Here is a 57,671-nt window from a genome sequence, read left to right as displayed (position 1 = left end):
GAATGGATAAGCCTTTCTATCGCACTGACCTTTGGCTTTAGCTTTAGAATGCTCGCTATCCGCTATCATTGGTCAATGCCCAAGTTTGACTACCAATATCAGTCAGACAACATCCATTAATAACCACTAAGCTCGCAGTTTAAAATCATAAAAAAGGTCAGCAAATGCTGACCTTTTACTTATCCAATTAAGCTATTAGCTTGCTGGGGTCTCTTTCACATAGAGATCCATTTGTGGATAAGGAATTCCAATACCCGCCTCATCAAGAGCAATTTTAATCTGCTCTAAAATTTCAAAATGCGCAGGCCAGTAATCACTGCCTTTTACCCATGGACGAACCACAAGGTTAACTGAAGAATCAGCAAGTTCTGCTACCGCTACAGTGTAAGCGGGATCTTTAAGTACATACTGACTATTATCCAGTATTGAGGTTAATACCTTCTTTGTTTCAGCAAGATTTGCATCATAAGACACGCCAATGACCAAGTCTAAACGACGAGTTTCCATTGCCGAATAGTTGACAATAGTGCCATCCATCATTGCTGAGTTTGGTGCAATAATCACTTTATTATCAGGGCTAAGTAGCTTGGTTGAAAAAATCGTAATTTCACTGACCGTACCTGCAATACCTGCAGCTTCAACATAGTCACCCACACGACAAGGGCGGAATAACACCATCAATACGCCTGCGGCAAAATTGGACAGTGAACCTTGTAGCGCTAAACCAACCGCTAAGCCAGCGGCACCAATAACAGCCACCAGAGACGCAGTTTGCACACCAATCTGCCCTAATGTCGCCACTATGGTAAATACAAATACCAATGACCAAGCTATATTGCCAACAAACGAAGTGACAGTTTCATCGACTTTGCGCTTGTTAAGTAGTTTTGTCGTGAGTTTTTTGGCAACTCCAGCAAAAAACTTACCAATCACAAAAATAATGATTGCGAATAGAATTCTCAGACCATAAGTGACAATCAGTTCTGGTGCTTGATCCATCAGACCTTGCAAATTATCCATGTATATACTCCCTTAATTTTGAAATGTATTTTTAAAAAATAACGAAAAACTCAACTCTTCTATTTAACGCTCGACCACGACGACTTTGATTATCAGCAATGGGCTGCTGATCGCCGACGCCTTTTACATCAAAACGCTTGGCATTAAAATTAAACTCATCTATTAGCGCTCGTTTAACCCCGTTTGCCCGTGACAATGACAACGTCAGATTAAAACGCTCACTGCCGACAGAATCCGTATGACCAATCAGTAACAACCTAACCGGTACCTTGCTTAACCAGAGCGAAACACGTTCAAGCACTGGCCTTTGGCTGGATAATAGATCCGACTTAGCAAAGTCGAATTTAACAACATTAGATGACAACTGCGTGCAATGGGTCGGGTAAAAATCCCCCATCAATGTGTTAAGGCAAAGCTCAGTCGTTAATACCGTGCGAGCACAGCCGCTAGCATCTACCGCTTGACCGGTATTCGTTTCGACGCACGCATCTTTGCGATCAGGTACGCCATCTGCATCGCTATCTAACCAGTCTCGCCCAAAAGTCGGACGGGTAAATAACAAGCAAAACAGCAGACCGAATATCAACCATCGCATATCGTTAACCTAGAGTCGGAGCAAACCTTTCGCAAAGCCGCATGATTAGACAGGGGCTACCTGTTAACTATGTTAACGAACAAAAAGCAAAAAGGCAGTTAAATAATTAACTTAATCACTACATCATAGTCAGTTTTCGGTAATTACCCCAACATCACCCGTTTAACCACTGTATTTACAGAGGTTAACAAACGTCGCCATTCGCTATTTATAGGGCTGTATGTGAATTATTGAGCAGAGCAGGACTTGAAAGGACTCGTTACAGAGGTTTTGTGCGCCTTCAATTCAAAGCACATCGCGTAGGGAGTCATTCCCTTGAAGCCAGCGCTACAACTCATTGGCTTGGTTTTATGATTGTTTAACCGCTTTTTTGGGTGAGAAATAACAGTAAAAAATAGAAGATAAAAAGCAGTGAAAGCTAGCGAAAATAGTAAATAAAATAAGCAAACAATGGCAATACGCTGTTAGCGGCATGCCGTCGAGATAAAAGTAACACTCAAAATTTTATTAGGGCTGATCACATCATAAGATGTGCTAATAACCCGAATTACTTTTGTTGTTTAAACTTAGTAATAATACGGTCTAATTGGTTGGCAAAAGCCTGTCGCTCACTTTGTCCCATGGCTGCGGGGCCTCCGGTTTGAACCCCACTTGCCCGCATCGTATCCATAAAGTCTCGCATATTCAAAATCGATTTAATGTTTTGATCGGTATACAGCTCACCACGTGGATTCAACGCGAGTGCGCCTTTTTCAATGGCTTCAGCTGCTAGAGGAATATCGGCTGTAATGACTAAATCCCCCACTTGCAGTCGTCTAACAATTTCATCATCCGCTACATCAAAGCCAGAGGAAACAATGACCATTTTAATAAAGCGCGAAGGTGGAATTTTAACGCTATGATTCGCAATCAGTGTCGTTTCAATTTCAGCACGATCAGCAGCGCGAAAAAGCGTCTCTTTGGTGACACCTGGACAGGCGTCAGCATCAACCCAAATTTTCATAATATTCCTTCATATATCGAGCCATTATGGCGTATTAAATCGATGACTGCCGATAAGTTTCCTGCAGATAAGAACCTACAACAGTGTCTAAACATATGGCGATTATGGATTTAAATACTGTACCGTCGCAAGCTGTTAAGGTGGCTTAGCTCACGCATAATCAGCCCCGTCACCGCTGCAACTTACATCACCGATGTTTAGCGCCGCCATATAAATTTTGGCGCAGACTATAGCAGTATCTCACTTATTTAGACAGAGACCAGCCCCGCTAAAACCTCGTCCTTAATCGAGTCAGTGAGTCGATTTAACCTATAAATTACGCTGCTACTTTGTTATGTTAATCAACAATTAAGTTTCTTTGAGAGCGCAGCAATGTTTACTCATGCCAGTTTTGATTTCTTAAACGAATTATCGGTCAACAATGAGCGAGAATGGTTTAAAGCCAACCAGTCAAGATATGAAGATCAAGTGCGAACGCCCGCACTGCAGTTTATCGAATCGATGCAGCCAGCCGTCTTAGCGCTTTCACCTAGATTAACCGCGGTACCGAAAAAGGTCGGCGGCAGTATGATGCGCCCCCAGCGTGATAGCCGCTTTAGTAAGGATAAAACACCTTATAAAACCAATGTCGGCATCCAATTTCGCCACTTTCAAGGTAAAGATGTACATGCTCCAGGTCTGTACTTACATATCGCCAACGACAGTTGCTTTTTAGGGGCCGGTATTTGGCATCCTGAATCCAAAGCACTCAATGCTATCCGTAGCTGTATCGACGAAAATCCCAATGGTTATAAAAAAGCATTAACAGCGCTATCACAAAGCGGGTTTAACATGGAAGGCAGTCAGCTAATTAGGCCGCCCAGAGGGTTTGATAAAACTCACCCTATGCTAGAAGAGCTTAAACGAAAAGACTTCATCGCCATTAAACCGATAAGTATAGAGCAAGTGTGCTCAACGCAATTTGCCGACGTTTGCGCAGCAGAGTTTGAGCAATGCCAGCAACTCATGCGCTACCTGTGCTTTGCACTGGAATTGGATTACTAACTTACCCGTTTAGTAGTTAATCAACTCCTTGTTATGCAACTGCAGCCGTTTTAACCTACAGCTTGGATAAAGGCGGTGAAGCCTGTGCACTCTGTCAACCTTGGCTGAGGCGCTTAACCGCAGACTCTGCTACAATTGCGCCACTTTTTATCTGAGCCTTTCGAGGCTTCTGCGTCAGGCACATTTACATGGTCGAATCATCTACAGCAGCTAATGCATTTCAAGCTGAAACCAGCGCTCAAAAACGCGCATTTAGCTATAGCAATACCATACATCAGCTATTTAACAGCGTGTTCCAGCAAAAAATGCCCGCTGATCGTATCGTAGGCGAATACTTCAGAGCCAATAAGAAACATGGTTCTAAAGACCGCCGAGTTATTAGAGAAAGCTTATTTGCGCTGTTCCGTTGGTGGGGCTGGCTTAAAAAAGTGCATACCAGCACAGAGCTAGACGATAGTTGGTTTGCAGCACTTGCGGTCGTCGCGGAGTTAGAAGGCCACTCTTGGAGCCAATTTAGTGAAGCTTGGCAAGGCTTTGCTAATCAGTCGGGTAAATTCAATGTCAACGCTAGCCCTCAGCCTTTGCCGACAGTGTCAGATAAGTGCCAATTTGTTCAGCAATGTTTTACTGATATCGACTTTCAAGAAAAAGACTTATTACCGCAGTGGTTTTGGGACATTACCGATATAGACGCTCAGCATGAGCTTGCGCTTATCGAAGCCATGAGTTCACGTCCACCGATTTGGGGACGGGCGCAAAAGTGCTCTGCCCTGCAACTCACCACTGAACTGAAAAATGACAACATTGACGCTAGCAGCAGTGATTTTTTTAGTGATACCGTCAACCTTGGGCATAAGAGCATTAACCTTAATGCGATAAAACCTTACCTTCAGGGCCATTTAGAGATCCAAGATCTCGGCTCACAAGTGATTGGACAAATTTGTGATCCTAAAGCCGATGACCATTGGTGGGACACCTGCAGCGGCGCTGGTGGAAAATCACTGCAGATCCGCTCTTTAATGTTCAATCAAGATGAGAACGGAACGGGTTCAATCACAGCATCAGACATTCGTAAAAAACCATTAGAAGAGCTGATGAAGCGGGCAAAACGAGCCGGATTTAGTGGTATTTCTATTGCACCTTGGCAGGACGATTCTCTCCCCGTCTCCCAAGGCAGCTTTGATGGAGTACTTGTCGATGCACCTTGCAGTTGCACTGGCACTTGGCGCCGTAACCCAGATATGCGCTGGCTAGACGATGTAAGTGTGGTGAATGACAAGCAGGCACTGCAATTGGATATTCTTAACCGCAGTGCCAAAGCGGTAAAGTTAGAGGGACAATTAGTGTATGCCACTTGCTCACTGTCACCGGTTGAAAACGAGCAGGTTGTAAATGCATTTCTCTCTCAACACCCACATTTTGCATTGCAGCAACTGAGTCACCCGTTTACAGGGCAACCAGCAGAAATGCTCACGGTATGGCCGCAAGATGCAGATACTGATGGTATGTTCGTTGCTAAAATGTGCCGAAAAAGCTAGCTCAATACTTAAGAACTATATTGAGAAAATCTAGTGCTATATTGAGAGATAAACGCCGTGCAATGCACGGCGTTTTTGTTTCCTTTGTCTGATAATCCAAATTACTGTCGATGCTGTCATTGTGCTGTCATGTTCTGTTTTTATTATCCAGTGGTAAGCCAGCAAAGTTCAATGTGCAAAACGCACCAATAATCGGAAATGTTAGGATTAAGGCGATGAGAAATACATACGAGTTTGATCAACATGTAGAGCGGGACAATAGTTTAGAAAACCGTTTCGACAACAATTTATCTTACGAAAATGATGTCGACGATAACCTCACTGAAGACAGTAAAAGTAACCGCCAAAAGTTGCGACGAAAAGAGCAGCGCAGCCACAATAAGCGAGCGCCAATAGAAGCATTTTCTGAAGAACATTTTGTGAGTGAGAGTAGAAGGCGTTGATATTTTGTAGTTTTATAATAAAGTAAGAGGTTAACATGGTTTCAACCTCTTACTCTTTATACTGACTAAGCCTCACACATCTACATCAAACGTACTGTTTAACCGCTGCGCATATAGTTGACGACGCTTAACGCTCTTATTGGCATACAAATTTTGATCTGCATTACGCAACCATTCATGATTATTCTGTACATTGGTATTCAAACACCGACCAACATGAAGACTTGCATCGCTAAAGCCTTTTTCACTAAAGTGAGACTCTATCTGAGCTGTTGCCAGTTCAATATCTTCGATACACTCTTTATTAATAAACAGCACGAAATCATTTACACCTATTCGGAAAATACTTTCTTGGTTATGGCTACTTGTCCGTCGACCTAATTGCGCAGCAACAAAACAAATGAGCTTATCTCCCTCTCCAAGACCCAATTTTTTATTAACCAGTGACAACCCCTCTATCGTGACCAGTACTAAGTAACATTCAGAGATAGCCGATGACCCGATAGGTTGCTCTTGACGCATAAACTCATCAAATGCAAAACGGTTAGCGATTTTAGTTAACTCATCAATACGGGCATTTTTCCAGGCGATATCGAGCGTTTCAATATAGCGCTGTTTTTCATCCGACAACATGCGAATTTTATGTGCTAATGCTAGCGACAATAATAACGCATCGGCTGTGCCACCAATCAAAGTCGCTAACTCAGCGTTGTCAAAAAAGTCAGGCATTAACCCCATATTTCCAGGAAGAATTAATACGGCTGGTAACAACAAACAGGTGAATGCAAAGATGAAGTATCGGGCTGGGTAAAAGCCTTTTAACAAGCACACATTGCCACAGGTAATCGCTAAAGCGATCCACAGCATAATCAAAATAGACGCGATGATAGCAGTGTAAGAGATTAAATAAATACTGGTTGGCAACGCAATAATACATGCCCACATAAGGTATTTACTTAATGTCCATAATCTCGGTGACAGTTCTGGTAATTGCAAAAAATGCTTATAAAAAAGAATGTTAAATATGGGTAAACCAATAAAGAACAGATGGTGCAACGGCAAGCCATGAAACCCAAAGAGGTGTGCCGGAATATGGAATGTTAACGCCCAACCAAAGAAATAAGTTAACACGTAAAATCCATAATATAAAAAGGCTTTATCTTTAATGGATGCATAAATAAGTAGATTATAAAAAGCAATTGAGACCAGAGCCCCTAAGCACAGCACAATAAACATTGCACTAAAGTCAGAGTCAAGACGATGCTGCTCGTAGGGTTGTACTTGAAGCTTGGGCTGTGAGGAGTAGTAACGGCTGTTTATTCGGGTCACTAGCCAGTAGTTAGTTGCCTTTTTAAGCTCAGCTTTTCGTGCATAGTCGAACAAAAATTCGTATGGCGCATAATAACCGCTGTGGAAATACTGCTTCGAACCATCTTCGCCAATGATCCAGTAGTCAATAGATTCAATAATGGCATTTTTGACATTAACGCTCCACAAGCCTTCATCTGCTGAGATAACAAAAGCGCTTGCCATCCAATAATCACCGCCCGCCAATGAGACTTTATTCAGCTGAGGATGTGATTTTATCCAAGGTGTAATTGCCATAAAGTCTTGCGGAAAACTTTCACCTTCAGAGGCTTCAAAAAGAAAAGTATGATCAAATACAGCACTTGCATGAACACTTTCATTACTGCCAAAGAGAGACAATATCAATAAAGTGATTGTTATAATTTTTATGTGCATGGGGGATAAATTCACTTCCTAAAGCCACATCGAACAAAAATCAACGTGACAAAGTTCACGTATTCGACAATATTTTGACTTAAGTCTACATGAAACAGGCGTTTATCAACAATTTAAAGCACACTTTGTTATCCCGAGGATATACTTTAGAGGAAGGTAAAATAAAGAAAAATAGACATGCAACCAATAGCTGATGTTATAACCGCGCTATTAGCTGCATAGAACAGCATAAAAAAAGTCGCTAGAACGTTGCTCTGCCACCTAAATAAAAGCCTGATTCAAAGGTTGCATTTGGAGCATCATCATATTGAAAACGGATATCTCTATAACCCACAAATAACGCCAGTGCAGGGTTAAGTTGATATTGAACCTTACCGTCTACTTGCCAAGAACCATCAATATTGCCAAATGACAGCACTGAAGGTGAATAGTAGCCCGACCCCTGAAACGAAATATTCGAGCCTAACTGCATTGCATAACGCCCGCCAACACCAACAACATTACCATTCTGACTTTTCTTAGACCAAAGCTGACTAAACTTTGCGCCAATCTCAATATGGTGTATACCCGCATCATGAGCAATATGCATCGCACCGGATAGCATCTGTCCGCCATTTTCAGAATAAATATACTCTGCAGACGCGTTAACATCCTTATTCAGGTCAACCTGTAGGTCGGTTAAAAAGGTGTCATCATTTAAACTTACGCTAGCATCTGTTGCCAGAGCTGAAACGCTGACCAAATAGAGCGAAGCCACGCCCACTAACACTTTAATTTTCATTTGTCGTCTCAACACATAGTTGTCATTTGCGGCGAGCATACACAAAACCAAGCTAATGTTTCATCTAAACAGTGAGATCAAGTTCGCATTTCAATAAAGCGCTACCAAAAGTAAACCACCAACCAACAAAATCAACATCAACACAACCTTGGTATCAAGTGGGGCAGGAGATTATATAAAGGCTTTATTCGCTAAACGCTTGATTTCTCCCTTGATAAAAAACATCTAAATATTTTACGATATATTCCTCATTTTGGGAGTTACAGACTCGTTATAACGCCTTTATACTAATCGATGGTATTGGTCGACAAAGCCTTTAATCATCTCAATTAATGGCTTTGCTATACCTAGTTTTAAAATCTCAAAAATGTTTAAAACAACTATAATAAATATCCTGAGTGGTATGATTTGGAGCAAGCATGAAACAATTAAAATTCACCTCGATAGCAATAGCAATTACAACCGGCATCGTGCTAATGGGCTGTGGTTCTGATTCAGATTCTGATTCATCACCGAACCCAGAGTTCGGCAAATTTAGCCTTGGTGTATCCGACAATCCAGCCGATGCCAATGTGGTTAATATCGCATTTAAGCAAGTCGTGCTAAAAAACAGTGCTGGCTCAGTATCATTCGATGTTTCTGTCGGTGATGATGGCCTACAACACGTCGACTTACTGAGTGTGCAAGGGCAAGATGTGGAAACACTCGTCAGTGGTCAATCTGTCGCTGTTGGTGAGTACCAAATGTGTATCTATATGCAAAATAACCAGATATCTGATACAGACAGCTCTTATGTTCTTTCAGGTGCAAGCAAAGACACCAATGGCGACTATGTCGGTGGCGTTGTCGAAGGCTTAGTCACCAATAGTAATGGATCTTGCGGCGGCGTTGGTGCTGATGAAGAAAATACCGGTCGATTATTTTTTAATAAAGCATTCACTATTGCAGCGGGCAACAACTCATTTGTGGCTGAATTCAATTTATCACAAGGCCTCCAAGGCCCTCATGGCAATAAAGAATATTGGACCTTAAAACCAACATCGGTCCAATTGGTGAATAGTGCAGATGTTGGCGCAATAGCCGGCGAAATTAGTACTGAGACGATGAGCAACTGTGAAACCAACGCTAGCGGCTCAGAGTTTTCTCCTGCGGTATACCTTTATCCTAACAGTACAGCATTAGATAATATGGCAGACTTTAGAACGGGTGAAAATGTACTAACTCAAGTAGCCCCGATCACCTCCGCTAGAGTTAACCCTATTGAAGACAATGAAGGAAACACCTCAGGTTATAAATATGAGTTTGGCTTTGTTGTCGCCGACACATATAGCTTAGGTTACACCTGTCTTGCACAAAATGATGATCCTGAAGCATCCAATGTTCGTGATCCTCAGGATGGAACAGCGGCTTTTTTCATCGACTCTTCCGAGCAGGACGTTACTGTTGTCGTTGATGAAACAACAACACGTCACTTCCCTGAATCATTTGTACCAAGTGACTCGTAAAGTCGCTTGGATTTAACACCACGCTACGGAAAAAAAGGTATGATTTAATGCATGCCTTTTTTTCATCAAAAAAATACCATCCCATAAATTTGATATCTTCTACATCTGGTTGCTGAATATGTCACATTAAAATAAATTGTGCGCAATAATATTGCTAGCAATTATAAATAATAGTAAGGTATCAGCAGAAAAAGGAGCACATTATGTCATCTTCAATTTACGGGTTTTCAGTAACAAATATTCAAGGGCAAGAAACCTCTCTCGAGGACTACAAAGGAAAAGTGGTTTTAATTGTTAATACTGCTAGTGAATGTGGCTTTACTCCGCAGTACAAGGAGCTTGAAGAGCTTTATAAGAAGTACCAATCACAAGGCTTAGCGATCCTCGGATTCCCTTGTAACCAGTTTGGTGCTCAAGAAAAAGGTAATAGCGCAGAGATAAGTTCATTTTGCGAACTTAACTTTGGCGTCACCTTCCCTCTATTTGAAAAAATAGAGGTCAATGGGGAAAATACAGCCCCTTTATATCGTCACTTAAAAGCTGAAGCAAAAGGCCTATTTGGCTCTGAGCGGATAAAGTGGAATTTCACAAAGTTCTTGGTTAACAAGCAAGGTAAAGTTGAAAAGCGCTTTGCTTCAACAACCAAACCAATGGCTATTGAAAATGATATTTTAAAGTTACTGTAAATAAAAACATCGAATAAACAGAGCCTTAATTATTGAGTAAAAAAAATTGAAATTTATTTGTCTATTTTTTGAACTTTCACAAAACAACACCCTCTAACTTCTTGAGCATTGAATTTGTTTTCATGTTCATCATTCTCCCTGGGACTTCTAGCGCAGTCCCCTTGATCTCTAAGTAGGTCAATCAGGCAACCCATTGGGTTGCCCTTTTTTTATCCTAAATTATCAAAAACAGTCAAATTCAACGACAAAAAACAAAAAGTAAGCAAAAAGACTCTAAGCTGTGGGAACTAATTTGAAATAAGCGACTCTCACTATATGAACCGATTCTCGTTAAGTGAATTTCATCAGTTGGCTTAGCTTTTAGTTTCATTGTTCATCATCATTCCCTTGGGCACTCCTGTTGAGGTTTGCCATTGGAGTTAACAGTTTCGCTAGCGCATTGACTTGTTTAACTCCTGAGAAACATATTGTATGGCAACCCATTTGGGTTGCCATTTTTTTTCCCATTAACGAACATCTTCAAGCTGAATATCTAGCATCACAGCTATTGACGGATGATAACCATCACGTGCCAGCGCGTAGATATTTTTAATCTCAGCTGTAAATCCCGCTTTGAGTAATTCAGCATAGAGAGGCCTGACAAGTTTACCCCGACCTATTTTAACGAGGTAGTCACTTACCGCTGGCAATACCGCAGTATAGCCGTTACGAATAGCGACCTTATACCAATCACATGCGATCTCTGCGTTAGTCGAAACTGTCAATGAAAAGACGTTATCAAGATCGCTCAGTTGCGTGTGTGTAATCACCAACGGTAGGTTAGCCAAAAAGTACTGCCAATGGTGTACTAACCAGCCAAGGGTATTTAACTCTGTCGCAAGACAACCCGATGTGAATGCAGCGAGTGCAACGTTCACTTTATCTAGGCTATTTGAAGTGGGTGCGGTAAACCATTCCGGCATACCTTCGCCGTAGATCCAACCCAATAAGTCAGCTTCAGTTATTGAATCTGCATGCTCAACTAATAAGGTCTTTTTAGCATACTCAACGAAGGTTTCCGTTGTTATCGCTTCAAAAGCAAACGCTTGCACATAATCATAAAGAAATGTATCAAAAGACTCACGCCCAAGCCTTTTTTCTAAGTCGTGTACGAACATTGATGCTTTGTCATAAGTGAAGCGATTAAAAGCTTCGTTTGGATCTTGATTTTGCATATTGGCAGGCAAGGTTTGTGCCTGCAGTGCAGTAGACTCAATGGCTTCTTTTAGTCGGCCGTATTCAAGCACAACTTCAAGTTCAGCTAACTCTTTACCAAAGACTTTTTCGACGATACGGTTAGTGAAGTATGTGGTGAAGCCCTCGTTTAGCCATAAGTCACGCCAAGTCGCATTACTGACCAAGTTACCGGTCCAAGAGTGCGCTAACTCATGAGCAACAGTAGACACTAGGCTTTTATCACCAGCAATTAACGTTGGCGTCATAAAAGCGAGTCGCGGGTTCTCCATTCCACCAAATGGGAAACTGGGTGGCAAAACGAGCATGTCATAACGGCCCCAAGGATAGGGGCCAAGCAAGGACTCAGCCACTTCAACCATGCTCTCGGTGTCTTCAAATTCAGCGATTGCCGATTCGACAACCTCAGGCTCGGCATAAACTCCGGTACGTGCTCCTAATCGACCAAAAGCCAGATCACCAACGGCGATGGCAAGCAGGTGAGTCGGCATCGCTTTTTCCATGGTGAAACTAAAGCGACCATCAAGCGCAACATTGGCATCATTCATGGCACTCATTACCGCTCGCATGCCTTTAGGTGCGTTGATCACCGCATCAAAGGTAATTCTAGCCTTTGGTGTATCTTGCAGTGGGATCCAGCTACGAGCATTAATGGGTTGAGATTGACTAAAAAGAAACGGCAGTTGCTTGCCACTTGTTTGAGCGGGCGTTAACCACTGCAAGCCTTGCGCTGCTGGCGATGTAGCGTAATGTATTTTGACACTGCTGACAGACGGATCTAATTTTACGCATAAGCGTTGACCTAAGATCTCGTCTTCTTTGTCGATGGCGTATTCTAACTGTTGATCTGCCCCGGTGGTCACATTAAAGATGGTGATATCACGCAGGTCGAGCATCAATTCACGAGTGTCGTTATCTAAAAATGTAAGCTTGAGTTCCACCAGCCCAGTCAATTGTTTAGATGCAAAATCCACATCTAACATCAATGATAAGTGCTTAACACAAACTTGCTCTGTATTGGCGAATGAATGGTAGTCACGGCTATTATCCCAGGGCTCTAACACGGCATATCCTTTTTAGTCACTGAATCTTTGAGGGTATTTTAGCCATAATTCATCCATGTAGATGAGATTGACTTGAATAAGTTTAAATGGAACACTTGCGGATATTGTATGCAAATATAAAAATGAGAGAAACCCTCCATGAAAAATAAACACCTTACACTCGCTTTATTGCTCAGTCCTCTACTTATAACACCGCAGCTTGCTGCTGCCGAGTCGGCCAAGGACCTTAATACTGTACTCAGCCAAAATTATGCCTGTAGTGACACTATCATAATTCGTTCTCAAGCATTAACGTCACAACAAATTGAGTCTGCATGCTTATTACTGCAAACACAGGAAGCTAAGTTTCACCTTTTGTTCGGCACATTGAATAAGCCTGTAGCCAACGACAACAACCACAGTATGCGGGCTAATGTTTACCATTCCAGAGAAGACTATATAGCCAATGTGACCGCTCACTTTGATGTTCCTAGTGATAACGGCGGCATGTACCTAGAGGGCTTTCCTTGGGTAGATGGCAATCAAGCAGAGTTTGTTGCCTATGAGAAAAAAGGCCAAGTTTGGAACCTCGCCCATGAGTATGTGCATTATCTCGATGGTCGCTTTAACCTTTACGGCGATTTTTGCGCATCACTGCATGACTCACATAGTGCACCAGAATATTGCCCGAAACCCGCTCCTTTGTACCCTCATACTGTTTGGTGGAGCGAAGGTGTTGCAGAATACATCTCTCTTGGCGATGACAACCCAAAGGCCATCAAGGTCATAGGCGATAAAAACTTAGTCTTAAGTGATTTGTTTAATACCAGTTATGAGCGTAATGGTGGTGGTGATAGAGTGTACCGTTGGGGCTATTTAGCGGTGCGCTTTATGCTTGAAAACCATAAAGACAAGATTGATGAGATGCTGACTTTTACACGTAAAGGTGATTACCCGAGATACCAAGCATTAGTGAGCCAATGGGGAACCAGTATGGATGATGAGTTTCAAGTGTGGTTAACAGACCTAACAGTAAAAAATTAGTTACGATTACCGTTTATATCACCATCAAAAAAGGCCTCTTAATGAGGCCTTTTTAGGTCTATCTTGCTAGATTAGAGTTTAAAGACGGATACCGGCTTTCTCTAAATCTTTAGCAATAACGCTGCGTGGAAGTGCAACATAACCGTCTTTCTCTACGATTTGCTGTCCTTGCAGTGACAGTACATAGCGGATGAACTCACGATCCATTGGCGCAAGTGCCTTGTTAGGATGCTTGTTCACATAAACATATAAGTAACGTGATAGTGGGTACTTACCGCTTGCCGCATTTTCAGGTGAAGCAGCGATGTAATTGGTGCCTTTCTTAGAAATCGCAACCGCTTTTACGCCTGCTGTTTTATAACCAATTCCAGAGTAGCCAATCGCATTGAGTGATTGAGATACCGACTGCACTACTGAAGCTGAACCGGGTTGCTCATTAACGTTAGCTTTGAAGTCGCCTTTACAAAGCGCTTTCTTTTTGAAGTAACCGTAAGTACCAGATACTGAGTTACGACCATATAATTGTACGTCACGTGTAGACCAGCTACCCGTTAGGCCAACATCACCCCAACGCTTAACATCATCACCGCCACACTTTTTAGTAGAAGAGAAGATACCGTCGATCTGCTCCATGCTCATGCCTTTGATTGGGTTATCTTTATGCACAAACACTGCTAACGCATCGATTGCAACACGAATCGCTGTTGGCTGGTAGCCGTAGTGCTTTTCGAATGCTTCAACTTCATTTGGCTTCATCTTACGGCTCATCGGGCCGAACTGAGAAGTACCTTCAGTCAATGCTGGCGGCGCAGTAGAAGAACCCGCTGCTTGAATTTGAATATTCACGTTAGGGTACAGTTGTTTAAAATCCTCAGCCCATAGCGTCATCATGTTAGCCAAAGTATCTGAACCAACAGACGATAAGTTACCAGACACACCACTTGTTTTTTCATAAGTTGGTAAAGACTGGTCGATTGCAGCCATTGATGCTGCAGAAAATACAGTCGCTGCAGTTAAGCTTACTGCGCCAACAAGTTGTTTCAATTTCATTCTTTGCTCCAGTGTTTAAATATCATGGTTTCTTAAAACGCTGTCAGTATTAACTTCTATGATGACAAGTCTATTACTGTAACGTGACACTTGGATGACAACGCGGGTATTTTTGACAAGTTAATAGCGGTAATATAAAAAAACAGGCTAAGCGCCTGTTTTTATGTCATCTAATTTTAGCTTATCGCCCTCAGTCGGCTGAAGTGAGAGCCTCAGGCACCGTAAACTCAATCAGGTTAGGCGGAATAACAAAACTAAATGTACTGCCCTTACCTAACTGGCTTGATACCATAAGCTCGCTCTGGTGATGATTCAGCGCATGCTTAGTAATCGCAAGGCCTAAACCTGTACCACCACTTTGTCTTGAGCGCGCACTATCAACCCGATAGAAGCGTTCCGTTAAGCGGCTAATATGTTGCGCTGCGATACCTTCACCACTGTCACGCACACTAAATTGTCCGCCGGTGGCAATCTTCCGCCAGCTAATATCGATAGTCCCACCAGGTTCTGTATATCGAATCGCATTGGAGATAAGGTTTGTGCAAGCACTTCGTAGCTGTACCTCATTACCATACATATCAAGCCCTGGCTCACAATAAAGACTTACCTGATACTGATCTTGTGCTAACGCGAGTGCCTCGTCATGCAGTATGTCCATCATCGATGACATGTTCACTTTAACTTCGAGGTTTACATCCCCGGCATCCTCAATTCTTGATAACGCGAGTAACTGCTCAACCATAGAACGCATACGCGTGGTTTGCTGTTGCATCTGCTCCATCGCTTTAATATTGGGAGAGTCAGGCTCCGCCATGGACTGCATCATTTCCAAATAGCCCTGCAGCACAGTTAAAGGCGTCTTTAGCTCGTGTGACACATTAGCGACAAACTCTTTACGCATCCCCTCCAGTTGACGCACCCGAGTAATATCTCGTGCAATCAGTAGTAATTGGCCAGAGCCATAGCCCATGATCCGAATCTCTAATAAGCGCCCTTCAGACAGGGGGGCCGCTAATTCTAAAGGCTCTTGGTATTCAGCATCTTTTAAGTAATTAGAAAAATCAGGATGACGGATAAGGTTATCAATTCGCTGGCCATTATCTTGCGGCCAGACAAAACCTAATAACAGCTGCGCGAGTTTATTACACCAGAGTATATTGTGCTCAGCATCGAGCACGACGGCAGCATCAGGAAGTGCTTCAGCGCCCTGCCTGAAGCGGCCGAGTAGAAATGCGAGTTGAGATACGCGTTTACGGTTTTTTCCCTGTAAGCGGTAGATACCGTTAAATACCCCTTCCCAACTACCGCTGCCGTTCGGCGGTGTTAAGCGGCGGTCATGCCACAGCCAATAGTTAAGCCGTGAAAGCTGACGGTAATTCCAAAACAGTAAACAGATACAACCGAGTAAAAGTATCCAAAAGACTTCATTAACCAGCAAACCAACCACTAAACAAAGCAGTAGATAGATCACCAATCGAGAAATTAGACGATACCCAGAATATGAATCAAACATAGACCGACCATATGGGAGAGCTGAGCATAAGATAACGGAAAAGCTATCTTATGCCTATGAGATATTGAACTAAAGTCTCGTTGAGAAACGGTAGCCAGCGCCACGAACAGTTTGAATAAGGCGATCATGCCCTGATTCAGTCACCGCTTTGCGTAAACGTCTAATATGCACATCAACCGTTCTATCTTCAACATATACGTTGGTGCCCCAAACATTATCAAGCAGCTGTTCACGGCTGTAAACACGCTCCGGGTGGGTCATAAAGAAATGTAATAAACGAAACTCTGTCGGGCCCATGTCTAATACTTGTTCACCAACGGTGACACGATGACTTACAGGGTCCAATTGTAATCCTTGCACATCGATGGGGTCTTCAAGACATGTTGGCGCGGCACGGCGTAATACCGCCTTAATACGCGCAACCAGCTCTTTAGGAGAAAAAGGTTTCGTAATAAAGTCATCGGCGCCCACTTCAAGGCCCCTCACTTTATCTTCCTCTTCACCACGAGCCGTCAGCATGATAATTGGAATATGACGGGTAAATTCATCTTGACGTAATCGCTTAGCTAATTGAATACCACTGCCACCTGGGAACATCCAATCAAGTAAAACAAGATCGGGATAGGGCTCTGTTAACATATCCAGTGCTGAGTCGTAATCTTCAGCCGACGTTGTGGTAAAGCCATGTTGCTCTAACACGAAAGTTAGCATCTCGCGAATCGCTAACTCATCTTCAACTATCAGTATCCTTGCTGTCATAATCGATCTTCTGTCAGTGAATTTCTATGGGCCTATTATTGGTCAGTTTTATTACATTAATATTAAATGACATGACATTTTGCCATAATAAAGTAAATTATTGTCATAAAGCTAAACGATTTAGTTAACTTTAAGACGTAAAAAGGAGGCCGAAGCCTCCTTTTTAAAAAACCTAAGCGTGACTTAGAACTTATGTTCTAGACCAACACCAAAGTATTTGTCATCATTTTCAACTTTTTCATATGAACGATTAGTGTAAAAAGCGAATAGTTTTGTCGGTTTACCTAGTTTGTAATCACCGCCTAAAGACCATGAATCACCTTTATCTTCCATATCTTGGTACTGTGCTTTTAATACCACTGCATCGATAGTATACGCTGCACTAAAGAGGTAACCGGTTTTGCTTTCGCCGCCGACTGTTGGTGTACCGTCTTTCTCATAAGTCTCTTCTTGCTGCTGATACATACCGCCTAACTTAAAGCCAGCGATTTTACCTTGCACTGTGGCACGAACAACTTCGTAACCTTTTACATCTGAATCATAAGCTACAGAGGCGTAAACCGGTGACTTTTTAAGTTTTGCATCACCGTACATCGCTGCAACACTGAAGCCATCTTGAGCATACTGTGAACTAGCACCTTCAGCAGCGTAAGTCACACCCATTTTAAAGCCACTGAAAGAAGGCGTTAGGTAAGTTGCTGTTTGTTCAATACGGTTTTCACCTTTGAACAAGTTTTTCAAATCACCTGAAAGGTCATTGAACTGGTCAACTTTACCTTGAGATACTTTAAGCATGGTGTCGTTACGACCAACAGAGAAAGCACCAAAGCTGCCTTTAAGACCAACAAATTGGTTACGTGCTTTGAAGTTTTCCTTAACGTCATCGCCTGTATCTACTTCATATTCTACGGTGTAGAAAGCTTCAAGGTCACTGCTGAGTTCGAAAGCACCTTTAACACCAAAACGAGAAGCATTAGATTGAATCGTAGTCGTGGCTTCATCATTTACATCATTAGACTGTGCTGTCACATTTAGCTTACCGTAAACTGTTAGTGGTTCTGCAGCGTGGGCAGAAGCAAGAGTTGCAGTAGCAAGAGCAGAAGCCAGTAGAGTTTTACAAAAAACGTTCATCATTTAATCCTTTCGACGTTTATGCGTCTTGGTTATTGGTTTGGACGAGCGTCATAATGAAGATAGTTTGTTGCATTTTTATTTCAGCAAACACTAAATCGAATTGAAATTGTTTGATAAATGTTAACTCGATAAGGGCGAGCCCCTAGAACAGGGGCTTTCAGGAGCAAAATGAGAAATATGACAGTTTGGTTAAATGTGACAAAGCTGTCGAATAAGAACATGCCTAGGCGGTTTACCAGAACCTGACAATGCCTTACACTGCGGCTTTAATTTTGACTGAGCATTAATCTATGTGGTTTAAAAATCTAACTGTATACCGCTTTAACAAGCCTTTCTCTGTTGACACTGAATCAATGGAAAAATCACTGGAAGACTTCACCTTCTCTCCATGCTCAAGCCAAGATGTCAGTAAGTTTGGGTTTTCTAATGCCCTCGGCAAGCATGGCGATTCTTTGGTCCATACCGCTGCAGACAGACACCTTATCTGCGCGACTAAAGAGGAGAAGCTTCTACCTGCTCAAGTAATTAAAGAAGCCTTAGAAGATAAAGTGGCTCTGCTTGAATCTGAAGATGGTCGCAAGCTTGCCAAAAAAGAGAAAGATGCGCTAAAAGATGAGATCATCATGACTCTTTTACCAAGAGCCTTTTCTCGTCGTAGCCAAATTCGCGCGCTTATATTGCCTGAAATCCAGATGGTTTTGGTCGACAGTTCAAGCGCAGCTAAATCAGAAGAGCTTATGGCTTTGCTTCGTAAGGCCATTGGCACTTTACCTATCATTCCAATTAGCTTTAAAACGCCAATTGAAACACAGTTAACAGAGTGGTTAAAAGAAGGTAAAACACCTGCCGCTTTTGAAATGCAAGATGAAGCCGAGCTAAAGAGTGATTCTGACGAGGGCGGTATTGTTCGCTTTAAGCAGCAAGATTTAACTGAAAATGAAGTATTAGCGCATATCGAAGTCGGTAAGCAAGTACATAAGCTAGCACTGCATTTTGGTCAATCAATCGCCTTTCTTCTTCAATCAGATGCTGCGATTAAGCGTCTTAAATTCTCTGAAGAGTTTAGAGCAGGCAATGATGATGTTGGTGATGAAGATCCGATGGCGCGTCTTGATGCCGATTTTGCCTTAATGAGTAGCGAGTTAATCGCCTTAGTTAATTCTGTAGTCGATTCCCTCGGTGGACTCGAAGACAGTATTTAAGTTAACGACTGATATTGCGGTAACAAAAAGGCGCCTAAGGCGCCTTTTTACTCTTTAAATATAGCTGCTATTACTCAGCAGCCTTTAATTTACCCTCTTTATCGAACGGCCAATCAATGCCCAACCAAGCTTTGAAAAATGCTTTTTGAGAACGGCTCGGTTTTTCAACACTACTTATCGCCAATTTACCGCTCTGTTGTTCACCTAGCGCAAGCTCTATCTCTTTAAGTCTGTCATTACTAAATAGAGTAACCTTTATCTTGCCATCCGCTTTAAAGTCCTTAATACGTGACTCAAACCCAGCAGCTGTGACTTTTAAGCCATTAATAGCCACAATTTCATCGCCGAGCACAATACCAGCGTTCCATGCGGGTCCATTACGCAGTACGCGTGAAAGCACTAAGCTATTAGATTCAAGTGTGACACCTACAAAAGGTTCAGACTTAGCATCGTCTCCATAACCCACCGTTAAACCTGCTTGGTCTAACATAGTGTCGAAATCTAAACTAATAGGTGAGTTAACATGCTCCTGCCACCACTTTTCGTAGCTCGTTCCCGAGACATTTTTCAAAATGGCTTTTACATCAGCAACGTTGTAGCCCGCCGGAATGCGGTGCGACTGATAGAGCTCACGATGCACGTCGCGATATGAACGCTCCAACTTGGTTTCATCGAGTAAAGAGAAATCCAGTGCCAGCGAGGTTAAATAACCTTCAGAGTATATGTTAGTACTATGGTTTACGGCATAATCTCCGCCGGTACTTGCCCATTGATTGGCACTCGCACTTGCAACGGACTGCACTTCTCTACCCGGAGTTTTCTCGCTTTGTGCAACACGCTTCGCCAAATCTTCGAAGAACTCCTTCGCGGTCATCACGCCAGCACGGAGCAACAATTGGCTTTGAAAGTAACTTGTTGAGCCCTCTGCCATCCAAAGCAGCTGAGTGATCCCCTCTTCCTGATAGTCATAGGGAACTAACCCTTCAGGACGGTATGCTTTTACATTCCAAGTATGAATAAACTCGTGCGAAGCCGTCTTTATAAAACCAAGATAGTCCTTACGATCACGATAACTAAAGCGTGGACGTTGAATAATGGTCGAGTTCAAATGCTCAGTTGCACCACGAGCGCCACTAGTGGCATGCACCATATAGACGTAACGTTCGAAGGGATAATCATCCCAAATGACCTCCGCTTGGCCACTTAGTTTAGTTAAATCATCAACCATCTTGTCGATGTCGTAATTACCTTCACCCCAAATGACTAACTCATATTGCTTGCCATCTGCCTTAAATTCTCGGTATTCACTGATCCCGGTTTCGATAGGAGAGTCGACTAATATGTCGTAATTAGCCGCCGTAAAACTGTGGTTCGTTGGCCCACTATCCATACCAGAATAACTATTCCAAGCAGAAGGAACTGCTAGGCTGACATGGATAGGCTCATCCCTAAACTGCGGGCTATAAACAAAAGTGCCACTGGCATCGAGGAAAGCATGGGAAGCATCGATATGATTGACCCGTTGCCCAAGCTTATTGGCATAGAGCTGATATGAAACCGTGACGGTTGTTGGTTTATCAAGTGCAATGGTCCACTCCCCACTTGCCGTTCTGCTCCAAGGCAGCGTATCGCCGGCGGCATTTTTTGCAGTGAAAAGCCGCACCGAATCTGCAAGTGGCAGCACTTCATACTTACCGGTACGCCAAACGGGTAAATTAACGACTAAGGCTGATGACTTTGTTGCAGGAAAAACCACCTCCACTTTGGCTAAGTGGTGCTGTGGATTTGATAAATCTATTGAGTAATCAACGTCTGCAATGGCTACTGGAGAAATTAATGCGCTAAAAGTTAAGATTAGGGGAACTACTGGTTTCACTCTCGCTTCCTTCTGTTATTATTGTTTTCATTAAGTCGAAAAGTATAACATTTGACTTGATTACACCAATTAAAATAACAAAAAGATATAGCTCTTGAACTTTAGCTTAGAGCAAGGAATGACCTACCCATGCGCAGTGTGTTGACCCTTTTATTGATTATATTGTTCAGTTGTATAAGCAACTGCGCTCATGCGATAGCCAGAAATGACGTTGATACAGAGCATAAGTTTAGAGAATCTCCCAATAGTTTACGCCAATCAATCAATCATAATTTACCCACACTCCCAGATTTCACCAACAAAGAAGCGCTTAATCGTTATGCGATGAAAAATGGACTCTCGCTTGCCGATCTTAAATTTGAGCTGCAACTATTAGCAAGACTATCGTTAGATTTATCAACCAAAAATGACGACCGTTACACTGTAGCTAGAAAATTAATCGACCAATTAGAACTTGTTGCAGACAATGACTTTGATAAAAGTTATATCCTCATGCTTAACGGCCGCTATATAGGCAAAACTAAACAAGATTTCAAATCAGCTATCGCTTTTTATCAACAAGCAATCACAGTACTTTCCGCTAACCAGAGTGTGAAAGTACAAGTATTACGGTTTACCCTGCATGAAAACATTGGTGTTATGCACATGATGTTACGAGAAGACGAATCTGCACTAGCCCACCTCAAAAGCGCTCAAGCAGTTGCACTTGAGATTGCAGACCCCTACATGATCGCTCATGCAGAATCAGTGCTGGGGAAGTATTACTATAAAAAAGGTCAGTATGGAAAATCACTTTCGCATTACTCTGAAGCGATAAAACATACCAAGGCAGATGAAAACCCAACTCAAGATGCGCATATTCAAATGCAATTAGCCCGAGTCTATCGTTCACTCAAATCTTGGGATGATGCCTTACGCTACGCCACTGCAGCCTCGGCAATATACCAACGCCTCGGTAAAGAGGTTTATGTCGCCGCCAGCATGACGGTGATAGCAATGACCTATGGTGAACAAGAGCAATGGTATAAAGCGATTGATTACTACTTAAATGCCCAACAAATTGATGCCAGACTCGGCAATTATATCGGCCAAGCGCTTACGTTACATAATCTAGGTGAAGCCTATTTTAAAATTGGAGATACCAAAACATCCATTTCTAATCTACTACGTGCAAGCGCCATTTTTAGCTCTCGTAATAGCGATCACTATTTAGTTTATAATCATCTTTTACTTGCCGAAGTGTTTAACAGTATCTCCGATTGGGAGCCTGGATTAAAGTACGCCGAATCCGCGACTCGTATAGCAGAAGAAATGAAGCTTGACGATGAGCTTATAGAAGCACTTACCTTAACTTCAGCCGCGCAACAGCACCTTGGGTTGTTTGAACAGGCATATCACAATATTAACAAGATCCTTAATTTGCGATCCAAAGACGGCAATGAGGTCAACGATGACCAGCAAGCTAAGCTATTATTTCAATTACAAAAAGCAAAGCTTAACATTAACCAAAAAGATAACGATTTACAGAGACAAGAGAGCTTGCTATCAACTAATCGTTTAATGTTGATTTTCTGTTTATTGGCACTCGCGTTAACCTCAATTATGTCTATTTATCTGTGGCGAATTAAGAACAGCTTAACAGCGAAATGCACTAAATTAGCACAGAACAGCAGCTTGGACCCATTCACTAAAACAAGCAATTACTCTGCTTTCATTCAAGATTTCACTGATTACAGCAATACATTTAAAACGCTCGCCTTAATATCATTAACAGAACAGTTAAATTCAGATCTAGCCCAAGGTTATTCATGTAATGCAAAAATGAATAAACAGCAGATAGACTCACTGTCAGGGGCTTTAAATTGCCAAGTCTATATTGTTCGACCAGGGCTTTTTCTCTTGAGCTTTGACATAAAAGTGGCCCCCGACACACTACTGAGCAACATAAAAAACGCCTTAAATGATAACTATGGTGACACTTGTTTGCACATGGGGCTGCTAAACCTGCCTTTGCTCGCCGATCCAGCACTCAAAATTTCAGCTGAGCAGCACTTCGGTACGTTACAGATGATGCTATCGGCAGCGATCACCTTAGGTAACCAACAAAATTACTATGTCACCCTAAAGCCGCTCAATTTTGCATCTTCAGGTATCTTTGAACCGCCGCTATATCTCAATATTGAAAAAAGCATTATCCGTGGCATCATCAAAATAGAGACCAACGGCATCAAGGGTGATATTGTTTGGCCAAGGTGGAAGAGCCATCAAAATGTCGATTTGGCCGCCGAGTTGAGTTAACGACACAAATGAAGCCCATGCTCAAGTGATGGTTATTCCGCTTTAGACTAACTACTGTTAAAATAAGCACTAAAGTCATAATTCGAGTATGTACGGTTGATAAAGGAAGAGCTAAATAAATGAAGGATGCCGTCGCCAGCACCTCACAGCTAAGCGTATTACAGCAAAAGCTCTATTCAGCAAGGCAAGCCCTTGATGATATGAATGAAGACCAAAATAAAAAGCTTCAGCTCCTTCTGCAGTTTATTAGCCAGCTGAGCTTAGCGTGCAAAGGCCAGAACATTGAATTGGACAACAAACTCGCTAAACTTCGGCACAAATTAAGCCGCTTTAGTCAGATTGATAACGCCATAACCGACCTAAACGACGTTGAAGGCGTATTAAAGCAACAATATAACCACGTCATGTTGCAGCTTGAAGAGAGCCGTAGCTCCTTATCTAATATCGTCAGCCAAATTCAACGCATTGAGTCTCTGCCAACAAAACTCAAGAAAGAGATCTCCTATTTCAAAAAAGAGCTCGTAAAACCATTTCATACCTATTGGGATTACATTCCAAAAGTAGAAAAAATCATCCAGTTCTACGATGAGATCCTTAACGAGCAGCTCCGTCTTGGCGAACAATTTGAAGTGTTACCAAGACATCGTCAATCAGCCCACGAGCTGGCATTGATGCTATCGGAAATAGAGTTTAGAAAAGAGCAACGAGAACAAATTTCGTCGATAAAACTGTCATTAACTGAAGATTTTGAACTCGACACCTTATTAAACGCCTATCAAGTTGTACTTAGCCTATTACTCGATAATATTGCGAAAGAAAAAACGGCATCGCAAGAGTTTTTATACATACTCAACGGTGCATTAAGTAATGTTCGCGAGGTGGTAACAGACTCCTACACGCATTCGGTAAAAAGCTTTCAAGTTGCTAAAAAACTGAATGGTGAGATCAATAATCAAGTCGATAATATTGACGAGTCGGTTGCTGAAACTAATGATATCGATCACCTAAAAACACAAGTAACAGAGCAACTATTAGCATTACGAACCGCACTCAGCCGTAAAGAAGCACTAGAGAACAGAGAGCAGATTCAATTACGACAATCTGTTGAAGCGCTGCGCCGCGAGCTAAACGAGCTAAGTAAAGAAACCGAAACCTATAAAAAGCGCTTGTTTGAACAACAAAAGCTGAATCTGCTCGACTCACTCACTCAACTGCCCAACCGTGCTGCACTTGAAGAGCGCATGGACATTGAGTATCGTAATTACAAACGCACTCAACAACCACTATGGGTCGCCGTTGCCGATATCGATCATTTCAAAACAATCAACGATAGTTTTGGCCACAGCACGGGTGATAAAACACTGCAAGTGATTGCTATGGCGCTAAAAAGTTCTTTAAGAGATACTGAATTTGTTGCCCGTTACGGCGGTGAAGAGTTCGTATTTTTACTCCCAGACATTGGTGAGAATGACATTAAGCCTTTACTTGACCGAGTAAGAGAAAAAGTAAAAAGTATTCCTTTTAAGTTTAAAAATCAGAGAATTACAGTTACAGTATCTATAGGCGCTGCACAAATTATTGAAAATGAGCTCATCAGTGAAACCTTTGAACGAGCTGACGCCGCGCTGTATAAAGCTAAACATGAAAGCAGAGATAGAGTCATTATTGATTCATAAGCTGTCCTCGGCGAGAGGTATTTTTACCGCCACTTTTCTTTAAAGGACAGTTAATCTATCACTGCTAAGGAGCTGCTATGATAGTGAAAATTAGTCCCCGAGGAAGCTTAGATCAGCTTTCACAACTCGAAGTTGACAGACTCAAACAGAACGCAAAAAGTGAGCTTTATCAGCTCTACCGCAGTTGCTCGCTTGCAGTATTAGCCTCTGGCTTGCAAAGCGATAATGCGGAAAGTCTTTTCAATCAGTTCAGTGATTTTAATATTAATGTCTTAAGGCGAGAGCGCGGCATTAAGATTGAATTGACCAATCCGCCACAAGAAGCCTTTGTCGATGGCGAAATCATCTCTGGTATACAAGAACACCTATTTTCAGTGCTACGCGACATCGTCTATATCTATGATAAATACGACAACCTAAAACACATCAATTTAACCAACGCGAGTCACATCACTAACGTGGTTTTTGACATTTTACGTAATGCTCGCACAATGCCGATGCTCGACCCCAATATTGTTGTCTGCTGGGGAGGACATAGCATCAATCCGATTGAATACCAATATACCCGTGAAGTGGGCTATGAGCTTGGATTACGTAAGTTAGATATTTGTACCGGTTGTGGCCCTGGTGCAATGGAGGGCCCGATGAAAGGCGCTGCCATTGGCCATGCAAAGCAAAGAGTAAACCACGCTCGATATATAGGTCTTACAGAGCCGAGTATTATTGCTGCTGAACCCCCAAATCAAATCGTCAACGAGTTGGTGATTCTGCCTGACATTGAAAAACGACTCGAAGCATTTGTTAGGCTGGGGCACGGGATCATTATTTTTCCTGGCGGAGCGGGTACCGCAGAAGAGCTGCTCTATTTACTGGGTATTTTGCTCAATAAACATAATCAAGAGATCCCCTTCCCACTCGTGTTAACCGGGCCAAAAGAGAGTGAAGAATATTTCTTACGCATTGATGAATTTATTGCTGCAACGCTAGGACCGGAAGCACAAAGTAAGTATCAAATTGTGATTGATGATCCATCAAAGGTTGCTCGTATTCAAAAAGAAGCGATGGAGAAGATTAAGACCTTCCGTAAGGACAACGGCGACTCCTATCAATATCAGTGGTCTTTGAAAATCGAACCTGAATTTCAACTACCTTTTGAACCAACTCATGAAATGATGAGTAATTTAGATTTACACGACCAATCGAACAAAGCAGAACTGGCGGCAAACTTGAGAAAGGCTTTTTCAGGTATTGTTGCCGGTAATGTCAAAATGGAAACGATCAAGATAATTGACCAGCGCGGCCCCTTTGAAATTAAGGGGGATCCAAAACTCATGGCGTTAATGGATAATCTACTTAACGCTTTTGTTTCACAACAACGAATGAAGTTACCGGGAAGTGCTTATATTCCCTGTTATAAAATAATGAAATGAATAAATTTTTAATTTTAGATGGCATGAACTTAGTGCGGCGGATCCACGCCGCTCAACCCAACGAATCAGATATCAACGGCCTAAAAGAGCGCGTTAATGGCGCTTGTAAAAAGCTAATAAAGTATCACCAACCATCTCACGTAGCGATAGTATGGGACGGTAATGCATTATCATGGCGCAAATCACTATACGAAGGCTATAAAAAGGGCCGTAAGCCAATGCCTGAAGCATTGTCCAACGGTCTTGCCGATATTAAAGCGTTTCTTGCGGAACATAACATTGCCTCACTTAATGCCGAGTCGGAGGCCGATGATGTTATTGCCACCTTGGCGACTAAGCTCGTCAGCATTGGCGGCGAAGCCATTATAGTGTCAACCGATAAAGGATTTTGCCAATTAAATCATCCTAATATCAAGCAGTGGGATCACTTCAATCAAACATATATGACGGTTGAAGCCATGGAACAAAAGCTAGGTGTTGAACACAAGCAATTTATTGATTATTTGGCGCTCGCCGGTGACAGTGGCAATAAAATTCCTGGAGTGCCAGGTATTGGTCCTAAGTCCGCCGTTGAATTGCTAAAGATATTTCGCTCACTGGCTAATATATATAGCTCAATCGAACAGGTTGGCACTAAACAAGCTAAAAAGCTTGAAGATGGCAAAGAAATGGCCCGACTAAGCTATAAACTAGTGCAACTTCAATTAGATATGCCTTTAAATGCAAACCTAAAGCAATTTAGGCTACCGAAAACTAATTAACTAAAACTTACAACTGTTAACAAAAAGTTACCTTATTAGCATTTACGCCCATTACTTTGCATAGTATCGTATTACGTTATTGGAATTGCCTATCAAGGAACCCGAGTACAGATGAAATCCAAAGTCCCCGTAATCATTGGATCTATTTTTGTTGCCTACATTGCCTTTGTTGCGGTCATTATGGTGTCTTATGACCCAACTCCAGATGAAATGGATTGGGAAGATAGGCAGGCTTACAATAGAGCTAAAATGACAGAAATCACTATCGGACAAAGCATCGCTGAAGTTAAAAGCATCTTTGGTAAAGCTGACTTTAGTGAAGCTAAAATCTCTAATCAGCAGAATCTACAGATCTTATTTTACCGCACTCAACATAAAGAATCAGACGGTGAAACAACCAAAGAAGAGTGCACTCCTCTGCTATTTAAACAAGGACAGCTTGTTGCTTGGGGTGAAGAGACTTACCAGCAATATCTGACCAGCCAAATAGATAGCTTATAAGCCCGTTTTAACAGAACACTACTGAAAGAATAACATCGGCAAGTTCCTCTCGGAACTTGCCGATGTTGTAATAAGTACTTAAAAGCGAGGTTTAAAGGTAAGGTTTAACAATATTAGCCATCATGTGAATATGGTCATCATTATCATTAAGTGCTGCTATATACCTAAACTGCTCCCCTCCCGCGTCCTTAAATATGTGTTTGTTCTCTCCCGCGATCTCTTCAAGCGTTTCAAGGCAATCAGCACTAAAAGCCGGACACACTACCGCGATATCTGTAACCCCTTTAGCGGGTAAAGACGCCATAGTGGCATCAGTATATGGCGTTAGCCATTTAGCCTTACCAAATCGCGATTGGAACGTCGTAATGTACTGCTCTTCAGTCAAGCCCAGCTTTTCGACTAACAACTTACTGGTAACCATACAAAAACAGTAGTAAGGATCGCCAAGATGAAGATTACGTTCAGGCATGCCATGGTAAGACAAAACGAGCTTTTGCGGTTGACCGTTAAGCTCAAAGTCCCGAGTTATAGAAGCCGCTAACGCATCAATAAAGTCAGGGTTGTCATGATATGTATTAATAAAGTGCAACGCAGGCAAGTAGCGCCAAGTCGTCAGCTCTTTAGCTATAGCATCAAAAGCAGATGCAGTGGTTGGTGCGGCATACTGTGGGTATAGCGGCAAGACCACCAACTTATCTACGCCGTCTTTATGCATTTGTTGTAATGTTGTCGATACCGAAGGTTGTCCATAACGCATGCAGAACTGCACCGAGACATCTTCGCCTGCTTGCTCAAAATACTGAGACAATTTTTGAGTTTGACGTTTAGTGATATCCATCAATGGTGAACCATCTTTGGTCCAAACCTGTTGGTATAAAGCGGCTGACTTAGCCGGTCTTACACGCAAAATAATTCCATGCAGAATAATCATCCAAACCAATCTTGGGATCTCCACCACTCGAGGATCAGCTAAAAACTCTGCTAAGTAACGCCTTACAGCTGAAGCCGTTGGCTCATCGGGTGTTCCTAGGTTCATTAACAACACACCCGTTTTCCCACGCTTTTTATGACCTACATCCTTAGTTAATCCTGAAAACTTTGCCAAGAGAACTCCTTAAACCTTGATAGTGAAAATGTTAATCGACGATATTACTGGCTAATATTTAGCCCTTGGAGCAGCGGTCATACCCGATTGAGTAACTATTACGTTCAAGCCAACTTATAGATCAGTATTTTGCATAAAAAAGCTGCCAATACAAACTATTGCCAGCTTAATCTTAGACAAACGTTAATGAGGTAAAAACTCAAACCCTATCAGTTAATCTAGGTTGAGTGTTACGCCATCCATTGAGCTTGAGCTGGCAGTATCCGAACTTTGCAACTTAATCATTAAGCGTAAGTCATTCGGTGAATCAGCATGATGCAGTGCATCAGCGTAGCTAATCTCACCATCACTATAGAGTTTTAACAATGCCTGATCGAAAGTCTGCATGCCTTGTTCATTCGACTTGGACATGGTTTCCTTTAATAAGTGCAGCTCATTCTTAGCAATCAAACTGGCCACTCGCGGCGTGTTAATGAGCACTTCAATCGCGGCTCGGCGGCCAGTACCATCACTCTTAGGCACTAGTTGCTGGGCAACGATTCCACGTAAATTAAGTGACAAATCGAACAACAATTGATGATGTTTGCTCTCTGGAACTAAGTGCATAATACGGTCGAGAGCTTGGTTAGCATTGTTGGCGTGCAATGTTGCCATACACAAGTGACCCGTTTCGGCAAAGGACAATGCAAATTCCATTGTTTCTTGACTACGGATCTCGCCAATCAAAATCACATCTGGCGCTTGGCGTAATGAGCTCTTAAGCGCCGCGTCAAAGGATTCAGTATCGATGCCAACTTCACGCTGAGTGATGATACTTTTGCGGTGATCGTGAACAAATTCAACCGGATCTTCAATTGTTAAGATATGCCCGCGAGCATGGGCATTTCGATAACCAACAAGCGCGGCTAGAGACGTTGATTTACCAGTACCCGTTCCACCAACCATAATGACTAAGCCACGCTTACCCATGACCAAATCTTTTAGAATTGGCGGTAACATTAAGTCATCCATGTCAGGAATTTGTGTCTCAATACGACGCATGACACAACCCGGAGCTTCTCTTTGCCAAAAGGCGCTAACACGAAAGCGGCCTAGATCTTTAACGGCGAAAGCGAAGTTACACTCGCGAGATTGATGAAACTCCACTTTTTGCACATCGGTCATTAATGACTCAACAAAATCTAATGCCTGTGCCGGACTAAATTTGTTCTCGCTCAATGAACGTAATTCACCATCAATTTTTGCACTAGGTGGAAAGCCTGCCGTAATAAACAGATCTGACGCTTTACGCTCAGTCATTGCCTTTAAAAAGGGACGCACATCCATAAGTATTTATCCGTTTAAAAATTGGTTTGCTTGTTTGAACTCTTGAGCATGGCATCTTCACGGGTGATTTGACCGCGATTAACCAAATTCTGCAAACACTGATCCAGTGTTTGCATACCATGCGCCATGCCCGTTTGAATCGCTGAGTACATTTGTGCCACTTTATCTTCGCGGATCAAGTTACGAATGGCTGGCGTCCCCATCATAATCTCATGAGCTGCCACACGGCCACCACCGACTTTTTTAATCAAAGTCTGGGAAATAACGGCTTGCAGTGATTCCGATAACATCGTTCTCACCATGCCTTTTTCTCCCTCAGGGAACACATCAACCACACGGTCAATCGTTTTAGCGGCTGAGGTGGTATGCAAAGTACCAAATACAAGGTGACCGGTTTCAGCTGCTGTCATCGCCAGTCTGATCGTTTCAAGATCTCGCATCTCACCCACTAAAATAACATCCGGATCTTCACGTAATGCACTGCGCAACGCCGCATTAAAACTGTGAGTATGACGATGCACCTCACGTTGGTTAATCAAGCATTGCTTGTTTTGATGCACAAATTCTATTGGGTCTTCAATCGTCAATATGTGGTCATGGCGATTTTCATTTACGTAATCAACCATAGCCGCCAGCGTAGTACTCTTACCAGAGCCAGTTGGACCAGTCACCAGTACAAGTCCTCGAGGGAAACTCGCTATTTGTTTGAAGATTTCAGGGGCGCCAAGTTGCTCAAGACTTAAGATATCGCTGGGGATGGTACGAAATACCGCAGCCGAACCACGAGACTGATTAAACGCATTAACACGAAAGCGTGCAAGACCTGGCACTTCAAACGAAAAATCTATCTCAAGGTGTTCTTCATAATCTTTTCGTTGCTTATCATTCATTATATCGTACACAAGACTGTGAACACCTTGATGGTCTAGAGCAGGAAGATTGATCTTCCTAACTTCACCATCAACACGGATCATAGGAGAAACCCCCGCAGAAAGGTGTAGATCTGATGCATTGTGCTTTACACTAAAGGCAAGTAATTCTGTGATTTCCATAGTTTGGGATATCCATTCAACCAAAAATATACAACATGACAACAATAACAGACAGACTAGCGCTCGCCCAGCACAGGATTAATCAGGCGGCACAAAATTCATCACGAAATCCTACAGATGTGCAGCTGTTAGCCGTGAGTAAAACCAAGCCCAATAGCCAAATAATCGAGGCCTATGCTGCAGGCCAAAGACGTTTTGGTGAAAACTACGTGCAGGAAGGGGAAGCGAAGGTCACTAGCCTAAGCACGGATTACCCCGACATAGAGTGGCACTTCATCGGCCCCTTACAATCCAATAAAACAAAAGTGGTCGCGAGTTTATTTGATTGGATGCATACCGTTGAGCGTGAAAAAATTGCGATCCGGTTAAATGAACAGCGTCCGGCAAAGATGTCTGCGTTAAATGTCTGTATTCAGGTCAATATCAGTCAAGAAGCAAATAAGTCAGGCGTTAGCGGAGCTGACGTATTTTCCCTTGCTGAACAGATCAACGCCTTACCCAATTTGAACTTACGCGGATTGATGGCGATACCGTCTGCCAATGTCGACATTATCACCGCAACATCGGAACTCGCAGCATTACAAAAACTATATGCATTATTGTCAGAGCGATACCCGAGTGTAGATACTTTGTCAGTCGGCATGAGTAACGATTTGGAATTAGCGGTAGCCCACGGCTCAACCATCGTAAGAATTGGTAGTGCGATTTTTGGTGCTCGTGATTATCCAAAAACAGATTAAAAGTCGGACACAATAAATGAATATTATTTAATGCATTAAAACTTGGTTTTGACAGGCTTAACCCAAATATTAAGTGATGTAACCTTTAAAAGGTTGCTATAGATAATGTGTCGTCCTAACGAAAATAAAAAGAGAACTCAATGTCACAAAAGAAAGTGTGCTTTATTGGTGCTGGTAATATGGCCCGCAGTATCATTAGTGGTTTAATTAACAGTGGTTATGCCCCTGAGAGCATTACAGCTTCAAATCCAAGTCAACCAAAGCTAGATGCGCTTAACAAGGATTTCGGCATTAAGGTGACTAACGATAATGTTGGCGCCGCTGCGACGGCCGATGTCATCGTATTGGGTGTAAAGCCTCACTTAATGCAGCAGGTTGGCGAGCAATTAAGTGGCCTTGATCTTTCAACTAAATTAATTATTACTATTGCTGCAGGCGTGACAGCCAAGCGTTATAGTGACTTTTTCAAGCAAGAGATCAAATTAATACGTACTATGCCTAATACCCCTACTCAGATAGGTGTAGGCTTAACAGGTTTGTTTGCTGGTGATGATATCTCCGCCGACAACAAAAGCTTGTGCGAGACGCTCATGGCAACCGGTGGCGAGGTTATTTGGGTAGACAAAGAAGATGACTTAAATCAGGTGATAGCATTAGCAGGAAGCTCACCGGCATACTTCTTTCTATTTCTAGAATCTATGGTTGCAAGCGCAGTAAAGGGGGGGATGCCGGAAGCTAGCGCAAGAGAAATGGCGCAACAAGCGGCATTAGGTGCTGCATTGATGGCCAAACAAAATCCTGACTTAAGTTTGGCGCAATTACGAGAGAATGTAACTTCAAAAGGTGGCACTACGGCGCAAGCTGTGGCAACGTTTGAAGAGGGAAATTTAAGAGCGCTAGTCGATAATGCAATGACAAATTGTATTGCGCGGGCTCAAGAGATGGCAAAACAGTATTAATTCCTTTTATTTAACGTGAAAAGTAGAGTAAACAAATGAATGCATTTAGTTTTCTAGTAAGTACAGTATTCGATTTATACCTGATGGTGGTCATTTTACGGCTCTGGTTACAATTCGCTCGTGCCGATTTTTATAACCCCTTTAGCCAGTTTATTGTTAAAGCCACTCACCCCATTGTCGGTCCTCTAAGACGCGTGATCCCATCGTTCGGCAATTTTGATAGCGCGTCATTTGTCCTGGCGATCACGGTCGTTATCTTAAAATTTGTTCTGCTAACCTTGATGGCAGGTGCAGCGCTAGACGTACCTAATATTTTACTTATCTCTTTAGTGTCGGTGTTTAAAGAAGCAGGTGTGTTGCTATTTTGGATGCTTATTTTACGAGCAATATTAAGCTGGGTAAGCCAAGGACAAAATCCAATTGAGATGGTAATGAGTCAGCTTACTGAACCTCTATTGGCCCCTATACGCCGTATGTTGCCCCAAATGGGTGGATTAGACTTGTCATTACTGGTGGTGATGATAGTGCTTAATTTCCTCAATATCTTGCTCGCCCAATATGTACCATACTGGGCCAACGTATAGTGGTAGCAATAACGATGCAGCAGGGAAACCTGCTGCTTCAGCTTTATATCCAACCCAAAGCGAGTCGTGATCAAATTGTAGGACTTCATGGTGAAGAGCTCAAAATAGCGATTACCGCACCACCTGTTGACGGAAAAGCCAACGCGTACCTAACCAAGTTCCTCTCTAAAGCATTCAAAGTGCCTAAGGGTGATATAACGATACTCAAAGGCCTGATGGGCCGACACAAACAAGTTTTAATCCACTCTCCTAGGTTGATACCACCAGCAATACAAAACCTTTTGTAACCGTATACTTATAAGAAGTTTAAGGCGTTTATCGCACTTAAGTTCTATACTAGTAACAAAGCTATCACCTAAGGAAAGCCCATATGTTCCGCTCTCTAACAGCCATTTTATTGCTAAGTTTGTGCCTCATCAGTAGCGCATTTGCTGAGCAAAAACAAAAAGTCGGCAACTACGATATTCATTACGTAGCCCTAAGTAGCACCTTTTTAACACCCAGTATTGCCAAGTCTTACGGTATTAAACGCAGTAGCTATACTGGGATCTTAAATATTTCGGTGTTAGATACGAATGTAGACGGTAACCCTGCGGTGCCTGTTGAAATTACCGGCATAGCCAATAACTTACTTGATGCACGTGTTGAATTGAAATTTAGAGAGATACGTGAAGGCGACTCTATCTACTATATTGCAGAAGTCCCTTATCGAGATGATCAAGAGATCAACTTCAACATTGCTTTAAAACATGGCTCGAAGCTCAATACACAACTTAAATTTAAGCAAAAATTTTATGTAGAGTAACGCTATACCAGTTGCATTAAATATGAGGGCGAAAATGCCCTCATTATTTCAGCGCCCTTGCATATAACTACAGCACACCACTACATTTTCTATACTTAAACGACTTCAACCTACTCACTTCAACGTTTCCTTAGAGCAAGACAAGAAGCAACATATGTCTAAATACATTCTTGATAAATACCACCACAGACCGTGGATATATCGGGAATGCAGCAGTCATTAACGGCCTAGAACGCGGTCATGTATCGACATACTGAATCCTGCCGCTTGAAGTTTTTTTGGCTATATAGCCTTCGGCAGTTTTAGTCATATCAGCATCGATAGTTTAATTTCTGGATTCTAGCGATACCTTCCGCAACAGAGTCAATCAGTGGCAATGACAAAATGGTCTTAGGGGCTGTTGATCTTTCGAGCTTAGTTTTTGTTCGACTCTTTCCCGTAAAGAATAATGATTTTAGTACAAGGCTTGAGCGATGATGTTTAGCTGGCTAAGCGAAAAGCTCGTAACGCACGCTTGTAGTAAAAAAATAGAAGTATTGAAACGAACTCTAAGGGCCGCGCTTCTTGGCTATTTTTACGGTGTTGTAGGCTATTTGTGGAGAATGACTAAACGACATAGCCTCCGCCTTGTCAAAATAGCCAATAAACGGCGGCAAAAACAACCGTGAAAGATCTACAGCCCCTAGTATCAGCACATATATAATGCAATTAATGGCTCGGTTCGCTATTATTGCGGCCATATTTTCAGACACCTTAAAGGTCTTCCATGAATCAAATCGTCCTTGCTAGTGGCAATAAAGGTAAGCTCAAAGAATTTTCAGAACTAATGGTTGATTACGGTGTAGAGATCCTCGCCCAAAGCGAGTTTAACGTCTCAGAAGTGGCAGAAACCGGCACCACTTTTGTTGAGAATGCGATCATTAAGGCACGCCATGCTGCAGAAATAACAGGCCATGCAGCTATCGCTGATGACTCTGGTTTAGAAGTTGATTTCCTACAAGGGGCACCTGGGATCTATTCAGCGCGTTATGCGGGTGAAGGTGCGAAAGATCAGCAAAATTACACCAAGTTACTTAACGCACTAGAGAACCAGTCACTGCGCGGCGCTCGCTTTCAATGTGTATTGGTCTACATGCGTCATGCAAAAGACCCGACACCCATTATTTGCCAAGCGTCATGGGAAGGCACTATAGGCTTTGCTCCGCAGGGTGAAAATGGCCATGGGTACGACCCTATATTTATCCCCGCTGAACACCAATGTAGCGCCGCCGAGCTTAGCAGTGATGAGAAAAACCAGTTAAGCCATCGTGGTAAAGCGCTCGTTTTGCTTATTGCTGCAATGAAACAACAAGGTATCTTTAACTAATGTTAATCCTGCCACCATTAAGCCTATACATTCATATTCCTTGGTGTGTACAAAAATGCCCCTACTGTGATTTCAACTCTCATGGTCAGAATGGCGAGTTGCCACAAACTGAATATGTAGACGCGCTTATTGCCGACTTAAAACAAGATCTTCAGTATGTTCAAGGCCGACAGTTACACACTATTTTTATTGGTGGCGGCACGCCCTCTTTGTTTGACGCAGCGCAAATACAACGCCTTCTCGTTGAAGTTGATAAACTTATTAAGTTTAAAGACAATATAGAGATCACCATGGAGGCTAACCCTGGCACCTTAGAGCATGATGATTTTATTGCCTACCGCGAAGCGGGCATCACACGTTTGTCTATCGGGGTGCAGAGTTTTTCCAGCGACAAGCTGAATTTACTCGGGCGGATCCATGATAAGACAGAAGCTGAAGTTGCGGCACAAAAAGCAAAAGTATCGGGTTACCAAAGCTTTAATTTAGATCTAATGCATGGTTTACCGAACCAGAGCTTTGATGAGGCTTTAGCCGATATTGAAACCGCTGCTGCATTGGCACCGCCACATCTATCTTGGTATCAACTGACTATAGAGCCCAATACGCTGTTTCATTCCAAGCCACCTCAACTGCCTGACGATGAAAAACTATGGCAGATTTACGAGCAAGGGCAAAAAAGGCTTGCCGAGCTTGGTTACGTTCAATATGAAATATCTGCTTATGCTAAAGAAGGCTTCCAATGCCAACATAACCTTAACTACTGGCAGTTTGGCGACTACTTAGGTATAGGCTGTGGCGCACACGGTAAAATTACTCAGCCAAGTGAAAATCAAATTTTGCGTACCGTTAAGATTAAGCACCCTAAAGGTTACCTTGCTGCAGATAATTACACCTCTGATGTCACTATCGTTGCAGAGGAAGACAGACCGCTTGAGTACTTAATGAACCGTTTAAGGTTAATGACACCTATCCCTAAAGTTGAGTTTGAACAACGTACCGGGTTAGATCGAAAAGTATTAACGGATGGAATTGAGCAAGCTTGTGCTAAAGGATTAATGACTCAAAGCAGCGACCATTGGCAGCTAACGCCCAGAGGCCATATGTTTGTGAATGACTTATTGTCACAATTCCTATAAACCTTTGAATAGATTAGTTATAACTAAATAAAATAGCTTGATAGACACATTTTCTAACACTTAGATCAAAACATTAACTCTAGGCTTCTTTAGGATAACAATCATAATTCTAAGGAAGTCTAAAAATGCCCATAAAAACAAAAATAAGTTTTATCGCCCTGTCCCTTTCAGTTTGCTTAAGTTCCGCAGTATATGCAGCACCATCACCAATCAATTATGCAAGTCCAAGTGAACCTGTCGCTCAAAAAGCCAATAGTGAATCTGAAAAAGCCAATGCGCTGTTTGAAAGTATTTTCATGGAAAACGTATTAGCCAGCCCTATATCACAAACCTATTTAGGCATAAAAACAGATTACGATAAATGGGATGAGATGAGCGACGCAGCAACTGATGCTGACTTAGCGCGTACTAAAAAGCATTTAACCCAACTAAAAATGCTCAAAGTAGCTAAGCTTGATAGGCAGACAAAGCTTAGCTACCAGCTACTAACACAAAAGCTTGAGCAAGAGATCAAAGACGATCAATGGCGTTACCATAGCTACCCAGTTAATCAGATGTATGGTGGCCATTCACAGATAGCTTCCTTCCTCATAAACCAACATCAGATCAGCGATATAAAAGACGCTAAAGCCTACATTAGCCGCTTAAATGGCGTGTCAAAGCGTCTTGCTCAACTGCAAACCACATTAGAAATACGTGCAGATAAAGGTATTATCGCGCCTAAATTTGTATTCCCATATGTCATTTCCGATAGCAAAAACATCGTTAAAGGTGCACCTTTCGATGAAGGCGAAGACAGTGCTTTATGGGCTGACTTTAAGCGTAAAGTCAATACGCTGTCGATTAGTTCAGCTGAACAACAACAGCTTCTCTCAGCAGCAAAAGAGGCATTAGTCGATGAGGTTAAACCGGCATACGACAAACTTATCAGTTATCTGGTTAAGCTTGAAACCAAAGCAGATACTCGCGATGGCGCTTGGAAATTACCTCGGGGTGAAGAGTATTATAACAATGCTTTAGAGCGCACAACGACGACGCATATGAGTGCCAATGACATTCATAAGTTGGGACTTTCTGAAGTAGCTCGAATTCAGAATGAAATGCGTGACATTATGAAGAAAGTTAACTTTGAAGGTAGCTTACAAGCATTCTTTACCTTCATGCGTGACGACCAACAATTCTATTATGCCGATACCGATCAAGGCCGTCAGGCCTACTTACAAGAAGCTATTTCACTCATTGATACCATGAGTAGCCGTCTTGATGAAGTGTTTAAGGTAAAACCAAAAGCACCAATGATTGTTAAGCAGGTCGAAGCATTTAGAGAAAAATCTGCCGGTAAAGCCTTCTATAACAACCCTTCACCAGACGGAAGTCGTCCGGGCACCTACTACGCTAACCTTTATGATATGAAGGCGATGCCAAAATACCAGATGGAAGCTCTTGCTTATCATGAGGGAACACCTGGTCATCATATGCAGATAGCTATCGCTCAAGAGCTTGAGGGTGTGCCTAAGTTCCGTAAATATGGCGGCTATACTGCTTACATTGAAGGATGGGGATTATACAGTGAGTACTTCCCTAAAGAGATGGGCATGTATGCAGATCCATATTCTGATTTTGGTCGACTAGCGATGGAGCTATGGCGTGCATGTCGCCTCGTGGTTGATACAGGTATTCATGCTAAGAAGTGGTCACGTGAAGAGTCAATAAACTACTACGTGTCGAACACACCCAACGCCGAGTCTGACGCCGTTAAAATGGTCGAAAGGCATATTGTGATGCCATCACAAGCAACCGCCTATAAAGTCGGTATGCTGAAGCTACTTGAACTAAGAACCAAAGCACAAACAGCGCTAGGTGATAAATTCGATATCAGAGATTTCCATACTGTAGTACTGCAAAATGGCCCAGTGCCTCTTGATGTACTAGAAAGTGAAATCGACCTTTGGATAGAGCAGAGTAGCTAAAACAAAGCGGTTACTGTGATATGCACAGTAACCTATTTCACTTAAAAGAACGCATTAAAAAAGCCACTTATGATAGTGGCTTTTTTATGTCATCTAGAACGATAAGCATTATCTAACGGCTTTCAAACTTTCACTTATGCGAGTCAACAGATAAAATTGCTGGCTACAGATAGCATTGAACCACTTAACAGAAAAATACCCCGGTAAAAGCCGGGGTAAACCAAAACTAGGATGATGGTTTGAAGGCTAGCATTGTTTTAGTTCTTACACTTCAGCCAGCATTGAATCAAAACTGCGTTAAGCTGATCTGTATAGCACAATAAAGAGGGGTCATTCTCAACTCTGCTATAGGACTCAAATCATTTTGAACCAACTGGCTCCAATTGTATTAAATTAAGAACAAACTGCAACCTAAACAATAAAAACCAGCATTAGTAGCCACTAAATTGGCACTGACTAAACAACGGCCAGTGCAACTTAACCATCTGATTTGAAATACTTTATATTAACTTACAACTAACAGAGATAAACATTGTTCTAAATATAAAACAATGTTTTCTATATTTACTTACGTTTTGCATACAATTCTTTATATGGGTCATCCCAATAAGGTGGGCTACCGATATGATCTTTAATGAAATCGATGAATGCGCTGACCTTTGGTGCTAAATGTTTACGTCTTGGATATACGGCTTGTAAAGGCAGATGATTGGTCAGTTGCCACTCATCAAGTAATGGCACTAACGTGCCCTGAGCAATTTCATCTTCCAATAAATAACTGGCAAGATAAACCACACCTAAGCCACTCACTGCTGCTGTTTTTAGCGCAGGTGCATTATCGACTCTAAAGTTGCCCGATACGCCTATCTCACAATAATCATCGCCTTGCTTAAACTGCCAAACACTATGCTCATGCCACTCACCTTGATAAACAAGACAGTTGTGATCGACCAGCTGTTCAGGTCGGTTTGGCATACCATGTTGCTCAATATAAGAAGGAGAGGCTGCCAATAAGAACTGACATTTCATCAGTGGTCTTGCAACCATGCCAAGAGGTAACTGCTCAGACATCGTCAGTAATAGATCTAAGCCTTCACTGACTACATCGACCTTGTGGTCAAGGAGGCTGACTTGCAGTTCAAGCTCCGGGTGTCTTGCCATAAATTCTGGTAAAGCAGGAATGATATGCATAGTACCAAAAGACTGTGAGATACCCACCTTCAAGACACCACGAGTAGCATCATTTAGGTTATGTACGCTGGCAACAGCCTGATCTGCATCTCTTAGCAGCTCTTCACCTTGCACATAGAGCAAATGACCTGCTTCAGTCAAACTTAAACTACGAGTAGTACGCTGAATAAGTTGAACGCCAAGCTTATGCTCAAGATCTGCGACCTGAGTACTCACTTTTGACTTAGATATTCCTAACTTTCGTGCCGCAGCGCTAAAACTGCCCGCTCGAGCTACATGAGTAAAAATTGCGATTGGTTCTAAAAGTTCTAACATGTAAATCGCCTTAAGGTGTTTACGAGAGTAATAGTACTTCCATCGCTAAGATAAGCCACCAAGGCCAACAATACCTTATAGAGCAATACCTTAAGAGAATATATGTACGCTAGCGTAGAGTGATGATTATTCAACCAAAAAGTGGTTTTTGTTTTTATTCTTAGAAGTATACCAAAAAAAACTTAGAACTCATCATATATGTACTTTTGTACTAGCATGTAGTGAGCATTCATACTGGCATACAGAACAATAGGATAGCGTTAGATAAGAGGATACAGAGTCAGTTTCGCTTGCTGCTATCGATTTAAGGCACGGTCAGTTAAGACGTTAGCATAGGGGAAAAACGAAAACCCCTGCACAAAGGTGGGATGCAGGGGTTGTTGCAATTTAGCTCAGCAACACAAGAACTATTTTTACCAAGGAGTTTTGGATCTAAAAATAACGATTAATGTTTACTCACGCATTTCTTTGTTTGCCGTCGCTATCAAAGAGTACTTTGCTAATTCAGGTATTTGAGTGTGTAGCTCTTTCTCTAATACCACTAAAGACTTAAATCTCTTACAGAGCTTTTCACCACGAATTTCAAGATCTTGTGCTTGCCCTTCCATTTGCAGCTCTATGTCATCGCCGATTGATTCCATTTTGGTTGAAAATGACTCCATTTTCTGCTCAAACGAACCGCCTTCACCCGACATCATTTCGCTTCCTAGCGTCATCACCATAGTGCCGATAGAGTTTTGGGCTAGCTGCTCCATCTCTTGCTCAAACTCTTCTCCAAATGCATTTTCAAGCGAAGACTCGGTTGCACCAAGGTAAAATGTGTCACCATGCTGATAGGCCACATTTTCAATGCGCTGTTGCAAACCATCCATCATTTCATCAATTTTAGCGCCAGTTGCATCACCTAACAAAGGAGTCAATGCCATACTCACCGCTGTCGAAGCCATTGCTACGGCATCATTAACAAGCTCGATAACCTCGGGAATTTGAGCAGAAACCTCATCGGCGTATTGGTTTACCAATGCTTGCTGCTGTTTGTTAAGCGGTACTTGTTCACCATTGACAAAAAGCTTATTCATTTCAATTCTGTACTGTTCTTTACCGACTTCACTTACGGTCAATTTTTTCGGCTCAACGGTAACGTCGTAATTTAACGATACTTCACATTCATTTTTAAAGTGCTTATCTGAATCTTCATTTGCATTAACTATTTGCACACTAGAGGCTGACAGTAGTACAGCGGATACACCAACAGAGGTAAGTAGTCTTTTCATTGCTTTAGTCCTTTATCGCTTTGTTAATATCATGTTATATAGAATAGATAATGCACGTAACATGCCAAAGAACATAAGTCATTATTATAAAAGGATTAGTGGAATTAATGGTGTGACTTTATTGATAATAAGATAGGAATAATTAGCCAATACTACGAACTATTGGCTAATTATTACATTAGCAGATGAGTTAAAGCAGGAAATTAAAAAATTGAACGACCAAGCGTTTGGCAAAGTGTCTCTAGCGCGGCAGTTCCAGCAAGAGAGTTACCATTAGCATCGAGTTCCGGTGACCATACACAAACAGACATATCCCCTGGAATAACGGCAATAATACCTCCGCCGACGCCACTTTTTCCGGGCATACCAACGCGATAAGCAAACTCACCAGCGCCGTCATATAAACCCGAAGTGGCTAACAAAGCATTTAACTGCCTAGTTTGTACCGGTGTGATCAGTTGTTTTCCTGCGAGGTTTTTACCTCTGTTAGCGAGGTATAACATTGCTTTAGACAGATCAGCACAACTCATTCTCAAAGAGCAATAATGAAAATAACTCTTAAGAACGGTATTAACGTCATTATTAAAGTTACCGAACGACTTCATCAAATAAGCGATAGCAGCATTACGCGCACTGTGTTGATATTCAGAATTAGCAACGACTTTGTCGTAACCCACTCTTGGATTGTCACTGAGCTCACGTACAATTTCTAACATTCGCTGCTTTGGCGCACCTAACCGACCTTGCAACAGGTCAGCAATGACCAAGGCACCCGCATTAATAAATGGGTTTCTCGGTAGCCCTTTTTCTAACTCAACTTGCACTAGAGAATTAAAAGATTGTCCTGATGGCTCTTTACCAACACGTGACCAAATTTCAGGCTCTTCGTAATGCATTAACGCCAGTGTTAAGCTAAATACTTTTGAAATACTTTGAATTGAAAAGGGCTCGAGATAATCTCCAGCCCCTATCGTGACACCATCTCTGGTGGTCACGGCTATACCCAGTTTATTAGCATTTACCTCAGCAAGAGCAGGAATGTAATCTGCAACTTTACCCTTACCTAAAAGAGGTCGTACTTTCTTCACGACCTCCTCAAGTAATGCCAATTCAGGCATTAGCTCCACCAAATATCGTATAGCTCACCGATTTCGACATCTGCAACAGGTTGGCCTTCGAAGAAGGTTTTAACTGCAGCTCGGTCTTCATCTGTACATTTACCGATATCTTGAGTAGCAATAATACCTTCCCACTCTTTATGTCCGCCGCCATGGAACCCAAGATCTCTAGGTTCAATAATTGTCTCGATGAACTGATCAACAATTGAATCAATCTGCTCTTCAGTTACAGACTCATTGAAAGTCCAGTTTGTATCGAATCCAAACTCTTGAAACTCATCAACGCGTAACTTTTTACGTAAACGACGACTGCGATTAGCTGCCATGGTGGAACTCCTCAATGGTGATAAATAAAAACTAAATTAACGAACTATATAACGCTTAGACACGCTCAAACATAAGGTCCCAAACGCCATGACCTAAGCGATGACCACGTGCTTCGAACTTTGTTAGCGGACGATGTTCAGGACGCTCAACAACATCACCTGTCGCCGATTGGTTTTTATAACCAGGCGCACTGTTCATGACTTCTAACATGTGCTCACTGTAGTTTTCCCAATCTGTCGCCAGATGGAACACGCCACCCACTTTAAGTTTGTTGCGGATAAGCTCAGCAAAAGGTGCCTGTACTATTCTACGCTTATGATGACGTGTTTTGTGCCACGGATCAGGGAAGAATAACTGCAACCTTGCCAAACTTGCATCAGCAAGGCTGTTTTCTAACACTTCAAGCGCATCATGATGATACACGCGCAGGTTAGTCACCCCAGCTTCTGCCGCGATAGACAAACAGGCGCCAACACCCGGCTTATGTACTTCAATACCGATAAAGTTTAACTCTGGAGCCGCTTTAGCCATTTCAACTAATGAAGCGCCCATACCGAAACCGATCTCAAGCACGGTGTCAGCTTCACGACCAAAAACCTCGACTAAATCGATAGGTTCAGGCGTATAATCTAGGCCCATGGCTGGCCATTGTTGCTCCAACGCTTGTGCTTGCCCTTTTGTAAGGCGGCCTTCTCTTAATACAAAGCTTCTTACTTTGCGAAGGTATTTACCTTCTTCATTGAATTCAGCGGTTGTTACTTCGCTCATTTTCGCCCTCGCTTAAGATAGCTATTAATTTTAAAAGAAAGGCATTATCCAAAGTTAGACCTTTAGCGCAAGCCTTATTGACGCAAAATTATACCCATTATTTCAGTTTGTGCGAGTTACAGAGCTACTTTTACAAAAAATACTCGATTAACGGGTCAATCTAGCGCTATTTCACCAGGCTCCCTCACGTTGACAGCAAAACCGGCCCCCTTATCAATGAACAACTGCAACTTGTTTAAATCGCCACTGGTAGTTACACTGCGGCGATGAAAACTACCCCACTCTTTTCAGACCGAATTATTAGTTGGTACGATGTCCATGGTCGTAAGCAACTCCCCTGGCAGCAAAGTAAAACCCCATATAAAGTATGGATATCAGAGATTATGTTGCAGCAAACCCAAGTTGCCACGGTTATTCCTTACTTTGAAAAGTTTATCGCGCGCTTCCCAAACATCGACACTTTAGCGTCAGCAGACCAAGATGAAGTGCTGCATCACTGGACTGGCTTAGGTTATTACGCCAGAGCACGTAACCTTCATAAAGCCGCCCAACAAATAGTTGAGCAACATCAAGGTATTTTCCCTGTCGATTTTGATGACGTACTGGCATTGCCAGGTATAGGTCGCTCGACAGCTGGTGCCGTTCTGTCGTTATCGCTTGGATTAAATCACCCCATCCTTGATGGCAACGTAAAACGTGTGCTTGCAAGGCATGGCAAAATCGAAGGGTGGCCTGGCAAAAAACCGGTAGAAGATAAACTTTGGCTGCTCACGCAGCAATTAACGCCAAACGTAGAGATTCAAAAGTATAATCAAGCAATGATGGATATCGGCGCAACAGTATGCACTCGCTCTAAACCCAATTGCCCAGCTTGCCCCGTTGCAATTGACTGCCAAGCTCAACTCTCGGGCCGCCAGCTGGAATATCCAGGTAAGAAGCCTAAAAAAGTCATTCCGGTAAAAGCTGCATGGCTACTGGTATTAGAGCAGCAAAATAATGTCCATTTGCAAAAACGCCCACCGAGTGGGATTTGGGGTGGACTTTGGTGTTTTGCTCAATTTTCGACTAAAGATGAACTAGACGAGCATTTGAGCAATCAAGCGTACGATATTAGTCATCGCGAGGATTTGGTTGGCTTTAGACACACCTTTAGCCATTTCCACCTCGATATTCAACCCGTTTTAGTATCAATAAACAAGATTAGCGATAACCAGATCATGGAACAAGACTCCTCTGTCTGGTATAACTTACCTCATCCACCTAAAGTTGGTTTAGCCTCAGCGACTGAGCGGATTCTAGCGAGTTTAGGTTCTGTATTAAATAAGGAGTAATCATGGCTCGCACAGTAAATTGCGTATATTTTAAAAAAGAAGCTGAAGGCTTAGGATTTCAGCTTTACCCTGGTGATTTAGGCAAGCGTATTTTCGACAATGTGAGTAAAGAAGCTTGGACGCTTTGGCAATCAAAGCAAACCATGCTTATCAATGAAAAGAAACTCAACATGATGAATGTCGATGACCGAAAATTCCTAGAAGTGCAGATGGTTAACTTTCTGTTTGAAGGAAAAGATGTCGAGATCGAAGGCTTTGTTCCTGAAAAAGACGACGAATAGCACATATTAAAAAAGCGCCGAAAGGCGCCTTTTTTTTATGGCTTACAACGTAACAATACGATTACTGACGCATACCTTCAACGACGAGGTTTAAGCTAACGTGAGAAGATGCTGGGCCTAAATCCATTTTAATGTCGTAATCTTTTAGCGCAAATTCAGTGCTACCGGTAAATCCAGCACGATATCCGCCCCAAGGGTCACTTCCCTCTCCTATTGCTTTTGCATCAATCGCTAATGGTTTGGTTACACCGTTTAAGGTGAAATTCCCCTTTAGTACAAAGTTACCATCACCTTTATCCTCAACCGAGGTAGATTCAAACGTCGCAGTAGGAAATTTTGCAGTATTTAAAAAGTCCGGACTGCGTAAATGTTTATCACGTTCAGCGTGGTTTGAATCGATACTGGTTGTATTAATGGTGACATTGACCTTTGAATCTGCAATCTTGCTTTGATCAAATGAGAAGTCCCCTTCAAAAGTATTAAAACGACCTGCTACGAAGCTATAACCTAGATGGCTTACCCTAAACTCTATAGAGGCATGAGCACCTTCGGTGTCGATGACGTAATCTGCTGCTTGTGCCGTACTCGCCATCATCAACGTTGTTGCCAATGCCGTTGCCAATAAACCCTTTTTCATTGTTATTTTCTCCATATAAAGATTAGTCATTTTTAATTTTGATTATTCTGAGTAGTGTTGAATCTTTATCGATAAAGTGATGTTTCAATGCACCAAGTGCATGGATCAGCACTAAACCGATTAAACTGTATGCTGCGTATTGGTGGATCACGCCGGCGATATCGGCTTGGTCTTCCATAAATACCCCAAGACTGGGTATTTCAAACCAATTAAATACCCATATACCTCGATCGTCAGCGGTAGAAATTAAGAAACCGCTAACCATAATGACAAGCAGGAGCAGGTATAAAACACCGTGCGCTATATGGCCTGCACTTCTCTCCCACCTTTTATGACTGGCTAAACTCTTTGGGTTGGGAGTGAACATTCGCCAGAATATTCTGCTAAGCGTCAGCAATAACAATATTAGCCCAACGCTTTTGTGTAGATATGGCGCCGTTTTGTACCATTCACTGTAATAAGTTAAATCAACCATCCAAAAACCAACGGCAAATAGGCCTATAACGGCTAAAGCAGAAAGCCAATGAAAAAGGATAGCGACTAGGCCGTAAGACTTTTTTGTATTTAAGAGCATTACGCCCCCTGAATTCATAAGATGAAATCATCATACATTCTATTTTAGGATATAAAATCAGCAAATATTGACCTTTACATTCTATTATTTCGAATGGTATTGCTTTTAACGGCACACATAAGCCTCACTATGCAGTGAGGTTTACGTTACTAGCGAAATAATGTGCCTTCTGCCACACCGTCAGTAATGCAGCTATTGTTCTTTTATTTAGAACTGCACACAAACTAAGCGAACAGTCACGCTAATAACAAAAAGCCCTTGCAGGATAAATCTCTGCGCTATAATATACGCGCACTCCAAACGATACAGGCTTTCAAAGCTTAGTTTGAAGTAACAAATCTAACGCATATATTTATATAGCTTAGTTGCCCGAATAGCTCAGTCGGTAGAGCAGAGGATTGAAAATCCTCGTGTCCCTGGTTCGATTCCGGGTTCGGGCACCAACATTTTATAATGAGTTTTTCTGTGTAAAGAGATAACTTATTAGCAAGATAAGCCGGCATAGCTCAGTTGGTAGAGCAACTGACTTGTAATCAGTAGGTCCCGAGTTCGACTCTTGGTGCCGGCACCATACAAACAAAAAAGCCACTCAATAGAGTGGCTTTTTTGTTTTCTAAACCTTCATTTTCTAAGCCTATCCCGTCCTCAGATAAGTTGACACTTTAGACCCCGATCCAGCAAATACCATCAATAGTAAGCATCCGCAGCTGATATTGAATATCTCGCTCCTCCACTACTCTTTTAATTAGTCGTGATATACAAGCAGAATAAGGCTAACTGTAGTGGTCAACTAATTAGGTGGCCAAATTAACTATGCCACTACAAACTCACCTATAAACAAGCTCAAGAGCACCACTGCATTGTTTTTCTAGACTAATTAATCAGCAAAATAATAGCTTATAGTGATATTTTTGACTGTACGGCTATTTGTTAGGCAGTTATCGAAAAAAGCACTTGCGTGATTTAAAGCATCGCTATAATATACGCGCACTCCAAACGAGACAGGCTTTCAAGGCTTAGTTTGAAGTAACAAATCTAACGCATATATTTATATAGCTTAGTTGCCCGAATAGCTCAGTCGGTAGAGCAGAGGATTGAAAATCCTCGTGTCCCTGGTTCGATTCCGGGTTCGGGCACCAACATTTTATAATGAGTTGTTTAACTTATTAGCAAGATAAGCCGGCATAGCTCAGTTGGTAGAGCAACTGACTTGTAATCAGTAGGTCCCGAGTTCGACTCTTGGTGCCGGCACCATAAAAACAAAAAAGCCACTCATTAGAGTGGCTTTTTTGTATCTGGCGATTATCAGTTCAGTAACCATTATTGATGCGCTTTATAACGACTACAGACACTGCAAATTAGATTTTACTACCTCCCCCCTCAATTAGCCCCAACTTCAACAGCACAACCGCCTCTCAACGCTAACATTAAACATTGCTGATATATATATATCCAAGACAGTTGGACATTCAGTATTAAGTGGAAGTTTAATCTGCTTTAAGCAAGATCAATAACATGCCCTACACGACTGACATTCCCCCCATCCATGAAGAAAGCTTGGGTGGGTAATGATTGCAGCCTTGGAAAGGGAGCTGCATTCCTACATCCACACGCCAAGTGTTAAACTCGCGAAACGCCTCTTAAAGAAGTATTTCCAAGTCGTTTAGATATAACGGCACTTTCCTATGTTACAAAAACAAAAAAGGGAGCCAATGGCTCCCTTAAGGTTAGTGGGTTTTAACAAACATACTTACCAACTACGCATCTTATGACCCTTTAGGGCGTAGAACAGAATAAAGAGGTAGCAAGGTAAGCATACCCAATAAGCGAGCTGTGTATTCTCAGCAAAGTGAGCAACCTTACCAAATATCAAAGGTAGGATGGCTCCACCTGAAATCCCCATAATCAACAACGCTGAACCTTGCGCCGTGAACTTACCTAAGCCTTCAAGTGCTAAAGGCCAGATTGACGGCCAAACTAACGCATGAGCCAGTCCCATCATGGCTACGAAAGTAACAGTATTAGGAATAACGGGGATCCCGCTCCAGCCCCATAAAACCTCTGCAATCACAGTACTTTCTGCAGAACTCATTGTTACGCCAATAATGCATAAGATACCGGCAATCGCCGAACCTAATAACGCTTTTTCCTGACTAATGAACCTGGGGATACAAGTTACGCCAATAATGTAACCCAATACCATAAAGACCATTGTATAAGAGGTTAACGATGCGAAGTTATTCACCCCCAAACTAGCCCCATACAAACCAATCGTATCGCCAGCGATCACCTCGACCCCCACATAAGCAAAAAGAGCTAAAGCACCTAAGATAACTTGTGGGAAGTGGGTAATACTGCCTTTACTTTGATGCTCTGCAGCTTCTTCAAACTCTAATTCAGGTAATGATGAAAACTTAACTAAGCCAATGAGAAAAGTCAGTGCCACTGCCATATAAATATAGGGAGTTATCAATCTTGATGAGAGTTCGTTAATTTGCGCGGTACGTTCAACTTCGGTTAACGCCGCTAAATGATCTGCGGTAAAGTTTTCAAAACCAGACAAAACCAATGCCGTAAACAACAGCGGCACGATGACCCCTGCCCCTTTGTTAATCAAGCCCATGATACTAATACGCATCGCAGCACTTTCTTTAGGACCAATAAGCACCACATAAGGGTTAGAAGCAGTTTGCAAGATAGTTAAGCCAGTGCCTAATACAAACAATGCGCCTAAAAACAGCATAAAGTTCGCGCTCTGCGCAGCAGGAATAAACAACAACGAACCGACTGCCATGATAGCGAGGCCAATAGCCATCGCATTTTTATAACCCGTTCTTTTAAGTATCGACGACATCGGCAATGCCATCACTGTGTAGGCAATATAGAACGCAAACGTCACAAATAACGCTTGAAACTCATTTAGTTCACAAATAATTTTAAGGAATGGGATCAAAGAGCCGTTAAGCCATGTCACAAATCCGAAGATAAAAAAGAGCACACCTATAATGAACATAGGCAGAATACTGCTCTGAGGGCTGGCTTGGGCCTGAGTCGATGCTGTCATGTATTTCTACCTGCTTCTTATTGTAATTAAATTTATGATAACAGCGTGACTTGTTATCCCATCCTTCATTATATTGAATTGCCAACAACAGATTTATATCTGTTTTTAGTGTCTACCATTGGCTTTTGTTTCATTGATGTTAAAACATTGCGACCAAAAAGACAACGCTGTCATTTGTATCGTTTAACGATTTATATCCATAGAGGGACATTGCACTATCAACTATGCAACCACAACCGTTAAGCATCGTAATCACAACCCCTTAAACTTTGATGAAGATTGAGCGTTTATACATCCAATAAAGCACCAGCCATTGCACTAGTAATAACGCTATCACAGCGATAAGACTTTGAGCAGAAACGGGGAACCATTTTATCACCCCACCAAACAAGCTATCTGCGGTGTACTGCCAATTGACAATGCTTGTCGCTAAGTAGATCACAATAGCATTACAGCCAATCACGATAAAAGGAAATGCCCATCTGCTTAGCCTCATAACATCAATAACACCATAAAATAGCGCTAACAGCAGCAAGCTCCATCCAGAAGTCACCAGTACAAAACTACTGGTCCACAATGTTTTATTGACAGGAATGATGGGAGAGATCAACCAACCAATGCCTAATAACGCTAAACCTAGTGTGGTCATCACAGCGACTTTAAACCCTTCACCTTTCACATGTGATTTAACAATAAAATGACCGACAAACACGCCAAACAAGCCATTTACCACCGCCGGGATTGTCGATAAGATCCCCTCAGGATCAACGGCAGCATCTTGATAAATCACGCCGGGTAATAATAAGCTATCGATGGCCGCATTAATCGACCCTGTTGCAGTGAAGGCGCCAGAATTATCAAGGGTCAAAAAGGGGAAAAGCTGCAATAAGCTGTAACCAACCAAAATAGCGACAGTGAATATTACTTGGGTTCTCAGGCTTGTATGCCAAACTAACAGCGCACAGAAAAACCAAGCAAAGGCAATGCGGCCCAATACACTGGCATAGCGAATATCACCAAGTGCCATTGGGAACCCCGTGCCCCAACCATGGTTATAGACCATGCCTAGCAACAACAATAAGGCTAATCGTTTAATCCCATGCTGATAAAGCGGCATACGCTCACGCATTGGCAGTTTATCTAGGCGTTTGGGCGATAGCCCAAGAGCCACACCAGATAAAAAGATAAACAGTGGGAAAATCAGGTCATAAAAAGTAAAACCATGCCAAGGGCTATGGTGCATTTGCGTGTCTAACCATTTAAAGCCACTCCATCCCGTGAGTAGCACAAGGGCTGCAAATATCGCCTCGCCGCCTAAAATCCAAAACATGTCAAAACCACGCAGTGCATCAAGAGACTTAAGCCTTACTTTTTGTTTTTTCTCGTTCGAGCAAGCCTGCGGCTGGGTGTCATTTATTATTGTCATTAGAAACACTCTTTAAGCAAGTAGATGAACTGGCTACTGCTAGATCATCGTAGATAATAAAAAGCCCCTATAGCATGTGCTACAGAGGCTTAGAAAAAGCTAAGGCAACAAGTAGCCTTTACGAGCTTGCATAAATCAACTGACCCGCGATAAAGGTTTGCTGCACCTTAAACTGATCATTCATCACCACTATGTCTGCTCGCTTTCCTGTCGCAAGTGAGCCAAACTGCTGACTAATCCCTAAAAACTCTGCGGGATACATTGACGCCATTCTCAATGCTTCTTCTGCAGAGATATCTAACATTGAAATAGTATTTGCCACTGCAGCAGCCATATCAAGGACACAGCCAGCAAGTTCACCAGTAACGGCATTTAACCTATCACCGACACGTAATACTTGCGTGCCAAATAATTCAAAACTCACCTCGCCATCAAGCCCAACGGGTGGCATAGCATCGGTGACTAACATGACTTTTCCCCGCGGCTTGGCATTAATGGCCACTTTAGCAGCTGTAGGATGAACATGATGACCATCAACAATCAGTCCACACCAGGCATCAGTACTTTCAAGCGCCGCACCGACCATTCCTGGGTTTCGAGAACCAAAAGCAGACATCGCATTAAACAAATGAGTAAAACCAGTAGCGCCTGCATCTAATGCCGCTTTGACCGTATCATAGTCAGCATTAGAATGGCCAAGACACACTTTTACATCAGCCTTAACTAACGCTGCAATGACATCTGGAGAGACGTTTTCAGGCGCAAGTGTGACCACTTTTATGCCTAAGTCTTGACGGCTAAAAATATTAAGTTCGGCATCTGAAATACGCCTAATATGCGGCTGAGGGTGTACACCCTTTTTCGGTATCGATAGGTGTGGCCCTTCAAAGTGCACTCCAATCACACCAGCACTTCCATACTCAATGGCATCAGCCACCGCATCCGCAGCTTGCTCCATAACACTAAAATCATCAGTAATTAAAGTGGGCAAATAAGCGGTTGTGCCAAACTTTGCGTGTGCTTGCCCAATCGCCTCAATTCCTTTCCTCGTCGGTGATGAATTAAATAATACGCCACCACCGCCATTGACTTGTACATCAATAAAACCTGGGGTAATGCTACCGTCAACCCGTGACTCTTTTGCGCCTTTTACGGTATCAAAAGCAAGAATATGTCCATCTTCAACGGTGACAGGTAGATCATGATGAAACTGCTGACCATCAAAAATACGGTCTGCGATTAATGTTTGCTTCATTTGCAACTCACTCTATGTATTGACGATACCATCAACGAAATAAAAACAGCTTATCGCGCCTATTTTTTAGCATGCTCCTGCTGAGCATAAAATGCAGCGCCCCATTCTGGCGGTCTTAATGTGGGCGACATTCTAGCCGTGACGTCATCATCTAGCCATGGTGCTAGCGGCTCAGCTAGCCCACCAATCATCGAAAAACGTGGCGGTGTGATGGCAAAGAGCTTTCTCGCGAGCTCACTAATATAACTAGCACCTTCACGTACAATATCCTGAGCCACGCCATCTTTGCGCTGTGCAGACTCAAACACCATGCGCGCTAATTTGGCATAAGTACTCGAAGATTGTCCTGCCAAATTCTCAACGATACCCATCGCATTATTAACATTGAAATGAGTAAATAGACGCGAGGTGAGTATGGTTTTTTCGCCGAACCCGTCCAAGTCTAATAATGCTTGTTCACTGGCTTTTTGCCCAAGCCAAGCACCACTACCTTTATCACCTAAGCCAAAACCATGGCCGCCTAAGCAAAGCTCTTTACCGCCAACATGAGCATAACCACAAGAGCCCGTTCCGGTAATGATGACTGCGCCATCGCCACCTTTGTGCGCGCCGATACAGGCAGTATGAAGATCTGTGGTGAGATACATGCAAGCAAATGGGTGTTGCCAGTCCATCACATCTTGGAAAAATCTAGAGACATTAACACCCGCTAGCCCCAGCCCCGCGATTAAACGCTTACTGTCTGTACTTTTAAGCCCTGCGTCAGCCAATGCAAGCTGAGTTGATTCTTCAATAGATTGGAATGTTTGAGCTAAACCATGCAAGGGATTTGCGCGCCCCGCAACACCGGTGCCCACAATGCTGAAATCGCCAGTATATATTGTTGCTCGACATTTACTGCCGCCACCATCAATGCCTATATACAAGGATGCTTCTTCCGCCTGGCCTATACCCATGACAAACCTCTTTATTGTTTTAATATTTAGTGTTGAGCTGATCACTGCTCTTTACTAAGAAAGCCACTAAGTTAATCGTATGTTACAACACGAATGACAGCGTTGTCATTTAATTTTTCCATATTGCAATTAAAAACAATAAAAATGCAGTAGCGCCCCACCGTTACTGCATTTCAGCTTAGTAAATACTTACGTCGTTAAAGGTTTGAGGTAAATACTTTGTTACTTCACAATCAAACTACGACCTTTTCGCACACCGTCTGCAGCAATTGCTCTTACCTCAACGTCACCTTCGACCGCGACTCCGGCTTGATAGGCTTTCCATTTCTGCCCATTATCTCGATACTCAATCAATAAACCGGGATAGATTAGGTTTGCGTATAACTTGCCCTCTTTGATAACAGCGCCAACGGTGGGCACACGGTAGGCAATATTCGCCTTATCAAGCTTTATCAGTTCTTTATACCCTAAGGTATTCGCTATCGCCTGCCACTCTAACGCCTGTTGCTGACGCATTTCTGTCGTAAAGAAGCCACTTTGTTGATTGTAAACTGCACCTTGGTATTGATATGGGACTTCCCAGTTTGGTTGATGCCAAGCTTTCTCTGCCAGCATGATCACCCGGGGGAACATTAAATACTCAGCCACTTCGTCACTGCGAACCGTTTCGCTCCACAACTGGCCTTGAATACCACTGAATTTTGCAGTCTTTGATAACGGTTCGCTCAAGATCTTACCGTTTTCGTCACGCTTAACCCTGTCATCAGCTTCAAACGGTAATCCCTCAATATCGCCCCACTGCTCTGCATTGGCAGGCAAGTTCCCGCTCATAAAGCTGTGAACGCGCTGAGCATTATTATGCCTAATGCCCCAGTAGTAGCCATGCTCTTTGGGGTCGGCTTCATAGGGGAAGTCAAAGTAAAGTACTTCGGGCTGACCTAACACCACTTGCCAACCTAGATTCGCTTGTTGGTGTGCTCGCTTATGACCGCCATGGGCGACGATATCCCAAACGTTAGATTGAACATTTTTAGGCATATTTTCAGGACGAGTATGACTCATACCATCACTCCATCCTGCGGCTTTAATCCCTTTATCTGCCAACATTTGTGAAGTGCGCTCTATAAAATAGGCTCCAAGCTCACTGGTGCTTTTAACTCCTTTGTCGTTACTGGTAATAAACGCCTTACACATAGGTGATTCAAGCCACGCACCCGCAGTTTCATCAGCACCTATATGATATCGCGACAATGGAACGCCTGCAGTTTTATGCAAGTCCGCAATTTCATCAATGACTTTGTCGATAAAGTTAAACGTCGACTCCATACACACATTTAAGGTGTTATCGTCATAATATTGCACCGATGAATAAACCGTTTTGTCGTCACGGTCTGACAGTAAATATTGCTCAGCTTCTGCGGTTAAGCCAGCTTTCATCAGCTTACGATATCGCGCTTCCATTGATTTAATCGCTGCGCGTGAGTGACCAGGCATGTCCATTGATGGAATGACTTGAATTTGCCGAGCCGCTGCGTATTGCAAAATCTCAATATAATCAGCTTTAGAGTAATAACCGTTGACCTTTGTATCGCTAAAGGGCCCACTGCCCAATTGAGGCAACAAGCAGTTGTCCTCTTTTAAGTCGTGACAACGTTTGCTGCCAATATCCGTCAGTTCAGGAAGCCCATCAATCTCTAATCGCCAACCTTCATCATCAGCCATATGTAGGTGCAACTTGTTTAACTTATAAGCTGCCATTTGATCTAATAGATCGAGGATCAGTTTCTTACTGTGGAAATTTCGTGATACATCAATATGCATGCCACGAAAATCATAGCGTGGAGAGTCTTCCACCAGCATAGCGTTAACGGCCAGTGTATTGACATCAAGCAGTGATGTTAGTGAGGCTAACCCATATGAAAATCCCGCCTCATCATCGGCATAGATAGTGATCAGCTGTGGATTAATATCTAGTTGATAACTGCCAGAAACCCCTTTAATTGACAGCGGTAATAGCGTTATTGAGATACCATTTTCAGTTTCAAGCACACCCACTCGAGCCAAACGGCTAACTGCAGCGGCAATAGACTTTGGCGCTACTTCATTATAAGTTAGCTTGATCCCTTGTTTTAAAGAGACAGGTTTATCAGTACTACGAACTTCAACTTTACTCGGCGTCGGTAAAATACGGTTTTCAGCTAATTGAGGGTTCGATTCAGTCGCTATATTGTTACGATATAGAACACTCGATGTGGCCCACTCAACGGTATCGGCCGCCGTTCGCTTATAGTGTTTTACAGGGTCAGTAAAATCACTGACATAGGGACGGGTTTCCATGCCAGTTTCAGGATCTATGTGTACCTTAGTACTCTCAATTAATATTGGTTCTGAACCATTAGCAACGATATAGTAGTTCGGCATTGCGTCTGTTTCTGCCAGCTGCCAATTATCGCCTCTAAACTGAATCGTCTTTGTGTCGCCTTTGACCACACCTTTAAAGCCAATTGACGGCTCAATTTTATACAGATCACCTTTGATGTGGGAAATGGTAAATTCATCACCGACGATGGATTGAATCGGTCGCATCTGAGAAAAGTAAATGGCCCAATCTTTACTTTGAACATCGATAGGAAAAGTAAGGTCTATCTCAGCCACAAAGCACTTTCCACCACCCGCGACTTTGTCACATTGTTCATCAGCGACATTGGTTACCACGCGATAGGTCACCGCCAGAGATTGACCGATAATATCGAGTTGTTGCTGCGTCAATGCGTCAGGGGAGCTGATGCTAACATCACTAGCCACAACGGTTTCAACATCCTTTTGAGCACATGCAGTCGTTGCCAATACCAGGCTAACGGCCGCCACTATCAATCTTGTTTTCATTACTACCCTCTATTATATATTTTATAGGTGGAACGATTTCATCAAGTCTCGCAATTTCTCCCCCTGGTGAAATAACCGAACACTCGATACTGCATGTTTTTCACTATCCATTGATGCTCAACCTGACACTGCAACTAACTCACCCAAACTGCCCAATATTCCAGCTGTTACTTCAGTCTCGCAGCACTGGCGATATCTAAGTTCATATGGTTAATATTAGATACAATTATGGCCACGTTACCTAGCAAAACTTTAATCTCTTTAGAGTGAGACACCGCGTTATTAGACAAGCTTTGGCTAGATCGTATTATCGAAACCGTTTCTGTCACGCTATGCTGAACCCGCTAGATCATTTTTTGGATTTCACCCGTTGCTTGTTATGTCTGACTCGCCAAGGTTCTAGCTTCATCTATATTGCCTACCAGCGACTCTTCAACTTTACACTTTTGCTTCATCTCGGTTGCCACAACTTTAGCTTGATACTGAGATAGGTATCATTAGGCTAGCGCTATTATTAATATATAACCGAGTCAAATGGGTCTCGCTGTCCTAATAAAAAAATGGCCGAGCACTTATCAAGTACTCGGCCCACATTAGTTTCCGGGGAGAGACTATAGGAATAACAAACGCTATTTTATTTGTTAAAAAACACGAACTAGGAGACCTCATCCTATTCATGAAGACCTTACAAACAACTTGTCACACAAGCAGATGACAACGCTGTCATTGGTAAACATACACAAAGAGAAACAAGATATCTACATTTTTTTGACATCTAATGTGTGGTTTTTTAAAACAAAATCATTGATTAAAAGTAAAACTATATAAAAACAGTAACTTAATAAGTTTAAAATGATTATCTGAACACTAAAAAGCCCAATTAATAACAGTTTTGATATATCCACGTCACTTAAAAATGTGTTTATGCGGGCGTTTAATGCAACCTAGCGAAGTAATGATTGTTTCACTGATAAAATGAATACTACAGAATAAATTCCGCCCTAAAATCATAGTGTCACCAAGCAACGAAGGCATGGAACAGTCCTACTTCTTATTACCGACAGAGTATAGCCAGCGCACGAAAGCAGAACGCGGTATCTTTTCATTATTGTTGAATAGATAATTTAAAAAGGAAATAACCACTCCTAAACCAATATTTACCGGTTGTTTGGGCCTGTTCCCCGCTAAGTTAAAGCTCTTTTTCGTAATGTGGATAATTCGCTTTCGAATAAAGGTGTTGATTGATAAATAGCTACAGCGTCAATTGCTAAGCCAACACTCTTAAATTCGTTGCTTTCAGCTCTCACCTAAAGCAGTTACATTTATCATAGCACCTCAAATTGACAG

General features: G+C 42.4%; 49 protein-coding genes and 4 tRNA genes (1 of these 53 running past the window's edge). 27 read left to right on the top strand and 26 right to left on the bottom strand.

What is annotated here, in order from left to right; all coding sequences use genetic code 11:
- Window positions 1-120 carry the 3' end of a trimeric intracellular cation channel family protein gene (locus tag CXF82_RS11645; RefSeq protein ID WP_101090560.1) on the top strand. 519 nt of this gene lie to the left of the window's left edge, so 120 of the gene's 639 nt are visible here — the last part of the coding sequence; its start codon lies beyond the left edge, outside the window; it ends in the stop codon at window positions 118-120.
- A gap of 75 nt (window positions 121-195) precedes the next feature.
- Here CXF82_RS11645 and CXF82_RS11640 read toward each other — a convergent pair whose 3' ends face one another.
- The 3 genes from CXF82_RS11640 to CXF82_RS11630 all read right to left on the bottom strand — a co-directional run bounded on the left by CXF82_RS11640 (window position 196) and on the right by CXF82_RS11630 (window position 2,618).
- Window positions 196-1,020: a mechanosensitive ion channel family protein gene (locus CXF82_RS11640; RefSeq protein ID WP_101090559.1), complete on the bottom strand. Its 825-nt coding sequence runs from the start codon at window positions 1,018-1,020 to the stop codon at window positions 196-198.
- A 31-nt stretch (window positions 1,021-1,051) separates the two neighbouring features.
- Entirely contained in the window at window positions 1,052-1,615 is a 564-nt protein-coding gene (locus CXF82_RS11635) for an OmpA family protein (RefSeq protein ID WP_101090558.1), read from the bottom strand.
- Window positions 1,616-2,162: 547 nt separating this feature from the next.
- Window positions 2,163-2,618 (bottom strand): YaiI/YqxD family protein, encoded by a 456-nt coding sequence (locus tag CXF82_RS11630; RefSeq protein WP_101090557.1) that lies wholly within the window; start codon window positions 2,616-2,618, stop codon window positions 2,163-2,165.
- Between the two features lie 372 nt (window positions 2,619-2,990).
- On the opposite strand from CXF82_RS11630, the gene CXF82_RS11625 reads away from it, so the two are divergent.
- The 3 genes from CXF82_RS11625 to CXF82_RS11615 all read left to right on the top strand — a co-directional run bounded on the left by CXF82_RS11625 (window position 2,991) and on the right by CXF82_RS11615 (window position 5,643).
- Window positions 2,991-3,662, top strand: coding sequence for a DUF2461 domain-containing protein (locus tag CXF82_RS11625; RefSeq protein WP_101090556.1), 672 nt, complete (start codon window positions 2,991-2,993; stop codon window positions 3,660-3,662).
- 188 nt (window positions 3,663-3,850) lie between these two features.
- On the top strand, window positions 3,851-5,200 hold the full coding sequence (locus CXF82_RS11620) for an RsmB/NOP family class I SAM-dependent RNA methyltransferase (RefSeq protein WP_101090555.1): 1,350 nt from the start codon (window positions 3,851-3,853) through the stop codon (window positions 5,198-5,200).
- A gap of 215 nt (window positions 5,201-5,415) precedes the next feature.
- Window positions 5,416-5,643: a hypothetical protein gene (locus CXF82_RS11615; protein WP_101090554.1), complete on the top strand. Its 228-nt coding sequence runs from the start codon at window positions 5,416-5,418 to the stop codon at window positions 5,641-5,643.
- Window positions 5,644-5,715: 72 nt separating this feature from the next.
- On the opposite strand, the gene CXF82_RS11610 is transcribed toward CXF82_RS11615, so the two are convergent.
- Window positions 5,716-7,386, bottom strand: coding sequence for a 7TM diverse intracellular signaling domain-containing protein (locus tag CXF82_RS11610; RefSeq protein WP_102044227.1), 1,671 nt, complete (start codon window positions 7,384-7,386; stop codon window positions 5,716-5,718).
- Window positions 7,387-7,627: 241 nt separating this feature from the next.
- On the bottom strand, window positions 7,628-8,167 hold the full coding sequence (locus tag CXF82_RS11605) for a YfaZ family outer membrane protein (protein ID WP_101090672.1): 540 nt from the start codon (window positions 8,165-8,167) through the stop codon (window positions 7,628-7,630).
- Between the two features lie 419 nt (window positions 8,168-8,586).
- On the opposite strand from CXF82_RS11605, the gene CXF82_RS11600 reads away from it, so the two are divergent.
- Together CXF82_RS11600 and CXF82_RS11595 are read left to right on the top strand one after the other, a co-directional pair.
- The gene (locus tag CXF82_RS11600) at window positions 8,587-9,672 is read left to right on the top strand and encodes a DUF4382 domain-containing protein (protein ID WP_101090552.1); all 1,086 of its coding nucleotides are present in this window, start codon (window positions 8,587-8,589) and stop codon (window positions 9,670-9,672) included.
- 203 nt (window positions 9,673-9,875) lie between these two features.
- A complete protein-coding gene (locus CXF82_RS11595; protein ID WP_101090551.1) occupies window positions 9,876-10,358 on the top strand; it encodes a glutathione peroxidase in 483 nt (160 codons plus the stop codon).
- 506 nt (window positions 10,359-10,864) lie between these two features.
- Here the strand turns inward: CXF82_RS11595 and CXF82_RS11590 are convergent.
- A complete protein-coding gene (locus CXF82_RS11590; RefSeq protein WP_101090384.1) occupies window positions 10,865-12,655 on the bottom strand; it encodes a M1 family metallopeptidase in 1,791 nt (596 codons plus the stop codon).
- Window positions 12,656-12,793: 138 nt separating this feature from the next.
- Between CXF82_RS11590 and CXF82_RS11585 the strand changes: the two genes are divergently transcribed.
- The gene (locus tag CXF82_RS11585; protein ID WP_101090385.1) at window positions 12,794-13,678 is read left to right on the top strand and encodes a collagenase; all 885 of its coding nucleotides are present in this window, start codon (window positions 12,794-12,796) and stop codon (window positions 13,676-13,678) included.
- Window positions 13,679-13,756: 78 nt separating this feature from the next.
- On the opposite strand, the gene CXF82_RS11580 is transcribed toward CXF82_RS11585, so the two are convergent.
- The 4 genes from CXF82_RS11580 to CXF82_RS11565 form a co-directional block, all read right to left on the bottom strand.
- A complete protein-coding gene (locus tag CXF82_RS11580; RefSeq protein ID WP_101090386.1) occupies window positions 13,757-14,728 on the bottom strand; it encodes a PstS family phosphate ABC transporter substrate-binding protein in 972 nt (323 codons plus the stop codon).
- A gap of 190 nt (window positions 14,729-14,918) precedes the next feature.
- Window positions 14,919-16,241 (bottom strand): phosphate regulon sensor histidine kinase PhoR, encoded by a 1,323-nt coding sequence (phoR, locus tag CXF82_RS11575; RefSeq protein ID WP_101090387.1) that lies wholly within the window; start codon window positions 16,239-16,241, stop codon window positions 14,919-14,921.
- Between the two features lie 69 nt (window positions 16,242-16,310).
- Window positions 16,311-17,000 (bottom strand): phosphate regulon transcriptional regulator PhoB, encoded by a 690-nt coding sequence (gene phoB, locus CXF82_RS11570; RefSeq protein WP_101090388.1) that lies wholly within the window; start codon window positions 16,998-17,000, stop codon window positions 16,311-16,313.
- Between the two features lie 183 nt (window positions 17,001-17,183).
- Complete coding sequence (locus CXF82_RS11565; protein WP_102038284.1) at window positions 17,184-18,134, bottom strand: porin; 951 nt, start codon at window positions 18,132-18,134, stop codon at window positions 17,184-17,186.
- A 290-nt stretch (window positions 18,135-18,424) separates the two neighbouring features.
- Here CXF82_RS11565 and rdgC point away from each other — a divergent pair, with 290 nt between their 5' ends.
- Window positions 18,425-19,336 carry a recombination-associated protein RdgC gene (gene rdgC, locus CXF82_RS11560; protein ID WP_101090390.1) on the top strand — a complete coding sequence of 304 codons (912 nt, stop codon included), beginning with the start codon at window positions 18,425-18,427 and terminating at the stop codon, window positions 19,334-19,336.
- A gap of 70 nt (window positions 19,337-19,406) precedes the next feature.
- Here the strand turns inward: rdgC and CXF82_RS11555 are convergent, their stop codons facing one another.
- Entirely contained in the window at window positions 19,407-21,212 is a 1,806-nt protein-coding gene (locus tag CXF82_RS11555; protein ID WP_102044226.1) for a M61 family metallopeptidase, read from the bottom strand.
- 129 nt (window positions 21,213-21,341) lie between these two features.
- On the opposite strand from CXF82_RS11555, the gene CXF82_RS11550 reads away from it, so the two are divergent.
- From CXF82_RS11550 to CXF82_RS11530, 5 genes are all read left to right on the top strand, one after another.
- Entirely contained in the window at window positions 21,342-23,510 is a 2,169-nt protein-coding gene (locus CXF82_RS11550) for a tetratricopeptide repeat protein (protein ID WP_102044225.1), read from the top strand.
- Window positions 23,511-23,629: 119 nt separating this feature from the next.
- Window positions 23,630-25,186 (top strand): GGDEF domain-containing protein, encoded by a 1,557-nt coding sequence (locus CXF82_RS11545; protein ID WP_101090393.1) that lies wholly within the window; start codon window positions 23,630-23,632, stop codon window positions 25,184-25,186.
- Between the two features lie 77 nt (window positions 25,187-25,263).
- The gene (gene ppnN / locus CXF82_RS11540) at window positions 25,264-26,616 is read left to right on the top strand and encodes a nucleotide 5'-monophosphate nucleosidase PpnN (RefSeq protein ID WP_101090394.1); all 1,353 of its coding nucleotides are present in this window, start codon (window positions 25,264-25,266) and stop codon (window positions 26,614-26,616) included.
- Window positions 26,613-27,377, top strand: a complete 765-nt coding sequence (gene xni / locus CXF82_RS11535; RefSeq protein WP_101090395.1) for a flap endonuclease Xni — start codon at window positions 26,613-26,615, stop codon at window positions 27,375-27,377. Before ppnN ends, xni begins: the two co-directional genes overlap by 4 nt.
- Before the next feature lie 111 nt (window positions 27,378-27,488).
- The gene (locus CXF82_RS11530) at window positions 27,489-27,878 is read left to right on the top strand and encodes a DUF3192 domain-containing protein (protein WP_101090396.1); all 390 of its coding nucleotides are present in this window, start codon (window positions 27,489-27,491) and stop codon (window positions 27,876-27,878) included.
- 91 nt (window positions 27,879-27,969) lie between these two features.
- Here the strand turns inward: CXF82_RS11530 and hemH are convergent, their stop codons facing one another.
- The 3 genes from hemH to CXF82_RS11515 form a co-directional block, all read right to left on the bottom strand.
- A complete protein-coding gene (gene hemH / locus CXF82_RS11525; RefSeq protein ID WP_101090397.1) occupies window positions 27,970-28,983 on the bottom strand; it encodes a ferrochelatase in 1,014 nt (337 codons plus the stop codon).
- A gap of 213 nt (window positions 28,984-29,196) precedes the next feature.
- The gene (locus tag CXF82_RS11520; protein ID WP_101090398.1) at window positions 29,197-30,309 is read right to left on the bottom strand and encodes a PilT/PilU family type 4a pilus ATPase; all 1,113 of its coding nucleotides are present in this window, start codon (window positions 30,307-30,309) and stop codon (window positions 29,197-29,199) included.
- A gap of 14 nt (window positions 30,310-30,323) precedes the next feature.
- A complete protein-coding gene (locus tag CXF82_RS11515; RefSeq protein WP_101090399.1) occupies window positions 30,324-31,361 on the bottom strand; it encodes a type IV pilus twitching motility protein PilT in 1,038 nt (345 codons plus the stop codon).
- 35 nt (window positions 31,362-31,396) lie between these two features.
- On the opposite strand from CXF82_RS11515, the gene CXF82_RS11510 reads away from it, so the two are divergent.
- The 8 genes from CXF82_RS11510 to CXF82_RS11470 all read left to right on the top strand — a co-directional run bounded on the left by CXF82_RS11510 (window position 31,397) and on the right by CXF82_RS11470 (window position 38,921).
- Window positions 31,397-32,101: a YggS family pyridoxal phosphate-dependent enzyme gene (locus tag CXF82_RS11510; RefSeq protein WP_101090400.1), complete on the top strand. Its 705-nt coding sequence runs from the start codon at window positions 31,397-31,399 to the stop codon at window positions 32,099-32,101.
- 140 nt (window positions 32,102-32,241) lie between these two features.
- Window positions 32,242-33,060 (top strand): pyrroline-5-carboxylate reductase, encoded by an 819-nt coding sequence (gene proC, locus CXF82_RS11505; protein ID WP_101090401.1) that lies wholly within the window; start codon window positions 32,242-32,244, stop codon window positions 33,058-33,060.
- Window positions 33,061-33,095: 35 nt separating this feature from the next.
- The gene (locus CXF82_RS11500) at window positions 33,096-33,644 is read left to right on the top strand and encodes a YggT family protein (RefSeq protein WP_101090402.1); all 549 of its coding nucleotides are present in this window, start codon (window positions 33,096-33,098) and stop codon (window positions 33,642-33,644) included.
- Complete coding sequence (gene yggU, locus CXF82_RS11495) at window positions 33,644-33,931, top strand: DUF167 family protein YggU (protein WP_180961203.1); 288 nt, start codon at window positions 33,644-33,646, stop codon at window positions 33,929-33,931. Before CXF82_RS11500 ends, yggU begins: the two co-directional genes overlap by 1 nt.
- Window positions 33,932-34,014: 83 nt before the next feature.
- Entirely contained in the window at window positions 34,015-34,449 is a 435-nt protein-coding gene (locus CXF82_RS11490; RefSeq protein ID WP_101090404.1) for a DUF4426 domain-containing protein, read from the top strand.
- A gap of 766 nt (window positions 34,450-35,215) precedes the next feature.
- Entirely contained in the window at window positions 35,216-35,815 is a 600-nt protein-coding gene (rdgB, locus tag CXF82_RS11480; protein WP_101090406.1) for an RdgB/HAM1 family non-canonical purine NTP pyrophosphatase, read from the top strand.
- Entirely contained in the window at window positions 35,815-36,951 is a 1,137-nt protein-coding gene (gene hemW, locus CXF82_RS11475; RefSeq protein WP_102044223.1) for a radical SAM family heme chaperone HemW, read from the top strand. Before rdgB ends, hemW begins: the two co-directional genes overlap by 1 nt.
- Before the next feature lie 125 nt (window positions 36,952-37,076).
- Complete coding sequence (locus CXF82_RS11470; protein WP_102044222.1) at window positions 37,077-38,921, top strand: DUF885 domain-containing protein; 1,845 nt, start codon at window positions 37,077-37,079, stop codon at window positions 38,919-38,921.
- 564 nt (window positions 38,922-39,485) lie between these two features.
- Here CXF82_RS11470 and CXF82_RS11465 read toward each other — a convergent pair.
- From CXF82_RS11465 to trmB, 5 genes are all read right to left on the bottom strand, one after another.
- Complete coding sequence (locus CXF82_RS11465) at window positions 39,486-40,427, bottom strand: LysR family transcriptional regulator (RefSeq protein ID WP_101090409.1); 942 nt, start codon at window positions 40,425-40,427, stop codon at window positions 39,486-39,488.
- 452 nt (window positions 40,428-40,879) lie between these two features.
- Window positions 40,880-41,701: a YggN family protein gene (locus CXF82_RS11460; RefSeq protein ID WP_102044221.1), complete on the bottom strand. Its 822-nt coding sequence runs from the start codon at window positions 41,699-41,701 to the stop codon at window positions 40,880-40,882.
- A gap of 203 nt (window positions 41,702-41,904) precedes the next feature.
- A complete protein-coding gene (gene glsB / locus CXF82_RS11455; protein WP_101090411.1) occupies window positions 41,905-42,819 on the bottom strand; it encodes a glutaminase B in 915 nt (304 codons plus the stop codon).
- Complete coding sequence (locus CXF82_RS11450; RefSeq protein ID WP_101090412.1) at window positions 42,819-43,145, bottom strand: 50S ribosome-binding protein YggL; 327 nt, start codon at window positions 43,143-43,145, stop codon at window positions 42,819-42,821. Before CXF82_RS11450 ends, glsB begins: the two co-directional genes overlap by 1 nt.
- Window positions 43,146-43,200: 55 nt before the next feature.
- Window positions 43,201-43,914 carry a tRNA (guanosine(46)-N7)-methyltransferase TrmB gene (trmB, locus tag CXF82_RS11445; protein ID WP_101090413.1) on the bottom strand — a complete coding sequence of 238 codons (714 nt, stop codon included), beginning with the start codon at window positions 43,912-43,914 and terminating at the stop codon, window positions 43,201-43,203.
- 266 nt (window positions 43,915-44,180) lie between these two features.
- On the opposite strand from trmB, the gene mutY reads away from it, so the two are divergent.
- Together mutY and CXF82_RS11435 are read left to right on the top strand one after the other, a co-directional pair.
- Entirely contained in the window at window positions 44,181-45,245 is a 1,065-nt protein-coding gene (gene mutY / locus CXF82_RS11440) for an A/G-specific adenine glycosylase (RefSeq protein WP_101090414.1), read from the top strand.
- Between the two features lie 2 nt (window positions 45,246-45,247).
- Window positions 45,248-45,526 (top strand): oxidative damage protection protein, encoded by a 279-nt coding sequence (locus CXF82_RS11435; protein ID WP_101090415.1) that lies wholly within the window; start codon window positions 45,248-45,250, stop codon window positions 45,524-45,526.
- 61 nt (window positions 45,527-45,587) lie between these two features.
- Here the strand turns inward: CXF82_RS11435 and CXF82_RS11430 are convergent, their stop codons facing one another.
- Window positions 45,588-46,163, bottom strand: a complete 576-nt coding sequence (locus tag CXF82_RS11430; RefSeq protein ID WP_102044220.1) for a YceI family protein — start codon at window positions 46,161-46,163, stop codon at window positions 45,588-45,590.
- 22 nt (window positions 46,164-46,185) lie between these two features.
- Complete coding sequence (locus tag CXF82_RS11425) at window positions 46,186-46,737, bottom strand: cytochrome b (protein WP_102044219.1); 552 nt, start codon at window positions 46,735-46,737, stop codon at window positions 46,186-46,188.
- A 367-nt stretch (window positions 46,738-47,104) separates the two neighbouring features.
- On the opposite strand from CXF82_RS11425, the gene CXF82_RS11420 reads away from it, so the two are divergent.
- The 4 genes from CXF82_RS11420 to CXF82_RS11405 all read left to right on the top strand — a co-directional run bounded on the left by CXF82_RS11420 (window position 47,105) and on the right by CXF82_RS11405 (window position 47,991).
- Window positions 47,105-47,180 (top strand) — tRNA-Phe (locus CXF82_RS11420).
- Window positions 47,181-47,232: 52 nt separating this feature from the next.
- Window positions 47,233-47,308: transfer RNA gene (locus CXF82_RS11415), tRNA-Thr, on the top strand.
- 492 nt (window positions 47,309-47,800) lie between these two features.
- Window positions 47,801-47,876, top strand: a tRNA-Phe gene (locus CXF82_RS11410).
- A gap of 39 nt (window positions 47,877-47,915) precedes the next feature.
- A tRNA-Thr gene (locus tag CXF82_RS11405) sits at window positions 47,916-47,991 on the top strand.
- Between the two features lie 496 nt (window positions 47,992-48,487).
- On the opposite strand, the gene CXF82_RS11400 is transcribed toward CXF82_RS11405, so the two are convergent.
- The 5 genes from CXF82_RS11400 to CXF82_RS11380 form a co-directional block, all read right to left on the bottom strand.
- Window positions 48,488-49,801 carry a sugar MFS transporter gene (locus CXF82_RS11400; RefSeq protein ID WP_101090418.1) on the bottom strand — a complete coding sequence of 438 codons (1,314 nt, stop codon included), beginning with the start codon at window positions 49,799-49,801 and terminating at the stop codon, window positions 48,488-48,490.
- A gap of 262 nt (window positions 49,802-50,063) precedes the next feature.
- On the bottom strand, window positions 50,064-51,218 hold the full coding sequence (gene nagX, locus CXF82_RS11395; RefSeq protein ID WP_374702370.1) for a transmembrane glucosamine N-acetyltransferase NagX: 1,155 nt from the start codon (window positions 51,216-51,218) through the stop codon (window positions 50,064-50,066).
- Window positions 51,219-51,345: 127 nt separating this feature from the next.
- On the bottom strand, window positions 51,346-52,482 hold the full coding sequence (nagA, locus tag CXF82_RS11390; protein ID WP_102044217.1) for an N-acetylglucosamine-6-phosphate deacetylase: 1,137 nt from the start codon (window positions 52,480-52,482) through the stop codon (window positions 51,346-51,348).
- Window positions 52,483-52,541: 59 nt separating this feature from the next.
- The gene (gene nagK / locus CXF82_RS11385; protein WP_101090421.1) at window positions 52,542-53,438 is read right to left on the bottom strand and encodes an N-acetylglucosamine kinase; all 897 of its coding nucleotides are present in this window, start codon (window positions 53,436-53,438) and stop codon (window positions 52,542-52,544) included.
- Between the two features lie 222 nt (window positions 53,439-53,660).
- Window positions 53,661-56,324 carry a family 20 glycosylhydrolase gene (locus tag CXF82_RS11380; protein WP_102044216.1) on the bottom strand — a complete coding sequence of 888 codons (2,664 nt, stop codon included), beginning with the start codon at window positions 56,322-56,324 and terminating at the stop codon, window positions 53,661-53,663.
- Window positions 56,325-57,671: the final 1,347 nt, after the last annotated feature.

This window comes from Shewanella sp. GutDb-MelDb (assembly GCF_002836075.1).
GTDB lineage: Bacteria > Pseudomonadota > Gammaproteobacteria > Enterobacterales > Shewanellaceae > Shewanella.
This window is presented reverse-complemented; position numbering and strand designations above follow the sequence as displayed.

Bases quoted from the DNA above. Each gene is read 5' to 3' on its own strand.
- CXF82_RS11640 (WP_101090559.1), bottom strand. From the start codon at position 1,020: ATGGATAATTTGCAAGGTCTGATGGATCAAGCACCAGAACTGATTGTC.
- CXF82_RS11635 (WP_101090558.1), bottom strand. From the start codon at position 1,615: ATGCGATGGTTGATATTCGGTCTGCTGTTTTGCTTGTTATTTACCCGT.
- CXF82_RS11630 (WP_101090557.1), bottom strand. From the start codon at position 2,618: ATGAAAATTTGGGTTGATGCTGACGCCTGTCCAGGTGTCACCAAAGAG.
- CXF82_RS11625 (WP_101090556.1), top strand. From the start codon at position 2,991: ATGTTTACTCATGCCAGTTTTGATTTCTTAAACGAATTATCGGTCAAC.
- CXF82_RS11620 (WP_101090555.1), top strand. From the start codon at position 3,851: ATGGTCGAATCATCTACAGCAGCTAATGCATTTCAAGCTGAAACCAGC.
- CXF82_RS11615 (WP_101090554.1), top strand. From the start codon at position 5,416: ATGAGAAATACATACGAGTTTGATCAACATGTAGAGCGGGACAATAGT.
- CXF82_RS11610 (WP_102044227.1), bottom strand. From the start codon at position 7,386: ATGCACATAAAAATTATAACAATCACTTTATTGATATTGTCTCTCTTT.
- CXF82_RS11605 (WP_101090672.1), bottom strand. From the start codon at position 8,167: ATGAAAATTAAAGTGTTAGTGGGCGTGGCTTCGCTCTATTTGGTCAGC.
- CXF82_RS11600 (WP_101090552.1), top strand. From the start codon at position 8,587: ATGAAACAATTAAAATTCACCTCGATAGCAATAGCAATTACAACCGGC.
- CXF82_RS11595 (WP_101090551.1), top strand. From the start codon at position 9,876: ATGTCATCTTCAATTTACGGGTTTTCAGTAACAAATATTCAAGGGCAA.
- CXF82_RS11585 (WP_101090385.1), top strand. From the start codon at position 12,794: ATGAAAAATAAACACCTTACACTCGCTTTATTGCTCAGTCCTCTACTT.
- CXF82_RS11580 (WP_101090386.1), bottom strand. From the start codon at position 14,728: ATGAAATTGAAACAACTTGTTGGCGCAGTAAGCTTAACTGCAGCGACT.
- phoR (WP_101090387.1), bottom strand. From the start codon at position 16,241: ATGTTTGATTCATATTCTGGGTATCGTCTAATTTCTCGATTGGTGATC.
- phoB (WP_101090388.1), bottom strand. From the start codon at position 17,000: ATGACAGCAAGGATACTGATAGTTGAAGATGAGTTAGCGATTCGCGAG.
- CXF82_RS11565 (WP_102038284.1), bottom strand. From the start codon at position 18,134: ATGATGAACGTTTTTTGTAAAACTCTACTGGCTTCTGCTCTTGCTACT.
- rdgC (WP_101090390.1), top strand. From the start codon at position 18,425: ATGTGGTTTAAAAATCTAACTGTATACCGCTTTAACAAGCCTTTCTCT.
- CXF82_RS11550 (WP_102044225.1), top strand. From the start codon at position 21,342: ATGCGCAGTGTGTTGACCCTTTTATTGATTATATTGTTCAGTTGTATA.
- CXF82_RS11545 (WP_101090393.1), top strand. From the start codon at position 23,630: ATGAAGGATGCCGTCGCCAGCACCTCACAGCTAAGCGTATTACAGCAA.
- ppnN (WP_101090394.1), top strand. From the start codon at position 25,264: ATGATAGTGAAAATTAGTCCCCGAGGAAGCTTAGATCAGCTTTCACAA.
- xni (WP_101090395.1), top strand. From the start codon at position 26,613: ATGAATAAATTTTTAATTTTAGATGGCATGAACTTAGTGCGGCGGATC.
- CXF82_RS11530 (WP_101090396.1), top strand. From the start codon at position 27,489: ATGAAATCCAAAGTCCCCGTAATCATTGGATCTATTTTTGTTGCCTAC.
- CXF82_RS11520 (WP_101090398.1), bottom strand. From the start codon at position 30,309: ATGGATGTGCGTCCCTTTTTAAAGGCAATGACTGAGCGTAAAGCGTCA.
- CXF82_RS11515 (WP_101090399.1), bottom strand. From the start codon at position 31,361: ATGGAAATCACAGAATTACTTGCCTTTAGTGTAAAGCACAATGCATCA.
- CXF82_RS11510 (WP_101090400.1), top strand. From the start codon at position 31,397: ATGACAACAATAACAGACAGACTAGCGCTCGCCCAGCACAGGATTAAT.
- proC (WP_101090401.1), top strand. From the start codon at position 32,242: ATGTCACAAAAGAAAGTGTGCTTTATTGGTGCTGGTAATATGGCCCGC.
- CXF82_RS11500 (WP_101090402.1), top strand. From the start codon at position 33,096: ATGAATGCATTTAGTTTTCTAGTAAGTACAGTATTCGATTTATACCTG.
- CXF82_RS11490 (WP_101090404.1), top strand. From the start codon at position 34,015: ATGTTCCGCTCTCTAACAGCCATTTTATTGCTAAGTTTGTGCCTCATC.
- rdgB (WP_101090406.1), top strand. From the start codon at position 35,216: ATGAATCAAATCGTCCTTGCTAGTGGCAATAAAGGTAAGCTCAAAGAA.
- hemW (WP_102044223.1), top strand. From the start codon at position 35,815: ATGTTAATCCTGCCACCATTAAGCCTATACATTCATATTCCTTGGTGT.
- CXF82_RS11470 (WP_102044222.1), top strand. From the start codon at position 37,077: ATGCCCATAAAAACAAAAATAAGTTTTATCGCCCTGTCCCTTTCAGTT.
- CXF82_RS11465 (WP_101090409.1), bottom strand. From the start codon at position 40,427: ATGTTAGAACTTTTAGAACCAATCGCAATTTTTACTCATGTAGCTCGA.
- CXF82_RS11460 (WP_102044221.1), bottom strand. From the start codon at position 41,701: ATGAAAAGACTACTTACCTCTGTTGGTGTATCCGCTGTACTACTGTCA.
- glsB (WP_101090411.1), bottom strand. From the start codon at position 42,819: ATGCCTGAATTGGCATTACTTGAGGAGGTCGTGAAGAAAGTACGACCT.
- CXF82_RS11450 (WP_101090412.1), bottom strand. From the start codon at position 43,145: ATGGCAGCTAATCGCAGTCGTCGTTTACGTAAAAAGTTACGCGTTGAT.
- trmB (WP_101090413.1), bottom strand. From the start codon at position 43,914: ATGAGCGAAGTAACAACCGCTGAATTCAATGAAGAAGGTAAATACCTT.
- mutY (WP_101090414.1), top strand. From the start codon at position 44,181: ATGAAAACTACCCCACTCTTTTCAGACCGAATTATTAGTTGGTACGAT.
- CXF82_RS11435 (WP_101090415.1), top strand. From the start codon at position 45,248: ATGGCTCGCACAGTAAATTGCGTATATTTTAAAAAAGAAGCTGAAGGC.
- CXF82_RS11430 (WP_102044220.1), bottom strand. From the start codon at position 46,163: ATGAAAAAGGGTTTATTGGCAACGGCATTGGCAACAACGTTGATGATG.
- CXF82_RS11425 (WP_102044219.1), bottom strand. From the start codon at position 46,737: ATGCTCTTAAATACAAAAAAGTCTTACGGCCTAGTCGCTATCCTTTTT.
- CXF82_RS11400 (WP_101090418.1), bottom strand. From the start codon at position 49,801: ATGACAGCATCGACTCAGGCCCAAGCCAGCCCTCAGAGCAGTATTCTG.
- nagA (WP_102044217.1), bottom strand. From the start codon at position 52,482: ATGAAGCAAACATTAATCGCAGACCGTATTTTTGATGGTCAGCAGTTT.
- nagK (WP_101090421.1), bottom strand. From the start codon at position 53,438: ATGGGTATAGGCCAGGCGGAAGAAGCATCCTTGTATATAGGCATTGAT.
- CXF82_RS11380 (WP_102044216.1), bottom strand. From the start codon at position 56,324: ATGAAAACAAGATTGATAGTGGCGGCCGTTAGCCTGGTATTGGCAACG.